Source organism: uncultured Comamonas sp. (genome assembly GCF_964277875.1).
Classification (GTDB): Bacteria; Pseudomonadota; Gammaproteobacteria; order Burkholderiales; family Burkholderiaceae_C; genus Comamonas; species Comamonas sediminis.
In genome coordinates this window covers 56934-100854 of record NZ_CAXYJV010000025.1, presented here as the reverse complement: position 1 = coordinate 100854, position 43921 = coordinate 56934, and the positions used below count along the sequence as shown (strand labels likewise).

Genomic DNA, 43921 nt, shown 5'->3' with positions numbered 1-43921 from the left:
GAAACGAAAAAACCCGCTTTCGCGGGTTTGATCACTTTGAGTTGTGGTGCCCAGGAGAGGACTCGAACCTCCACGGAGTTACCCGCTAGTACCTGAAACTAGTGCGTCTACCAATTCCGCCACCTGGGCATTTCAGGAAAGAATCAGATTGTATATCAAAAAAACGGCTTCCAAAACAGGAGCAGATAATTTGTCAGAAGAAATTGAAGGTGTAGTCCAAGGCCACCGTGAAGGCCACGGTTTTGTGATCCGGGATGACAACGAGAGCGACATCTACATCCCGGCCAATGAAATGCGCGCCGTACTGCACCGCGATCGGGTCCGCGCCCGCATCGTGCGCACCGACCGCCGGGGACGTCCCGAAGGTCGCATTGTTGAAATCATCGAGCGCTCTGCGCAGCCCATCATTGGCCGCCTGCTGCAGGAAAGCGGCGTCTGGCTCGTGGCTCCGGAAGACAAGCGCTACGGCCAGGATGTGCTGATCCCCAATGGCGCGATCGGCGCCGCCAAGACCGGCCAGGTCGTCGTGGTCGAATTGACCGAGCCGCCGGCCTTGTTCGGCCAGCCCGTGGGCCGCGTGGTCGAGGTGCTGGGCGAGATCGACGACCCCGGCATGGAAATCGAGATTGCGGTGCGCAAATATGGCGTGCCCCATGAGTTCTCGGACGAGTGCCTGGCCTTGGCCAAGAAGCTTCCCGACAAGGTACGCCTGGCCGACCGCAAGGCCCGCATCGACCTGACCGATATCCCGCTGGTCACCATCGACGGCGAGGATGCGCGCGACTTTGACGATGCCGTGTACTGCGAACCCGCCAAAATCGGCCGCACCAAGGGCTGGCGCCTGTTGGTGGCGATTGCCGATGTGAGCCACTATGTGCAAAACGGCAATGCCATCGACGTCGATGCCTACGACCGTGCGACCAGCGTCTACTTTCCGCGCCGCGTGATCCCCATGCTGCCGGAGAAGCTCTCCAATGGCCTGTGCTCGCTGAACCCGAATGTGGACCGCCTGTGCATGGTGGCCGATATGCTGGTCACCGCCGATGGCGAGCTGCAGGCCTACCAGTTCTACCCCGCCGTGATGCACAGCCATGCCCGCTTTACCTATACCGAGGTGGCAGCCATCCTGGCCAACACCCGGGGTCAGGACGCGATCAAGCGCAAGGAGCGCGTGGCCGATCTGCTGAACCTGCATGACGTGTACAAGGCGCTGCTGTCGGCGCGGGGCCGCCGCGGCGCGGTGGATTTCGAGACCACCGAAACCCAGATCATCTGCGACGAGAACGGCCGCATCGAGAAAATCGTGCCGCGCACGCGCACCGAGGCCCACCGCCTGATTGAGGAGGCCATGCTGGCAGCCAATGTCTGCGCGGCAGATTTCATCCAGCAAAGCGGCCAGCCCGGGCTCTTCCGGGTGCACGAAGGCCCCACGCCCGAGAAGCAGGACATTCTGCGCGGCTACCTCAAGGCCATGGGGGTGGGCCTGTCGATCAGTGACGACCCGAGCCCGGCCGAGTTCCAGGCCATTGCCCAGGCCACCAAGGACCGGCCCGACGCCCAGCAGATCCACACCATGCTGCTGCGCTCGATGCAGCAGGCAATCTACACGCCGATCAACAGTGGCCACTTTGGCTTGGGCTACGAGGCCTATACCCACTTCACCAGCCCGATCCGCCGTTACCCCGATTTGCTGGTGCACCGCGTCATCAAGGCCGCGTTGCTGGGTAAGCGCTACCAGTTGCCGCTGCTGCCCACGCCGGGCGAGGCGGAGGCCAAGCTCGCCAAGCGCCTGGCCAGCCGCGTGGCGGCACCCAAGCAGAAGCTGCAGGCCGAGCGCGTGCAACGCGTATCGCGCGAAGTGCAGGCCTGGGAAGCAGCCGGCCTGCATTGCAGTGCCAATGAGCGCCGTGCCGATGAGGCCAGCCGCGATGTCGAGGCCTGGCTCAAGTGCAAGTACATGCGCGAGCACCTGGGCGAGGAATACAGCGGCATGGTGTCTGCGGTTACCTCGTTCGGCCTGTTCGTGACCTTGGATCAGCTCTATGTCGAAGGCCTGATCCATATCACCGAGCTGGGTGGCGATTATTTCCGCTTTGACGAGATGCGCCAGGAGCTGCGTGGCGAGCGCACCGGCATCCGCTACACGATCGGTACGCGCCTGCAGATCCAGGTCAGCCGTGTGGATTTGGATGCGCGCAAGATCGACTTCCGTCTGGTGCGCGAGGGCGAGGATGCGGCCCGTGCCCCGGCCTCCAACGCCCGCGCGGCCAACAAGGTGGCATCGTCGCCTTCGAGCCGCCAGCGCGAGGGCCGCGATGAAGCCTATGACGCCCAGCGCGCCAGCCTCAAGCGCAAGGCCAAGGGCGCCGCGCACGGTGCCGGCAAGCCGCGTGGCAACGACCGCGGTGCCGGCGCCAGCAAACAACCGGGACAGAAGACCCCGCGCAAACGCCGCTGATCTGCTGTGAATTCACTATGATCGAAGCCAGGCCATCCCAGCGATGGCCTGGCTTTTTTGTTCACTGAGCTGAGAACTTTCCAAGGAGTACGGATGACCGAGAAGACGCGCAAGATTGCAGTGGTGACTGGTGCGGGCACCGGGATTGGCCGCGCAGCGGCGCTGGCATTGATGAAGGATGGCTGGTCCGTCGTGCTGGCGGGCCGCCGCGAGCAGCCTTTGCAGGAGGTGGCCAGCCATGCGGCAGATGCAGGCCAGGCCTTGGTGGTGCCCACCGACGTGGCCGACCCGGTTGCCGTGAAGGCCTTGTTCGATGCAGCGGTGGCCCGGTTTGGCCGCGTGGACATGCTGTTCAACAACGCCGGGCGCGGCGCGCCTGCGGTGCCGATCGATGAGCTGCCGGTCGAGACCTGGCAGGATGTCGTCAATGTGAACCTCAATGGCATGTTCTATTGCCTGCAGCAGGCCTTCCGCGTGATGCGCCAGCAGTCGCCGATGGGCGGCCGCATCATCAACAACGGCTCGATCTCGGCCCATGCGCCCCGGCCCATGTCCATTGCCTATACGGCCACCAAGCATGCCGTGATGGGCCTGACCAAGACTGCCGCGCTCGATGGCCGCAAGTACGACATCGCCGTGGGCCAGATCGACGTGGGCAATGCCGGCACCGAGCTGGCGATGCGCATGACCCAGGGCGTCATGCAGGCGCATGGCGAGATAGCGCCCGAGCCGTTGATGGATGTGGACGTGGTGGGCCAGTCGGTGCTCTACATGGCCAATCTGCCGCCGCAATGCAATGTGCTGTTCCACACGGTGATGGCCACCAAGATGCCCTTTGTTGGGCGTGGCTGAGCCGGTTGGTGGATGGTCAGCCTGGCCGTTGCAGGCTGCGCGCCAGGCGCGATGCCGTCAGCATCCGCGCTGGCGGCCAGGTGTCGGCGGCATGGCCGTGCAGCCAGACGGCATTGAGCAGCGGCTGCCAGGCCTGCGCCCAACTGCAGCCGGGCGGAAGGGCCGCCAGGTGCGCGCCAATGCAGCCGGCCAGCACGTCGCCGGTGCCGCCAATCGACAGGCGGGCATTGCCGCTGTGGTTGATCGCATAGCGCCCATCCGGCGCGGCGATGACCGAGCCGCTGCCCTTGAGCACCACGAGGCACTGCCATTGCCGCGCCGCCTGGCGTGCGGCGCCAATGCGGTCACGCTGAACCTGTTCGGTGCTGCTGCCCAGCAGGCGCGCCAGCTCCAGCGGATGGGGTGTGAGCACTGTCGGGCCGGCCGTATCGGCCTGGGCTGCCCGTTGCAGCAGCGCTTGCTGCAGTGCCGGTTGGGTGGCCATGGCGTTGAGCGCATCGGCATCCAGCACCAGGCTGCCCGCATGCTGCAAGACCTGGGGGAGCACTCCGGCCACCAGGCTGCCGCCACCGCAGCCGCACACCAGGCTGCCGCGCAAGGCGCGCGTGGCCTCCAGCGACCGGAGCATGATGTCCGCTGCAATGCCCGCAGGTCTGGGCGATGCGGGGTTGCTGCCCAGCAGGTGCAGCATGACCCTGCCAGCGCCCGCATGCAGCGCCGCGCTGGCGGCCAGCATGGCGGCGCCTTCCATGCCCTGGCCATCGTGGCTGGCGCTTTGGCCGCCGATCACCGCGACATCGCCAAACAGGCCTTTGTGGCTGTTGTGGGTGGGTAATGGCGTTTGAGCTTGGGTGACCAAATGACCGGTGCCTGAGGGGGCATCGATGCCAGCGGCAGGCATCTGGTCACAGCGCCAAACCGGGTTCTGCGCCAGCAGCGGTGCCAGCCAGACCTCGCCCGCCCAGTCGCGCCCCTGCAAGGTAAAAAGCCCGGGCTTGAGTGCCAGCATGCTGAGCGTGAAGCGGCGCCCTCGGGGTGCTTGCGGTGCCAGCGGCGCCAGCCAGGGCAGCCAGGCGCCGGTATCGGCCAGCAGGCCCGAGGGGGTGTCGATGCACAGCACATCGCGATCGGTGTCCAGCAGGCGTTGCAGCCAGGCCCGCACGGGGCCTTCGGCGGGGGTGCTGCGGTCGGCGCGCAGGCCCATCCCCCATAGCGCATCGATCGCCAGGTCGAAATGCGCGGGTGGCTGGTCGCTGACGGCCAGGCCTGCTGCCTGGGCGCGTTGCCGCGCATGGGCGGCATCGGTGGGCAGGGCCTTGCCGGCGCTGGGCTGCAGGCTGATATGCACGGTCTTGCCGGCGGCCTGCAGATGGATGGCGGCCTCCAAGCCGTCGCCGCCGTTGTTGCCGGCACCGCACACCACCCAGACATGCCGGGCATGTGGCGCGATCGCCAGTGCCAGGCGTGCCGTGGCTGCGCCGGCGCGGGCCATCAGGCTGTAGTGGGGCAGCGTGCGGGCCAGCGATTGCTCGCGCTCGCGCACCTGGTCGCTGGATAGCAGGGCGGGGTAGGGCAGTGCGGCAGTAGCAGGCATGGCGCTATCGTAGCGCAGGTGTAGCGCAGGCACGGGCCGCCGATGGCCGGCGCGGCGCGTCAGCGCAGGCGTTGCAGGTCCAGCGCAGCGGGGTCGGTGCTGGTGCTCTGCCCGGTCATCAACTGGCGCACATGGTGGGCGCAGCCCATCGACAATCCCCAGCCAAAGCCGCCATGGGCGGTATTGAGCCAGATGCCCGGAATGCCGGACGCGCCCACCACCGGCAGGCCGTCGGGAACGGTCAAACGTGCGCCGCGCCACATCTGCAAGATGGATTGGCTGGGCTGGATGCAGCCCGGGAACCACTCCAGCAGCACGCTGATGAGCGCGTGGCGTGCGTCATCGCTGCGCTCCGGGCTGTCGGGGTAGCCCAGTTCGGCACCGCCGCTGATGCGCAGGCGTGAACCCTGGCGGGTCAGGATCATGTTGTTTTCCAGATCGATGACCGCGCGGCGGGGAGCCAGGGACTCCTCACTGATCTGGATGCTGGCACTGTAGCTATAGATAGGGGCACTGGGCAGCTGCACATGGTGCGGACGCAGCAACTGGTTGGTGTGGGTGCCGGCGCAGAGCACCACGGCATCAAAATCCTGCGAGCCGCTCGCCCATTGCAGGCGCACGCCACTGCCTGTGCTCTGGATGCCGCTGATGGCGTGCTGGGTGTGCAGCTGCAGCCCATGCGTTTGCAGCGCTTGCAGCAGCCCTTGTGAAAACAGGCGCCCGTTGCCCGACCAGGCTTCAGGCAGGTACAGGGCGCCGGCGATCTGTATCTCGGTGGCCAGGCCCGGCTCGATCGCGCGGGTCTCTGCCTCGTTGCAACGCTGGTAGTCAATGTGCGCGGCCGACAGGCGGCGGGTCAGCTCGTACAGTGCTGCTGCGCTGGGCTCCTTGCGCAGCGGCAGCAGCAGCCCTTGGCTGAACTGGCCGTTGATGTCCAGCATTTCCTGCAGGTGTTGCATGCGCTGCATGGCCAGCAGTTCCAGCGACTGCAGTGCAGGAAGGACTTCACTGTCGCGCAGCTTCTTGGCCACCGCCTGCTGCCGGCGCGCCCAGCGGCGCGGTGAAGACAGCACGCCGCCGTGGATCTGCAATTCCGAAAATGCCGGGCGCGCCAGGCCCAGTTGCAGCGCCTGCTGAAACGCCGTTGCGCCCCATGGATTGATCGCGCAGGGCCACATCAGCCCTGAAGGGGCAAAGCTGGCTTCCTCGCCGGCTGCCCGGTGCTGTTCGAAAACACTGACCTCGTTGCCGGCTTCCATCAGCTCGAACGCAGTTGCTATACCTGCAATGCCTGCTCCAACGATCGCAATCTTCATAACAACAAAAACAGGGGGCCATTCATAGAGTGGGGCACGGCGCCTGCAAGCATTTGCAAAAGCCGTGCGTTCGAGTGCCAGATTGTGCCCAGTTTTTTGCAATGCCCGTTGTAAGGGTAGCCACTGTGGCTCAAAAAACGCAAGCAATCGTCAAGCTGAGTGCGCCTGGCTGGTGGTTCATGGGATGTGGGAGGGGCGGGCAGATCGCCAGCTGCTCTGGAAGGCGGGTGCGACTTCTTCGCGGCCCACTTCAGACTATGTTAGAATCCTAGGGTTTTGCCGAGTGTAGCTTGCTGCATCGGTTCAAAACGAAATCGCAAACCTGCCTACCTAAGGTGTTGCGGCATGCGGTGCGCAGGCACGGCGGCCGTGATAGTTGGGCAGAATTTTAGACCTAACCTTCGGAGAAGATATATGTCCGTTACGATGCGCGAGATGCTGGAAGCCGGCGTCCACTTTGGCCACCAAACCCGTTTCTGGAACCCCAAGATGGGCCAGTACATTTTCGGTAGCCGCAACAAGATTCACATCATCAACCTGGAAAAGACCCTGCCTCTGTTCCAGGACGCACAAAAGTTCATCAAGCAGCTGTCGGCCAACCGCGGCACGATTCTGATGGTGGGCACCAAGCGCCAAGCGCGCGAAATCCTGGCCACCGAAGCACAACGTGCTGGCGTGCCTTACGTCGACCAGCGCTGGTTGGGCGGCATGCTGACCAACTTCAAGACCGTCAAGACCTCGATCAAGCGTCTGAAGGACATGAAGGCGCAGCAAGAAGCCGGTCTGGAATCGATGAGCAAGAAAGAGCAGCTGATGTTTGCTCGTGAGCTGGAAAAGCTGGAAAAGGACATCGGCGGCATTCAAGACATGAACGCGCTGCCTGACGCCATTTTCGTGATCGACGTGGGCTACCACAAGATTGCCATCGCTGAAGCCAAGAAGCTGGGCATTCCTCTGATCGGCGTGGTTGACACCAACCACAACCCAGAAGGTATCGACTACGTGATCCCTGGTAACGATGACTCGGCCAAGGCTGTGGAGCTGTATGCTCGCGGTATCGCCGACGCCATCCTGGAAGGCCGTGCCAACGCCGTGAACGACGTGGTCAAGGCTGCTTCCGGCGAAGAAGGCGACGAGTTTGTGGAAGTGGAAAACACCGCTGCTTAATCCACAGGGCTGCCCATTGGGCCGCGAATGAAAAGCGGGGCTCCACATCAGCCCCGTTTTTTTTACCTACGTTTCCACAATCACCCCAACTGAACTGAATACGGAGAGAGAAAATGGCAATTACCGCAAGCATGGTGGCAGAACTGCGCGCTAAGACCGACGCGCCCATGATGGAATGCAAGAAGGCACTGACCGAGGCTGATGGCGACATGGCCAAGGCTGAAGAGCTGCTGCGCGTCAAGCTGGGCACCAAGGCCGGCAAGGCAGCATCGCGTATTGCCGCTGAAGGCGTGATCGCCGCAGTGGTGGAAGGCAACACCGGCGCAATCATCGAAGTCAACAGCGAAACCGACTTCGTCTCCAAGAACGACAGCTTCATCGCTCTGGCCAACGCAGCGGCCAAGCTGGTGTCCGAAAAGAACCCTGCCGACGTGGCAGCCCTGAGCGCACTGGCTTACGAGCAAGACGGCTTTGGCCCCACCCTGGAAGACGTGCGCAAGGGCCTGGTCGGCAAGATCGGCGAGAACATGTCGTTCCGCCGCTTCAAGCGCTTCGAAGGCAGCAACCTGGCGCTGTACCTGCACGGCACCCGCATCGGTGTGGTGGTGGAGTTCGAAGGCGACGCACAAGCGGCCAAGGACGTGGCAATGCACGTGGCTGCGATGAAGCCCGTGGCGCTGACCAGCGCTGATGTGCCTGCCGAGCTGATCGAAAAGGAACGCACCGTCGCTGCCGCCAAGGCTGAAGAGTCGGGCAAGCCTGCTGACATCGCTGCCAAGATGGTGGACGGCGCTGTGCAGAAGTACCTCAAGGAAGTCTCGCTGTTCAACCAGGTCTTCGTGAAGGCCGCTGACGGCAAGCAGACCGTTGAGCAAATGCTCAAGGCCGCCAACACCTCGATCAAGGGCTTCACGCTCTACGTGGTGGGTGAGGGCATTGAGAAGAAGGTGGATGACTTCGCTGCCGAGGTCGCCGCGCAGGTTGCGGCCGCCAAGGGCCAGTAATCATCCTGACAAAGGGGCTACGGCCCCTTTGTTTCACCTATCGTTTTTTCCCCATCCCCACACCTGGAGCTCTCCACCATGTCCCAAAGCCCTGCCCACAAGCGCATTCTTCTCAAACTCTCCGGTGAAGCTCTGATGGGGGATGATGCTTTCGGCATCAACCGCGCCACCATCGTGCGCATGGTCGAGGAGATTGCCGAGGTGACGCGGCTGGGCGTGGAAGTCGCTGTCGTGATCGGCGGCGGCAATATTTTCCGTGGTGTGGCCGGCGGCTCGGTCGGCATGGACCGTGCCACTGCCGATTACATGGGCATGCTCGCGACGGTGATGAATGCGCTGGCGCTGGCTGATGCGATGGACAAGCAGGGCCTGACCGCCCGCGTGATGTCGGCCATCGGTATCGAGCAGGTGGTGGAGCCCTATGTGCGCCCCAAGGCGCTGCAGTACCTCGAAGAGGGCAAGGTCGTGGTGTTTGCCGCTGGTACCGGCAACCCCTTCTTCACCACCGATACCGCAGCGGCGCTGCGCGGCGCTGAAATTGGCGCAGAATTGGTGCTCAAGGCCACCAAGGTCGATGGCGTCTACACGGCCGATCCGATGAAGGATCCCAATGCCACGCTCTACACCAAGCTGAGTTTCGATGAAGCCATGAACCGCAACCTGGGCATCATGGATGCCACGGCCTTTGCCCTGTGCCGCGATCAGAAACTGCCTATCCGTGTATTCTCGATCATCAAGAGCGGCGCGCTCAAGCGCGTGGTGATGGGCGAAGAAGAGGGCACGCTGGTGTACGCCTGACCGGCGGCTGGCGTGTGCAAGTGCAGAATGTGGTAGTTAGGAGTTGACAATGACAGTCGCAGAAATCAAGAAGAATCTCGAAGGCAAGATGGACCAATCGATTGCCGCGTTCAAGAACAACCTGACCAAGATCCGCACCGGCCGCGCCAATCCCGCGCTGCTGGACACCATCCAGGTTGACTACTACGGCTCGATGATGCCGCTGTCGCAGGTGGCCAATGTGGCCTTGATCGACAGCCGCACCATCAGCGTGACGCCTTGGGAGAAGGCGATGGCGGCCAAAGTGGAAAAGGCTATCCGCGAAAGCGACCTGGGCCTGAACCCCGCCTCGATGGGCGACCTGATCCGCGTGCCGATGCCTCCGATGAGCGAGGAGCGCCGCAAGGAGATGACCAAGCTGGTCAAGGCCGAAGGCGAAAACGCCAAGATCGCCATCCGCAACCTGCGCCGCGATGCCAACGAAGGCGTCAAGAAGCTGGTCAAGGACAAGGAAGCATCGGAAGACGACCAAAAGCGCTCCGAAGCCGAGGTGCAGAAGATCACCGACAAGCACATCCAGCTGATCGACCAGCTGGTGGTCGAAAAAGAAAAAGACATCATGGCGGTCTGATCCAGATCTGGATCTGCTTTTCCGCGCATGACTGCTGCTGTATTACCGCACCACATTGCCATCGTGATGGATGGCAATGGCCGGTGGGCCAAACGCCGTTTTCTGCCTCGCCTGGCGGGCCACAAGCAAGGGGTGGACTCGCTGCGCCGCTGCGCCAAGGCCTGTGCCGAGCGCGGCGTCAAGGTGCTGACCGTGTTTGCCTTTTCTTCCGAGAACTGGAACCGGCCCACCGACGAGGTCGATGGCCTGATGAACCTGCTGGCCGGCGCGCTGGCCAAGGAAGTGCCATCGCTGGCCCGGGACGGCATCCGCCTGTTCTTTGTCGGCGACCGGGCCTCCCTGTCTGCCAAGGTGCAGGCGGGGCTGGCGCAGGCCGAGCAGGCGACGGCCCACAATGACCGCATGGTGCTCAATGTCTGCTTCAACTATGGCGGCCGCTGGGACATTGCCCAGGCGGCAGCCAAGCTGGCTGCAGCGGGCCAGCCGATCACCGAAGGGGCGCTCAACGATGCGATGGCGCTGGCCCATGTGCCTGACCCCGATCTGCTGATCCGAACGGGTGGCGAGATGCGCATCAGCAATTTTCTGCTGTGGCAATCGGCCTATTCGGAGCTGTATTTCAGTGACAAGTGGTGGCCTGATTTTGACGAGCAGGCCTTGGACGAGGCGATTGGTGAATTCCAGCGGCGTGAGCGCCGCTTTGGCAAGATCTCCGAGCAGCTGGTCCAGTCCCCCTCGTAGTACGCCTACTGCTGATGCCTGGCACGCCAGGCATCAGTTTTCTTTTTTCCAGGAGATCAATTTGCTCAAACAACGCATCATTACGGCCATTGTTCTCCTGCTGATCCTGGTGCCCGCGATTGCTGCGGGCAATCCCGTTCCGTTTGCGGCGCTGATGCTGCTGGCCGTGGTCGCCGCTGCCTGGGAGTGGGGGCGTCTCAATGGTCTGCAGGGCATGGCTGCCTACGGCCTGGGCGCCGTTGCGCTGCTGCTGTGTGGCACCGCCTGGGCCCTCGGGTGGACGCAGGCTCCGCTGCCTGGCGTGTGGCTGGTGGCCGGGGCCGCCTGGGTGCTGCTGGCCGCCTATCTGCTCAAGGCCGGCGTGCCGGGTTGGGCGCCCATTCCGCGCGCGCTGCGCCTGGTGGTCGGTGTGCTGGCGCTGTGGGTGGCCTGGCTGGCCATCGCGCAGGCCAAGTGGATCGGCGTCAACTTCCTGCTGTCGCTGTTTGCGCTGGTGTGGATGGCCGACATTGGTGCCTATTTTGCAGGCCGCCAGTTCGGGCTGCGTTTCACCAGGAACAAGCTGGCGCCTGCCATCAGCCCGGGCAAAAGCTGGGAAGGGGTTTGGGGCGGCGCACTGGGTGTGCTGCTGATGGCCCTGGTGTGGAGCTGGGCGGACCGCCATTTTGGCGCGCAGGTGCCCAGCCTCTACAGCCGGCTCTGGGATTTTTCGCCGTGGCTGATGGTGCTGTCCTGCGTGTTTCTGGCCGGCATGAGCGTTGCAGGTGACCTGGTGGAGTCGCTGGTCAAGCGCAGCGCGGGCATGAAGGACAGCAGCCAGCTGCTGCCGGGCCATGGCGGTGTGCTCGACCGCATCGATGCGATCCTGCCCACCGTGCCGTTGGCGCTGATGCTGCTGCAATTTTTGGATAAGTGAACCTCGCGATGACCATGCAAGTTACCGTGCTCGGATCGACGGGCTCGATTGGAACCAATACGTTGGATGTGGTGGCGCGCCACCCCGATCTGTACCGCGTCTTTGCGCTGAGCGCGCATTCGCGCGTGGACCTGATGCTCGCGCAGTGCCTGCAGTTCCAGCCACGCTATGCGGTGATGACCAGTGCCACGGCCGCCTCGGCATTACGCGAAGGCCTGCGGGCCGCGGGCAGCCGGGTCGACGTGCTGGAAGGTGAGGCAGCGCTGGAAATGGTGGCCTCCCACAGCGATGTGCATGCGGTGATGGCCGCCATCGTCGGCGCCGCAGGCCTGCGCCCTGCAATGGCCGCAGCCAAGGCCGGCAAGCGCCTGATGCTGGCCAACAAGGAAGCGCTGGTCGTCGGCGGCCAGCTCTTCATGGATGCCGTCGCCGATGGTGGCGCAACCTTGCTGCCCATCGACAGCGAGCACTCGGCCATCTTCCAGTGCCTGCCGGAAGACCCTGCGGTCTGGCCCCAACGGGTGGACCACATCATCCTGACGGCCTCGGGCGGTCCGTTCCGCACCCGCGAGCCATCGAGCTTGCGCGATGTGACGCCGCAGCAAGCCGGCAACCACCCCAACTTTGCGATGGGCCGCAAGATCTCGATCGACTCGGCCACGATGATGAACAAGGCGCTGGAGGTGATCGAGGCGCGCTGGCTGTTCAACCTGCAGCCCGAGCAGATCCAGGTGGTCATCCATCCGCAGCAGATCGTGCATTCGATGGTGCAGTTCCGCGATGCCTCGGTACTGGCCCAACTCGGTACGCCCGATATGCGCGTACCGATCGCCTGTGGCCTGGCCTGGCCCGAGCGTGTGGCCAGCGGGGCCGCGCCACTGGATTTCGCCAAGCTCTCGGCGCTGACCTTTGAAGAGGCCGATGCACGGCGTTTTCCCGGCTTGCACCTGTCATGGCAGGCGCTGCGCGCGGCGGAAGGCACCACGACGGTGCTCAATGCGGCCAACGAGGTCGCGGTGGCCGCTTTTCTGGATGGCCGCATGCGCTTTGACCAGATCTACCAGATCAATGCACAGGCACTCGACGGCGTGCTGCCGCAGGCGCCCGGCAGCATTGACGCACTGCTTGCGCTGGATGCCGAGGTGCGTTGCTACGCCGAAGCGCGCATTGCAGAGCTGGCCGTCTGACAGGGCTATTGCCCGGCTCAGTAGAATCGCGTTTTTCAAAGCAAGGGCTTGAGCAATGTTGACCGTTGTTGCATTTGTCGTTGCGCTGGCCATTTTGATCGCCGTGCACGAATATGGTCACTACCGTGTGGCGGTCGCCTGCGGGGTGAAGGTGCTGCGTTTTTCGCTGGGGTTTGGCCGCCCGCTGCTGCGCTGGAAGAAGAAGGGCGCGGACACCGAATTTGTCATCAGCGCGATTCCGCTGGGCGGCTATGTGCGCATGCTCGACGAGCGTGAGGCACCGGTTGCCGCGCACGAGCGCCACCTGGCCTTCAATGTGCAGCCGCTGCGCGCGCGTGCGGCCATCGTTGCCGCCGGGCCGCTGGCCAATCTGCTGCTGGCTGTGCTGCTGTATGCCTGCGTGAACTGGGTGGGCGTGCGCGAGCCGGCCGCCATTGTCGGCACGCCGCCGGCTGCCAGCCTGCTGGCCCAGGCTGGCATGCAAGGCGGCGAAGAAATCGTGTCCATGGGTTACCCGGATGCGGAGCCTGAAGCCGTGCGCTCGCTGGACGACCTGCGCTGGTTTGTGGCCCAGGCTGCGCTGGGCGGCAAGGATGTGGTGCTCAGCGCGCGCCCAGGTGCTGGTGCTGCAGAGCGCAGCTACCGCTTGCCGCTGTCCAGCATCGATGCCCGCGAGGCCGACGCCAAGCTCATCGAAAAGATTGGTCTGACCCACCCCTGGTCCGATGCGGTGCTCGGCGATTTTGAAGCCGGCAGTGCCGCCGCACAATCGGCGCTGCGCAAGGGGGACAAGGTGCTGTCCATCGACGGCGTGCGCGTGGGCGATGGCGGCGAGCTGCGCCGCATGATCCGTGCATCGGGCGAGCAGGGCGTGCCTGCCTTGCAGGACTGGCTGGTGTCGCGCAACGGCGCGCAGCTGCATGTACCGGTGCAACTGACGCAAAGCGAGGACAAGGGCAGCAAGATTGGCCGTCTGGGCGCCTTTATCGGTTCGCCGCCAGCGATGGTCGATGTGCGCTACGGCGTCTGGGAAGGCTTTGCCCGGGGAGTGCAAAAGACCTGGGAGGTCTCGGCGCTGACGGTCAAGATGATGGCCAAGATGGTCATTGGCCAGGCCTCGCTGCAGAACATCAGCGGACCGCTGACGATCGCCGAATACGCAGGCAAGTCCGCCGAGGTCGGCATCACCCAATACCTGGCCTTTTTGGCGCTGATCAGTGTCAGTCTGGGCGTGCTCAATCTGCTGCCGCTGCCGGTGCTCGATGGCGGTCACCTGATGTATTATCTTTGGGAGGCTGTCACTGGCAAGCCACCCACCCTGCAATGGATGGAGCGCTTGCAAAAAGGCGGTGTCGCCGTTTTGCTGCTCATGATGTGCATTGCGTTCTTTAACGATTTGTCTCGGCTCTTGGGCTGACTTTCTTGGCCCTGCTGCATAATGAGCGGCTCTGGTTGCTATCACAAATGACATATTCCATCCCTTCTTCGCTTCTTCGCAAGACCACGGCTGCAGCTGCCTTGATGCTGCTTGCCAAGCTGTCGTGGGCTTTGGACCCGTTCACCATCCAGGACATTCGTGTGGAAGGCCTGCAGCGTGTGGAGCCCGGCACCATCTTCGCCTCCATGCCGCTGCATGTCGGCGACGACTACAACGACGAAAAGGGATCGGCAGCCATTCGCTCCTTGTTTGCGCTGGGTCTGTTCAAGGACGTGCGTCTGGAGGCCAATGGCAATGTGCTGGTCGTCGTCGTGGAAGAGCGTCCCACCATCGCCAATGTCGACTTCCTGGGCACCAAGGAGTTCGACAAGGACGCGATGAAAAAGGCCATGCGTGACGTGGGTCTGACCGAAGGCCGCCCCTACGACAAGGCGCTGACCGACCGCGCCGAGCAGGAGCTCAAGCGCCAGTACATCAACAAGAGCCTGTATGCGGCCGAGGTGGTGACCACGGTGACGCCTATCGAGCGTAACCGCGTGAACCTGACGTTCACCGTGACCGAAGGCGATGCAGCCAAGATCAAGGAAATCCATATCTCCGGTAACAAGGACTTCAAGGAATCGACCTTGACCGACCTGTTCGACCAGGACACCGGTGGCTGGCTGAGCTGGTATACCAAGAGCGACCGCTACTCCAGCACCAAGTTCAATGCCGACCTGGAGACGCTCAAATCCTATTACCTGTCGCGCGGCTACCTGGAGTTCCGCATCGACTCGACCGAAGTGTCGATCTCGCCGGACAAGGAACGTATCTCGATCAATCTGCAGATCTACGAAGGCCCCAAGTACGTGGTCTCGGGTGTCAAACTCGAAGGCAATTACCTGGAGCGTGAGGACGAATTCAAGTCGCTGATCTCGATCAAGCCCGGTGAGCCCTACAACGCCGACCGCGTGACCGAAACCACCAAGCGCTTCACTGACCACTTCGGCACCTTTGGCTATGCGTTCTCGCGCGTCGAAGCCGTGCCCGAGATCGACCGTGAAAACAACCGTGTCGAGCTGGTGCTGAAAGCCGAGCCATCGCGCCGTGCCTATGTGCGCCGCGTGAACGTGGCCGGCAACAACCGCACGCGTGACGAAGTGGTGCGCCGCGAAGTGCGCCAGTACGAAGCCTCCTGGTACGACTCGGACAAGATCAAGCTCTCGCGCGACCGCGTCGACCGTCTGGGTTTCTTCAACGATGTCGCGATCGACACGCAAGAAGTGCCTGGCGCGCCGGACCAGGTCGATGTCAATGTGACCGTGCAGGAAAAGCCCACCGGTTCGCTGCAGCTGGGTGCCGGTTACTCCAGCGCTGAGAAGGTCTCGCTGACCTTCGGCATCAAGCAGGAAAACGTGTTCGGCTCGGGCAACTACCTGGGCATCGATGTCAACACCAGCAAGTACCACCGCACCCTGGTGGTGAGCACGACCGATCCGTACTTCACGCCGGACGGTATCTCGCGCACCTACGACATGTACTACCGCACCGACCGTCCTTATGACGAGCAGGGCGGCAACTACCAGATCGTGACCACTGGTGCCAGCGTGCGCTTCGGCATTCCGTTCAGCGAACTCGATACCATCTATGTCGGCGGCGGTCTGGAGAACACCCGCATCAAGCTGGGTACCAACATGCCGGCGGCCTACCTGGACTATGCAACGCGCTATGGCGATACCAGCCTGAACTTCCCGCTGACCCTGGGCTGGTCGCGCGACAGCCGCGACAGCGCGCTGGCGCCCAACTCGGGCCGGTTCCAGAAGCTGAACTCCGAATGGTCGCTGTTCGGTGATGCCCGCTACCTGAAGGGCAACTACCAGATCCAGCAGTACCTGCCGCTGAACAAGCGCTACACGATTGCGCTCAACGGTGAAGCCGGTTGGGGCAAGGGCATGGGCGGCAAGGCCTTCCCGGTGTTCAAGAACTACTTCTCGGGTGGCCTGGGATCGGTGCGCGGCTTCGAGCAAAATACGCTCGGCCCCCGTGACGTGACGGGCGCCACCCTGGGCGGTGCGAAGAAGGTGACGCTGAACGCCGAGTTCATCGGGCCCATGCCGGGCACCGGAAACGACCGCACCTTCCGCTGGTTTGCCTTTGTGGATGCGGGCAATGTCTGGGGTGATGAGCAGGATTTGAAACTGAATGAAATGCGTGCGTCTGCAGGTATCGGGTTGAGCTGGATTTCCCCACTGGGACCGCTGCGTTTGGCTTATGCTCAGCCAATTCGCAAATTCGCAGGCGATAAAATCCAGAAATTGCAATTCCAAATCGGAACATCTTTCTAATGAAAACCGTATCTCGTTCTTTCCCATTGCTGGTGTTGGCAGCAGCGCTGTCTTTTGGCGCTGCAGCGCAGGCCCAAGAGTTCAAGGCAGGTTTCGTCAATACGGATCGCATCTTCCGCGAAGCCAATGCTGCCAAGGCTGCGCAAACCAAGCTGGAGGCCGAGTTCTCCAAGCGTGAAAAGGATCTGCTGGACCAGGGCAACGCCCTGAAGACCGCCGGCGAAAAGTTTGAGCGCGACGCGCCTACGCTGTCCGAAAGCCAGCGCGTGACGCGCCAGCGCCAGCTGGTGGACCAGGACCGTGAGTTCCAGCGCAAGCGCCGCGAGTTCCAGGAAGACCTCAGCGCCCGCAAGAGCGAAGAGCTGTCGCAGGTGCTCGAGCGCGCCAACAAGGTCGTCAAGCAAGTGGCCGAGCAGGAAAAGTACGATGTGGTGCTGCAAGAAGCGGTCTACATCAACCCCAAGTTCGACATCACCGAAAAGGTTCTCAAGGCCCTGAACGCCTCTGCCCCCGCCAAGTAAGACGGGGTTACGCGTGAGCCTGCAGCTTGTTCAGATCATGGAGGTCCTGGGAGGGACGCTTGAGCAAGGAGATCCAGCGATGGAGATCCAGGCCATTGCCTCGCTGGAAGATGCCGGTCCCCAGGATTTCAGTTTCCTCAGCAACCCCAAGCTGCAAGCCCAGATGCTGGCCTCCAAGGCCGGTTGCATTGCGGTCAGTGCGCAGATGCAGGAGCAGGCCCGCCAGCGTGGTGGTGCCTACCTGGTGGTTGACAACCCCTATCTGTACTTTGCGCGGCTGACGCAGCTGTGGCGCAAGCACCATGCAATACGCCCGGTGCCCGCCGGTATCCACCCGTCTGCGGTGGTGGAAGAGGGTGCCATCGTGCACCCTTCTGCGTCCATTGGGCCGCTGTGCCATGTCGCCAGTGGTGCCGTCATCGGTGCCGATTCGGTGCTGACCTCGCGCGTGACCGTAGGGGCGGACTGTGTGCTGGGCGAGCGGGTGCTGGTGCAGCCAGGCGCGGTCATCGGTGGCGACGGCTTTGGCTTTGCCAACGAGCGTGGGCGCTGGATCAAGATCGAGCAGCTCGGTGGGGTGCAGATCGGTGACGATGTCGAGATCGGATCCAATACCTGCATCGATCGCGGCGCACTGCGGGACACCATCATTGCCAATGGCGTGAAGATCGACAACCAGGTCCAGATCGGCCATAACGTCGAGATTGGCGAGCATTCGGCGATGGCTGGCTGCGTCGGCATCGCCGGAAGTGCCAAAATCGGGCGCCAATGCACGATTGGAGGCGCTGGAATGATTCTGGGCCACCTGGAAATCGCCGACAATGTACACATCTCGGCGGCCACCGTGGTCAGTCGTTCGATCAGGCAGCCGGGTCAGTACACCGGCTTCTTCCCTATCGACGACAATGGCAGCTGGGAAAAGAACGCCGCTACCCTAAAACATCTCCATGCGTTGAGGGACCGAATCAAGGCCTTGGAGCAAACTCAGAAAAACGGCTAAGCCGAGTTCACAATGATGGATATTCAAGCAATTCTCAAGCAGCTGCCTCACCGCTACCCCTTTTTGCTGGTGGATCGTGTGCAAGAGCTTGAGCGCAACACCCGCATCAAGGCGATCAAGAACGTCACGTTCAACGAGCCGTTCTTCACCGGCCACTTCCCGGGCCGCCCTGTGATGCCTGGCGTGCTGATCCTCGAAGCCCTGGCCCAGGCAGCGGGCTTGCTGGCGTTTGACGCGATGGGCCAGGTGCCCGATGAAAACAACATCTACTATTTCGTCGGTATCGACTCTGCCCGCTTCAAGCGTCCGGTGGTGCCGGGAGACCAGCTGGTGCTGGAGATCACCATTGACCGCGTGCGCGGCGGTATCTGGAAGTTCAATGCGGTGGCCAGTGTCGAAGGCGAAGTTGCTGCTGAAGCACAGCTGATGTGCACGATGCGCCACGTGGAATAACGGTAGATGACGGCGGTCAGTTCCATCCACCCCACAGCGATCGTTGACCCTGCGGCCCAGTTGCACCCTACGGTGTCAGTTGGGCCGTACGCAGTTATTGGCCCCCAGGTTTGCATTGGCGCCCACACGAAGGTGGGGGCGCACACGGTGATCGAGGGCATTACCACGATCGGTGAGTCCAACGTGATCCATTCGCATGCCGCGTTGGGCGGCATGCCGCAAGACAAGAAATACGCAGGCGAACCGACCCGGCTGGTGATCGGTGACCGCAACACCATCCGCGAGTTCTGCACCTTCAATACCGGCACCGCCCAGGACGGCGGCGTGACCCGTGTCGGCGACGATAACTGGATCATGGCCTATGTGCACATTGCGCATGACTGCCAGGTCGGCAACCAGACCATTCTGGCCAACAATGCCACCCTGGCCGGTCACGTGCATGTGGCTGACTGGGCCATTATTGGAGGCCTGTCGGGCGTGCACCAGTTCACCAAGGTCGGCGCCCATGTGATGGCCGGTTTTGCCAGCCATATCAGCCAGGATGTGCCCCCATTCTGCATGGTCGATGGCCACCCGCTGGCTGTGCGCGGCCTGAACCTCGAAGGCTTGCGCCGGCGCGGTTTCAGCGCCGAGCGGCTGGCGGTCATCAAGCAGGCCTACCGGCTGCTGTACCGCAGCGGCCTGACCTTGCAGGCGGCGGTTGAAGCGCTGGACAACCTGCAGGGCAGCTGCGAGGCTGAAGCCCAGGCCGATGTTCAGTTGATGCTCGACTTTCTGCAGCAATCCAAGCGCGGCATTGTGCGCTGATGGCTGCCCCTGCCGCAATGGACAAGCCCCAGGACCTGTTTTTGGCGATGGTAGCCGGCGAGACCTCTGGTGACCTGCTTGCAGGCCTGGTGCTGCAGGGCCTGGCTGCCGATTTTCCCGGTATGCGCTCGGCCGGTATTGGCGGCCCGCGCATGGCCCAGGCCGGGTTTGATGCCTGGTGGCCCAGCGAGCGCCTGGCCGTGCATGGCTACAGTGCCGAACTGGTACGCCGCATCTGGGGCATTTTGCGCATCCGCAAGCAGTTGGTGCAGCGTCTGACCGCCGAGCCGCCCCGGTTGTTTGTCGGCGTGGATGCGCCGGATTTCAACCTCGGCGTGGAAGAGCGCTTGCGTGCCCAGGGCATCAAGACGGTGCATTTTGTCTGCCCCTCGATCTGGGCCTGGCGTCCCGAGCGGGTCGAGAAGATCCGCCGCTCGGCCGACCATGTGCTGTGCATCTTTCCGTTTGAGCCGGCCTTGCTGGCCCGGCACGGCATTGCGGGCACCTATGTTGGCCATCCGCTGGCCAACGTGATCCCGCTGCAGCCCAACCGTGCAGCGGCACGCCAGCAGCTTGGCTTGCCGCAGGACGGCGACGTGCTGGCCGTGCTGCCGGGCAGCCGGGCCTCGGAGGTCAGCTATATCGCCAAGCCGTTCTTTCTGGCCGCCGCACGGCTTTTGCAGGCGCGACCTTCGCTTACAATCGTCGTCCCTGCCGTTCCGGCTTTGCGCGCACGCATTGATGCGCTGGCTGCTGAATGCGGGATATTGGAGTGCATCCGTGTGCTCGATGGCCAGTCGCATCTGGCGCTGGAGGCCTGTGACTGTACGTTGATCGCCAGCGGTACCGCCACCTTGGAGGCGGCGCTGTTCAAGCGGCCGATGGTCATCAGCTACCACATGCACGCCATCAGCTGGCGCCTGATGCGCAGAAAGCAGTTGCAGCCCTGGGTTGGCTTGCCCAATATCCTGTGCCAAGACTTTGTCGTGCCCGAGCTTTTGCAAGAGGCGGCGACGCCTGAAGCCTTGGCCGAGGCGGTGGCGCAATGGTTGGACGCGCCGCGACTCGATCCCGCACGCCTGGCCCAGCTGGAGCAGCGTTTTCATGACCTGCACCTGGAACTGCGCAGGGATACCCCAAAGCTTGCTGCCGATGCCATCCAAAAAATTCTCTCTGCCTGACCAGGCCACCTTGCCCTGGCATCCGCCGGGCCTGGTGGCGGGCGTCGATGAGGCAGGGCGCGGCCCGCTGGCAGGGCCGGTGGTGGCTGCGGCCGTCATCCTCGATGAGCGCTCACCCATTGCCGGGCTGGCGGATTCGAAGAAGCTCACCGCGCGCACCCGCGAGCGCCTGTATGACGAGATCTGCGGCAAGGCGCTGTGCTGCTCGATTGCGATGGCGACCGTTGAAGAGGTCGATGGTCTCAATATCCTGCAGGCCACGATGCTGGCGATGCAGCGCGCGGTCCACGGCCTGCGCCTCAAGCCCGTGCGTGTGCTGGTCGATGGCAACCGCATTCCGCGTCTGGAGATGCCCGCCGAGGCGATTGTCAAAGGCGATGCATTGGTGCAGGCCATCTCGGCGGCATCGATTCTGGCCAAGGTGCATCGCGATCGCTGGTGCCAGGATATTGACCGGCTGTACCCGCAATACGGCTTTGCCGCTCACAAGGGGTATGGCACTGCGGTGCACCTGGCCGCGTTGCAGAGCTTTGGCGCCTGCCCGGAGCACCGCCGTTCGTTCTCACCGGTGGCCCAGGCCCTGGCCGTCGTCAAAACCGGCGCCTGACCGCCCTCGCTGTTGCGGGCGCCTGCCTGCGCAAAGGAATTCTCTGTGTCCCCTGCTGAGCACCCACCCGTTTTTATCCAGTCGCGTGACAATGCGCTGGTCAAGGATCTGCGCCGTTTGATGGAAGAAGGCGCGGCCTACCGCAAGCAGGGACGCTACTGGATCGAGGGCGACCACCTCTGCCGCGCAGCGCTGACGCGCGGCGTCAAGCCGGCCGTGGCCGTGTTCTCGGAGAAATTCTGGCAGTCGCCCGAGAACGTCTATGCCCATGCGGCTGCGCGCAACATCGTCATCGACACGGCCTTGCTCGCCAGCCTCAGCCCACTGCCATCGCCTGCGCCCTTCGGCTTTCTGATGGACCTGCCGGCTCAGCAGGCGAGCATCCAGCCCGGCATTGCGGCCGTGGTGCTTGACCGGGTCCAGGATGCGGGCAATGTGGGCTCCATCCTGCGCAGCGCCTCGGCCTTTGGTTTTGGCCAGGTGATTGCACTCAAGGGATCGGCAGCACTGTGGAGCGGCAAGGTGCTGCGCGCCGGCATGGGCGCGCATTTTGCGTTGCACCTGGTCGAGAATGCCTCCCAGGAGGACGTGCTGGCCTTGCAGCAACCGCTGTTGGTCACCAGCTCGCACCAGGGTGAGTGGCTGCACCGCGCCGCGCTGCCCTGGCCCTGCACCTGGGTCATGGGGCACGAGGGGCAGGGCGTGTCCGAGCCGCTGCAGGCGGCGGCACAGCACCATATCCGCATCACCCAGCCCGGTGGTGAGGAGTCGCTCAATGTAGGTGCTGCAGCGGCGATTTGCCTGCATGCCAGCGCCGCTGCACGCGCGGATTGACGCGCCACCCCGGACCCGGGCAGGCCGGATGATTCAGGGCTAATGAGTATGCGCTTTGCGTGTTTTATCTGGTATTTCTACGCTCTGCGTTGGTGTGTTGCTGCGCAGAGTGTGTAATTTTTGGCGATTTAGCCCGCAAATCATCCCTTGCACCCACTCAGATTGCAGCTTGCACGCTACAATGGGTGGCTTTCAAGTAATCACGTCGCCCGGCTGCACTCAAAGCAATCTCTCATAAGCACAGTCTTCGCGGTGATCCTCCGGGACGCCACAGACTCCGGGCGACCCGTAACCATCCGGAGAACCCAGTGTTTTTGTCTCAACAGAGCGCGTTTCCTCCCGCCATCCTGGCGCTCGCAGACGGCACGGTCTTTATTGGCAACTCAATCGGTGCGCAAGGCACCACGACCGGCGAAGTGGTGTTCAACACCGCGATGACCGGTTACCAGGAAATCCTCACCGACCCCAGCTACTGCCAGCAGATCGTGACACTCACGTATCCGCATATCGGCAACTACGGGATCAATGCGGAAGATATTGAGTCCGACAAAGTCTTTGCTGCTGGCCTGATCATCAAGAATCTGCCACTGCTGGCCAGCAATTTCCGAAGCACGGAAACCCTGTCGGAATACCTGATTCGCAGCAAGACGGTCTCCATCGCCAACATCGATACCCGCAAGCTCACCCGCCTGCTGCGCGACAAGGGTGCGCAAAACGGCGCCATCGTCGGTCTGGCCGCAGGCGAGCAGGTCTCGCAAGCACGCATCGATGAAGCCATTGCGGCCGCCCAGGCAGCGCCTAGCATGAAGGGCCTGGATCTGGCCAAGGTGGTCAGCGTGTCGCAGTCCTACGAATGGGTGCAGACCGAATGGCAACTGGCGCGTGCCGATGGCACGCCCGGCTACGGCAAGCTGCAGGACCATAGCTTCCACGTGGTCGCCTATGACTACGGCGTCAAGAAGAACATCCTGCGCATGCTGGCCGAGCGCGGCTGCCGCGTGACGGTGGTGCCGGCCCAGACGCCTGCCGCTGAAGTGCTGAAGTACCAGCCCGATGGCGTGTTCCTGTCGAACGGCCCCGGCGATCCAGAGCCTTGCGACTACGCGATCGACGCTGCGCGCAGCATCATGGACAGCGGCGTGCCGACCTTCGGTATCTGCCTGGGCCACCAGATCATGGCGCTGGCCTGCGGTGCCAAGACGTTCAAGATGCAAAACAGCCACCACGGTGCCAACCACCCTGTGAAGGACCTGGACTCGGGCCGCGTCTGCATCACCAGCCAGAACCATGGCTTTGCGGTGGACCTGGACACCTTGCCGGCCAACACCCGCGCCACGCATGTGAGCCTGTTCGATGGCACCTTGCAAGGCATGGAGCGTACCGACCGGCCTGCCTTCTGCTTCCAGGGTCACCCCGAAGCCTCGCCAGGCCCGCATGATGTGTCGTACCTGTTCGACCGTTTTGTGAAACTGATGCGCGAGCACAAGAAGGCCTGATGCCAGGCGCCTTCTGCCGCCGCCCGCGCCTGCGCACGATGAACCCAAGGAATATGCTGCCGTGAAACTTTTTTCTTTTCCTGTTGCCACCCTAGAAAAAGCGATCAGCAAGCGCGTCATGACCTTGCCGCCCGAACACAAGGAGTGGTTCATGGCGCGCTGGCAGCAAAAGCCCTATAAAAAATCATTCCTCGACAACAAGGCCTTGCCGCTGGTGACCATCGTGTCCAAGTGCAAGTCCATGTCGGACGAGGACTTCGACCAGGTGATGGCCGAGTGGGACGCCAAGTTCTACGAAGCCGAGGCGCAGGTACTGCGCCCCATGGTGCAAGGGGATGGTCTGCTGCAACTGATGCAGAAGAACCTGCCCGAGGCCCGTGTCCTGGCCATTTTGAACAAATTAGATACCGACCGCGTATAAACCCAGCGCTCGGCGGCTGCCCACGGTGCAGCCAGCCAGCGCGCGCGACTGCAAGGCGAGCCTCATGTCTAAACGCACCGATCTCAAAAGCATTCTCATCATTGGCGCCGGCCCGATCATCATCGGCCAGGCCTGCGAATTCGACTACTCCGGCGTGCAAGCCTGCAAGGCGCTGCGCGAGGAGGGCTACAAGGTCATCCTGATCAACAGCAACCCTGCGACGATCATGACCGACCCGGCCACAGCCGATGTCACCTATATCGAGCCCATCACCTGGCAGACGGTCGAGAAGATCATCGCCAAGGAGCGTCCCGATGCGATCCTGCCCACCATGGGTGGCCAGACCGCGCTGAACTGCGCGCTGGATCTGTGGAAGAACGGCGTGCTCGACAAGTACAAGGTCGAGCTGATCGGCGCGAAGCCCGAAGCCATTGACAAGGCCGAAGACCGCCTCAAGTTCAAGGACGCGATGACCAAGATCGGGCTGGGCTCGGCCCGCTCGGGTATCGCACACAGCATGGACGAGGCCTGGGATGTACAACGCCAGGTGGGCTTCCCCACCGTGATCCGCCCCAGCTTCACCCTGGGCGGCACCGGCGGCGGTATTGCCTACAACCCCGAAGAATTCGAAGTCATCTGCAAGCGCGGTCTGGAGGCGTCGCCGACCAACGAGCTGCTGATCGAGGAATCGCTGCTGGGCTGGAAAGAGTACGAGATGGAAGTGGTGCGCGACACCGCCGACAACTGCATCATCGTCTGCTCGATCGAGAACCTGGACCCGATGGGCGTGCACACCGGTGACTCGATCACCGTGGCCCCTGCGCAGACCCTGACCGACAAGGAATACCAGATCCTGCGCAATGCCTCGCTGGCCGTGCTGCGCGAGATCGGTGTGGACACCGGTGGCTCCAACGTGCAGTTCTCGATCAACCCCAAGGATGGCCGCATGGTCGTCATCGAGATGAACCCGCGCGTCTCGCGCTCGTCGGCGCTGGCCTCCAAGGCCACGGGCTTCCCGATTGCCAAGATCGCTGCCAAGCTGGCTGTGGGTTTCACCCTCGACGAGCTGAAGAACGACATCACCGGTGGCAAGACCCCCGCGTCGTTCGAGCCGACCATCGACTACGTGGTCACGAAGATTCCGCGTTTTGCGTTCGAGAAGTTCCCGACCGCCGACAACCGCCTGACCACGCAGATGAAGTCCGTGGGCGAAGTGATGGCCATGGGCCGTACCTTCCAGGAGTCGTTCCAGAAAGCGCTGCGCGGCCTGGAAGTGGGCGTGGACGGCATGAACGAAAAGACCCAGGACCGCGAGATCCTGGAAAAGGAACTGGGCGAGCCCGGTCCCGACCGCATCTGGTATGTGGGTGATGCGTTTGCGGCCGGCTGGTCGCTGGACGAAGTGCACAACATCACCAAGATCGACAAGTGGTTCCTGGTGCAGATCGAAGAGATCGTCAAGCTGGAACTGGCACTGGACAAGCACACCGAAGCCCAGGGCGATGACAAGGCGCTGGCCGCGCTGTCGGCCGACGATCTGCGCAGCCTCAAGCAAAAGGGCTTCTCGGACCGCCGTCTGGCCAAGCTGCTGCACACGACAGACAAGGCCGTGCGCGAAGCGCGCCATGCGCTGAATGTGCGCCCGGTGTTCAAGCGCGTCGATACCTGCGCGGCCGAGTTCTCGACCAACACGGCCTACATGTACTCGACCTACGACGAAGAGTGCGAAGCCCAGCCCAGCGACAAGAAGAAGATCATGGTGCTCGGCGGCGGCCCCAACCGCATCGGCCAGGGCATCGAGTTCGACTACTGCTGCGTGCATGCCGCGCTTGCGATGCGCGAGGATGGTTATGAAACCATCATGGTCAACTGCAACCCCGAAACCGTATCGACCGACTACGACACCTCGGACCGCCTGTACTTCGAGCCCGTGACCCTGGAAGACGTGCTGGAAATCGTCGCCGTCGAAAAGCCCGTCGGCGTGATCGTGCAGTACGGTGGCCAGACCCCGCTGAAGCTGGCGCTGGCGCTGGAAGAGGCTGGTGTGCCGATCGTCGGCACCACCCCCGACATGATCGACGCGGCCGAAGACCGTGAGCGTTTCCAGCAGATGCTGCAGACCTTGAACCTGCGCCAACCACCGAACGCCACCGCGCGTACCGAGACGCAGGCGATGGAACACGCCCGCGAGCTGGGCTACCCGCTGGTGGTGCGTCCCAGCTATGTGCTGGGTGGCCGCGCGATGGAGATCGTGCACGAGGAGCGCGACCTGGAGCGCTACATGCGCGAGGCGGTCAAGGTCTCCAACGATTCGCCGGTGCTGCTGGACCACTTCCTGTCCAACGCGATCGAGTGCGATGTGGACTGCGTGCGTGACCGCACCGGCAAGGTCTTCATCGGCGGCGTGATGGAGCACATCGAGCAAGCGGGCGTGCACTCCGGTGACTCGGCCTGCTCGCTGCCCCCTTACTACCTGAGCAAGGCGACGGTGGACGAGATCAAGCGCCAGACCGCAGCGATGGCCGAAGGCCTGAACGTGGTGGGCCTGATGAACGTGCAGTTCGCGATCCAGGAGCGCGACGGCAAGGACATCATCTATGTGCTGGAAGTGAACCCGCGTGCTTCGCGTACCGTGCCTTTTGTCTCCAAGGCCACCGGCATCCAGCTGGCCAAGGTCGCGGCACGTTGCATGGTCGGCGATACGCTCGAAGAGCAGGGCATCACCGAAGAGGTGACCCCGCCTTACTTCAGCGTCAAGGAGGCCGTGTTCCCGTTCGTCAAGTTCCCTGGTGTGGACACCATCCTCGGCCCCGAGATGAAGTCCACCGGTGAAGTGATGGGGGTGGGCAAGACCTTTGGCGAAGCCTATGTGAAGAGCCAGCTGGGTGCAGGCACCAAGCTGCCGCGTTCGGGCAAGGTGTTCCTGACCGTGAAGAACGCCGACAAGCCACGCGCCGTGCAGATTGCCAAGGAACTGGCGAGCATGGGCTTCCAGCTCTGCGCCACCCGTGGCACGGCCGCTGCGATTGCCGATGCCGGTATCGAGGTGCAGACGGTCAACAAGGTGACCGAGGGCCGCCCGCACATCGTGGACATGATCAAGAACAATGAAATTGCGATGGTCATCAACACCGTGGAAGAGCGCCGCAACGCGATTGCCGACTCCCGGGCCATCCGTACCAGCGCCTTGCTGGCCCGGGTGACCACGTTCACGACCATCTTTGGTGCCGAGGCGGCGGTCGAAGGCCTGCGCAACATGGATGATCTGGAGGTGTACTCGGTGCAGGAGCTGCACGCCAGCCTGCAGCGCTGATCGCAGCGCCGTTCGCCGATTTTTGTTGCCAGGCTCAAAAATCGGCATAATAGAGACTGCCTCGCAACCGCCGCGCTCCCCAGCGCGGCGGTTTGCTTTTGAACCCCCGCCGCTTAGCAGGCGGATGTCTACCAGATGCCAGCCACAGTGCTGGCATCTTGACTGTTTGTGGAGACCGAGATGGCCACTATCCCCATTACCAAGCGCGGTGCAGAAAAGCTCAAGGAAGAGTTGCAACGCCTCAAGACCGTGGACCGCCCAGGCGTCATTGCGGCCATTGCGGAAGCCCGCTCGCATGGCGATCTGAGCGAAAACGCCGAATACGATGCGGCCAAAGACCGCCAGGGCTTTATTGAAGGCCGCATCCAGGAAGTGGAGGCCAAGCTGTCGGCCGCCCAGATCATTGACCCCTCGCAGCTCGATGCGGGCGGCAAGGTGGTGTTTGGCGCCACGGTGGACCTGGCCGATGAGGACAGCGGCGACCCGGTGACCTACCAGATCGTGGGCGAAGACGAGGCCGATCTCAAGCAAGGTCTGATCAACGTCTCCAGCCCCATTGCACGCGCACTGATCGGCAAGGAAGAGGGCGACACCGCCGTCGTTCAAGCCCCCGGTGGCGAGCGCCGCTACGAAGTCGTGGCCGTGCGCTACCTCTAAAGCCATCGGCCACTGCGTACCGAGCCCGCGATGAAACACCGCCTGCCTGTTTTCGCTGCCGCGCTGTGGTGGGGCAGTCTGTCGGCCATTGGCTTCATGGCCGTGCCGATGCTGTTTGCCAACCTGCCGCAGGCATCGATGGCGGGCTTCATGGCTGCCAAGCTGTTTGCGGCGCAGACCTGGGTGTCGCTGGCCTGTGGTCTGGTGCTGCTGGTGCTGGCCAAGGACAAGGCCAGCAACACCATCCAGCCCTGGGCCCGTGCGGCTTTGGGCTTTGTGCTGGCGGGCATGCTGATGGCGCTGGTCGTGCAATACGGCATATCGCCCAAGATCGTGCAGCGCGAGAACCTTAAGCTCTGGCACGGCCTGGGCACCTTGCTGTATGCACTGCAGTGGCTGTGTGCGGCGCTGGTGCTGTGGCGGACATCCGCACCCGCACCACGGGCTTGATCTGGCCCAAGGCGATCGCCCGCCGCCGCGCTACACTGGGTGTGCCATGCAATCTCCCATCGTTTCCATAGACGCCAATGACTGGCGCAACACACCGGGCCGTCCGGAATGGACGGCCGCCGTGGAATCCGGCAAGGTGCTGTATTTCCCCCAACTCGCGTTTGCACTCTCCGACCAGGAAAAGACGCTGCTGCGCCCCGATGTGCGCGATCCCAAGTCGCGCAACATCAGCCTGAATGTGGATGGCAGCATCAAGGGTGTTGCCGGAGACGCGGCCACGCAGGCGGCCGTTGCGGCCATGGTTACGCGCTTTCGTGCGCAGGCGACCGCGCTGATTGCCGGCCTGTTCCCCGACTACATGCCGCTGGTGCGCATGGCCCCCACGAGCTACCGTCCCTCGCAGGTGGAGACCCGTGCCCAGTCTTGGCGTGCTGACGACAAGCGCATGCATGTGGACGCCTTTCCGTCGCGGCCCAACTACGGCGAGCGTATCCTGCGCGTGTTCAGCAATGTGAACCCCGATGGCCAGCCCCGCGTCTGGCGCGTGGGCGAGCCTTTCGAGGATGTGGCGCGCAAGTTTCTGCCCCGTGCCAAGCCATATGTGGCATGGCAGGCCAAGGCGCTGGCCCTGCTGCATGTGACCAAGTCGCTGCGCAGCGAGTATGACCACCTGATGCTGCAGCTGCACGATGGCATGAAAGGCGACATGGACTACCAGCGCAATGCGCCGCAGGAGACCGTGCCCTTTGCCGCCGGCTCCAGCTGGGTCTGCTTCTCGGACCAGGCGGTGCATGCCGTCATGTCGGGCCAGTACATGCTGGAGCAGACTTTCTTCCTGCCTCCGGGCAAGGAGTACAACCCGGATGCGAGCCCGCTGGCGATCTTGACGCGCATGCAAGGCCATGCGCTGGTGGCGGCGGACCAGCGCTGATCCTGCTGAACCAAAGCCCATGGCGGGCCACAAAAAAGGCGTTGATCACAGAGATCAACGCCTTTGGTGGTTAGGGGTAGGCTGGTTCAGCCCCAGGCCTTTTCAATCCAGCGGGCTGGCTGGATATGGTGGAAGCGCTTGTTGCGCAGGCCTTGCAAGGCATCGGGCGGGTTGACCTCCCCATGGAAGATGACGATGCGCGCATCGGCAGGCGGTACCGGCTCTTTCCAGTAGTTGCTCGGCCAGGTGGGGATGCAGTAGTACTTGAAGCTCGGGCACCAGGCGGCAGGCCAGTAATCGAGCTTGCCCTGCTGGTGCAAAAAGTGCGACAGGTACTCCTGCTCATTGCGGTACTGGGCGCGCAGCTGCTCGGTGTTGGCGCGGAAGTTGGCCAGCACATCGGCGTGAGCGCCCAAGGTAAAGCGGTAGACCGAGGAGTTGCCGACAATGCGTTTGCCAAAGCGCCAAAAACGCGGGTAGTCGTGGATGATGCGAAATTCACCTGGCAGGGTAAAGAACTCGTCCAGGCTGCCGACGATCACCACATCCAGGTCCAGGAACAGCGCCTGGCCTTGGAGGCCATACAGATCCTGCTCGAAGGTGGTGAGCTTTTTCCAGGCCCCATCGCGCTGGCCGGGGGCCAGCTGGATGTTCAGGTCCGGAATCGGGTGGCATTCCACTTCGCTGCGAATCCCTTGCGTGTCGTCGGTCAGGCAGACAAAGCGAAAATCGCCACTCAGATGGCGGCGAACCATGGCGTACAGCCGATTGACATAGTCGGGGCCATATTTGGTACCCCATTTCATGCAAAGGATGTGGCGATCGGTCACACTAGCTGCCCTGCTGCTTTTTGATCGACTTTTGCTTGGGTTTGGCGCGCTTGACCTGGCCGCCGGCCGTCAGGCGCTGGTTGCCAAGGATGCGGATCTGCTTGACCTCGGGCTTTTGCCAGACGTTCTTGCTGAACTTGAGCACCTTGACTTCGCGTGGACCGGCCTTGCGGTCTTCATCGAGTTGCTTTTCCTTCTCGGGCATTGGGCGCCACAGCACCAGCAGCTTGCCGATGTGCTGAATAGGCGCTGCATTGAGCGAGTCGGTCAGCTTCAGGAAGATGGCCTCGCGGTTGGCGCGGTCATCGGAGAAAACACGGATCTTGATCAGGCCATGGGCATTCAGGGCCAGGTCGACCTCTTTTTCGACGGCTTCGGTCAAGCCGTCACCGCCAATCAGAACCACGGGGTCAAGGTGGTGGGCTTCGGCGCGGTGCTCGCGACGTTGGGCGGGAGTAAGTTGTATTTGGGGCATAGCCCGTATTATCGGGGCTCCCGGGAGAAAACATGAAAGTTAGTACTAAAACCAAGAAGGTCAACAAGACTTGGCTCAATCAGCACATCAATGACCCCTATGTGCGGGCAGCGCAAAAAGACGGCTACCGCGCCCGTGCGGTCTACAAGCTCAAGGAAATCGACGAGCACTTCAAGCTGATCCGGCCGGGTGATGTGGTGGTCGATCTGGGCTCCACGCCGGGCGCCTGGAGCCAGTACGTGCGCCGCCGCCTCTCGCCCGAGGGCGCTGCCGTGGGTGAGCTCAACGGCGCCATCATTGGGCTGGACATGCTGCCGATGGAGCCCATCGAAGGTGTGGATTTCATCCTGGGCGATTTTCGCGAGCAGGAAGTGCTGGACCAGCTGGAGGCGACGCTGGCCAAGCGCCGCGTCGATGTGGTGATCTCGGACATGGCGCCCAATCTGTCGGGCGTGGAAAACGTGGACGCCGCCCGCATTGCCCACCTGATCGAGCTGGCCGTGGACTTTACCTGCCAGCATATGAAGCCCGAGGGCACCTTGGTGGTCAAGCTGTTCCATGGCAGTGGCTACTCGCAACTGGTGGATTTGTTCAAGCAGACCTTCCAGGTCGTCAAACCTTACAAACCCAAGGCCTCGCGTGACAAATCCTCGGAAACGTATTTGATCGGCATCCGTCTCAAACCCGAGGCGCAGCGTTGAGCCGGATGCGGCAGCGCCCGAGACGGGATGTTTTGAGGTTGCTTAAACACTGAGACAATAGGCTTACTGAGCAATCCTGCGTGCCACCAAGGGGATAGCGCAAGCATTTACCCTTGAAAGTCCTAAAATAGTGCATATCTGACACAGCAGATTCTGTGTCTTTTCTGATTTCCTACTACTGGAGCCCCCTTGAACAATCAGTGGTTTTCTAAGATCGCCGTATGGCTTGTCATTGCCATGGTGCTGTTCACCGTGTTCAAGCAATTGGACAACCGTGCAGGCGCCAGCGCGAACAAGATCCCGTATTCCGAGTTTTTGCAAGACGTCCGCAATGGCCGCATCAAGACCGCGACCCTGCAGGAGAGCCCTGCCGGCACGGTGATCACGGCGACGACCGGTGACGATCGCAAGCTCCAGACCACGGCGACCTACATGGACCGTGGCCTGGTTGGCGACCTGATCAACAACAACGTCAAGTTCGACGTGAAGGAGCGCGAAGAGGGCTCGCTGCTGATGAGCCTGCTGATCAGCTGGGGCCCGATGCTGCTGCTGATTGGGGTCTGGGTCTACTTCATGCGCCAGATGCAAGGCGGTGGCAAGGGCGGAGCGTTCAGTTTTGGCAAGTCCAAGGCGCGCATGCTCGACGAGAACAACAACAGCGTCACCTTTGCCGATGTGGCCGGTTGCGACGAGGCCAAGGAAGAAGTCAAGGAAGTCGTCGATTTCCTGAAGGACCCCAACAAGTTCCAGAAGCTGGGCGGCCGCATTCCCCGTGGTCTGCTGCTGGTCGGCCCTCCCGGTACCGGCAAGACCTTGCTGGCCAAGTCCATTGCTGGCGAAGCGAAGGTGCCGTTCTTCTCGATCTCCGGCTCCGACTTCGTGGAAATGTTCGTCGGCGTCGGTGCTGCCCGTGTGCGTGACATGTTCGAGAACGCCAAGAAGAATGCGCCTTGCATCATCTTCATCGATGAAATCGACGCCGTCGGCCGCCAGCGTGGCGCCGGCATGGGCGGCGGCAATGACGAGCGCGAGCAGACCTTGAACCAGATGCTGGTCGAGATGGATGGTTTCGAGACCAACATGGGCGTGATCGTGGTGGCTGCCACCAACCGTCCCGACATCCTCGATGCCGCCTTGCTGCGTCCCGGCCGTTTTGACCGCCAGGTCTATGTGACCCTGCCTGATGTGCGTGGCCGCGAACAGATCCTGAACGTGCACATGCGCAAGATCCCCGTGGGCCAGGATGTGAACCCCAACATCATCGCCCGTGGCACGCCCGGCATGTCCGGTGCCGATCTGGCCAACCTGTGCAACGAAGCTGCGCTGATGGCGGCCCGACGCAATGCACGCACGGTGGAGATGCAGGATTTCGAAAAGGCTAAGGACAAGATTTTCATGGGCCCGGAGCGCAAGTCTGCGGTGATGGACCCCGAAGAGCTGAAGAACACGGCCTACCACGAAGCCGGCCATGCGCTGATCGGCAAGCTGCTGCCCAAGTGCGATCCGGTGCACAAGGTCACCATCGTGCCGCGTGGCCGTGCGCTGGGCGTGACGTTCACCCTGCCTGAGAAGGACCGCTACGGTTACGACAAGGAATGGGCGCTGAGCCGTATCGCCATGCTGTTTGGCGGCCGGATTGCCGAAGAAGTGTTCATGAACCAGATGACCACGGGTGCATCGGACGACTTCAACAAGGCCACCCAGCTGGCACGTGACATGGTCACCCGCTACGGCATGACCGATGCGCTGGGCCCAATGGTCTATGCGGAGCAGGAAGGCGAGCCTTTCCTGGGCCGTTCGATGAGCAAGCCGAGCAACATCAGCGAAGAGACGATGCAGAAGGTGGATGCCGAAGTGCGCCGCATCATCGACGAGCAGTACAGCCTGGCACGTAAACTGATCGAAGAGCACAGCGACAAGATGCATGCGATGGCCAAGGCCATGCTGGAGTGGGAAACCATCGACGCCGAGCAGCTGGACGACATCATGGCTGGCAAGGCGCCCCGTCCTCCGAAGGACTGGACGCCACGCAACCCCCCGTCGAGCAGCAATGACGGCGGCGCAGGCGGCAGCCCCACGGTGGTGACCGAGCCTGCACACAACGCCGTCTGACCGCGATAGACAGCACCGAAAAGCGCTCTCACCGAGCGCTTTTTTTATTGACACAAGGACCTTCTGATGCGCCACTGGCAAACCACCCGCTTTCGTATCGATCTGACCCAGCCGCAGGTGATGGGCATCGTCAATGTCACGCCGGATTCGTTCTCGGATGGCGGCAGCCACGAGGGCGTCTCTGCCGCAATGATCCATGCGGAAAAGCTGCTGGCCGATGGCGCACATATTCTGGATATCGGCGGTGAATCGACCCGCCCTGGCAGCCCTGCGGTGCCGCTGGAGGAAGAGTTGCGCCGGGTGCTGCCGGTGGTGAAGGCGGCCGTGGCCCTGCAAGTGCCGGTCTCCGTCGATACCTACAAGCCCGAGGTGATGCAGGCGGTGCTGGACCTGGGCGCCGACATCATCAATGACATCTGGGCGCTGCGCCAGCCAGGCGCGCAGGCCGTGGTGGCCCGCCATGCGCAGTGCGGCGTCTGCCTGATGCACATGCATGCCAACCCCCAGACCATGCATCAGCAGCACATGGCGCAGGAGGGTGATGTGACGGCCGAGGTGCTGGACTTTTTGCACACCCATACCCGCAGCCTGGAGGCACTGGGCGTGCAGGCCGAGCGCATCGTCTGGGATGCCGGCACCGGATTTGGCAAAAGCCCGGGCCAGAACTTTGCGTTGCTGCAGCAGCAGCCGCGCCTGGCTGCGGCGGGCTACCCGCTGCTGGCAGGCTGGTCGCGCAAGGGGTCGCTGGGCAAGGTGACGGGGCGTGTGGTGGGCGAGCGCATGCCCGCCAGCATTGCGGCCGCGCTGTTGTCCGTGGAGCATGGCGCCGCCATTGTGCGCGTCCATGACGTGCGCGAGACCTGCGATGCGCTGGCCGTGCTACAGGCCATGCGCGCACCGCATGCGCTCGATGCACAGGGCTGACCCGGTTTGCAGATGACACAGTGGGCCAGCCGCTACACTGCTAAGCGCCATGCACCGCCGATGGCACCGTTTGACTTTCTCCCTCGCCCTCCACAACAAAGAACACTATGGCACGACAGTATTTTGGAACCGATGGCATCCGTGGCACGGTAGGCAAGCCGCCGATCACCCCTGATTTTGTATTGCGCCTGGGCCATGCGGTGGGCCGGGTGCTGCGCCGCGAGCAAGAGCGGCCCACCGTACTGATTGGCAAGGACACCCGCATCTCGGGCTATATGCTCGAAAGCGCGCTGGAGTCGGGTCTCAATTCGGCCGGCGTCGATGTGGTGCTGCTGGGGCCTTTACCGACCCCCGGCGTGGCCTACCTGACACGCGCCCAGCGCGCCAGCCTGGGTGTCGTCATCAGCGCCAGCCACAACCCCTTTGACGACAACGGCATCAAGTTCTTCAGCGCCGAAGGCGCCAAGCTGCCCGACAGCTGGGAAGAGTCGGTGGAAGCTGCGCTGATGGAGGGTTTTGACTGGGTGCCTTCGGCAGCGCTGGGCAAGGCCCGCCGTCTGGATGATGCGCCTGGCCGCTACATCGAGTTCTGCAAGAGCACCTTTGACCACCGACTGACCTTGCGCGGGCTGAAGATCGTCGTCGATGCCGCGCACGGCGCCGCCTACCACATTGCCCCCAAGGTGTTCCACGAGCTGGGAGCGGAGGTCATCACCATCGGCTGCCATCCCGATGGCCTCAACATCAACCACGATGTCGGGGCAACCCACCCCGATGCACTGGTGCGCTCGGTGCGCTCCAATGGCGCCGATCTGGGGGTGGCACTGGATGGCGATGCCGACCGGTTGCAACTGGTCGATGCCAAGGGGCGGCTGTACAACGGCGACGAGCTGCTGTATCTGATGGCGATGGACCGTCTGCGCCGTGGCAAGAAGGTACCAGGCGTAGTAGGCACCTTGATGACCAACCTGGCGGTCGAGGCAGCGTTGCAAAAGCAAGGCGTGGAGCTGGTGCGTGCCAAGGTGGGTGACCGCTATGTGCTCGAAGAGCTGCAGCGCCGCAACTGGGTGCTGGGCGGTGAGAGTTCGGGCCACCTGCTGGCGCTGGACAAGCACACCACCGGCGACGGCCTCGTCAGTGCATTGCAGGTGCTGCAGGCCTGTGTGAGCCGCAACCAGAGCGTGGCCGAGCAGCTCGACGGTGTGAGCCTGTGCCCCCAGGTGCTGCTCAATGTGCGCTTGCAGCCGGGGCAGGACTGGCGCCGCAACACCCAGCTGGCCGAGCTGGAGCGCAGCATCACCGCCGATTTTGCCGGTCAGGGCCGGGTGCTGATCCGCCCCAGTGGCACCGAGCCGCTGCTGCGGGTGATGGTGGAGGCTTTTGATGCGGCCCGGGCCAGCCGCTGCGCCGAGCAGCTGGCAGAAGTGGCACGGCAGTCCTGAGCCCTGTTGGGCGAAGGGCCCAGTGGTGTGCAGTTGTGACATTTTTAATAAATGTGTAATGCACTGAACATCTTGCTGTCATGTGTGGATATGACACTGAAGTCGCTCTGTATCAGCCCGTAAGCACAGGCCCCGCAAGGAGGCCGGTCAGCATCGCCGGGCGGCAGGGCGCTACAGGAGCTCTGCCATGCACAACAAACACAGCTTTTTCAGCGCATCCGAGACCGCCCTTGTCACGACCCCGGCGCCCCCGCAGCAGGCGCCCATGCCGGTGCCCGCTGCGGCACCCCAGCCACTGGAGATCGAGGTTTCCTGGGCCTGCCACCTCGACGAGGTGCGCGAAGCCCAGCGCCTGCGCCACCAGATCTTTGCCGGCGAGATGGGGGCGCAGTTGCAAACCAGCCTGGAAGGCCATGATGTAGACGCCTTTGACGACTACTGCGAACACCTGCTGGTGCGCCAATGCGAGAGCAGGCAGGTGATCGGCACCTACCGCCTGCTGACGCCCGCCCAGGCGCTGCGCGCCGGCCGCACCTATTCAGACGGCGAGTTTGACCTCAGCGCCATTGATGCATTGCGCCCGCGCATGGTCGAGTTGGGCCGCAGCTGCGTGCATCCGGACTACCGCCAGGGCGGCGTGATCATGGCGCTGTGGGGTGCACTGGCCAGCTTCATGCTGCGCAACAAGCTCGATGTGATGATGGGCTGCGCCAGCATTCCGATGTGGCACAACGGCATTGTCAGCGGTGACGCCGCCGCCAGCATCTGGCGCCAGCTGCTGGTCAAGGGTCAGATTTCGAGCGAGTACCGTGTGGTGCCACACCTGCCGCTGCCGCTGGAGCAGCTCAACGACCGGGTGGATGTCGAGCCGCCAGCGTTGATCAAAGGCTACCTGCGGGTGGGCACCGAGGTGATTGGCGCCCCTGCCTGGGATCCGGACTTCAACACCGCCGATCTGCCGATGCTGATGCAGCTGGACCGCCTGCCTCCACGCTACCGCAAACACTTCCTGGGTTGATGGCGGCAGCCGCTTGCGGGCGCTCCCAAGCCTGTGGCACCGGACGCCTGGTGCAAGTGATGGTTCACGTTGTGGGGCCATACCACGGTGGCAACGTAGGCCTACTGACGCGATGTAAATAAGCCTAGTGGAAAGTCCTCATAATCAAAACACTGCTGGTGGTACAGGCAGTGTTTTTTGCTATCCAAAGGACTTATGGTGAGCTCTCTCTCGCAATCCCCACAATCGCCGATTACCTTGCTGGTATTCAATCCCATGGCTGAGCCGCTGCTCGAGCAGATCTGTGCGCATGCCCAGGTGGTGTATGCGCCAACGCCCGAACTGCGTGCCAGCGCGGTGGCTTCGCACGGCAGCCAGGCGCAGGCAGTGCTGACCATTGGCTCGATTGGGCTCACGGCCGAAGAGATCGCCCAGATGCCCCAACTGCGCCTGGCCTGCACCTTGGGGGCGGGCTACGAAGGGCTGGCGCTGGATGCGCTGCGCGCGCGCGGCATTGTGCTGGCGACCGGGGCGGGCACCAATGACACCAGTGTGGCCGACCACAGCTTTGGTCTGATCCTGGCATCGGTGCGCAATTTCCGCACATTGGACCAGCAAGCCCGTGCCGGTGTGGACCGCTACAGCCTGGCCCATCCGCCCAGCGTGTCGGGCAAGAAGCTGGGGATTTTGGGTCTGGGCCATATTGGGCTGAAGATCGCCAGGCGGGCCGAAGGTTTTGACATGCCGGTGGGCTACCACAACCGCCAGCCCAAGGCGGGCGTGGCCCACCACTATTTCGACTCGCTCCATGCGCTGGCCAGCTGGGCGGATATCCTGGTCTGCGCCACGCCGGGCGGCCCCGGCACCAAGCATCTGGTCAATGCCCAGATTCTGCAGGCGCTGGGCCCCAACGGTTACCTGATCAATATTGCGCGTGGCTCGGTGGTCGACACGCTGGCACTGGCTGCCGCCTTGAAGGACGGCACCATCGCAGGCGCCGGCATCGATGTGTACGAAAGCGAGCCGCACCGCCCTGAGCCGCTGGTCGATCTGCCCAATATCCTCATCACGCCCCATGTGGCCGGCTGGTCACCCGAGGCCACCCAGGCGAGCCTGGAGCAGTTCATCGGCAACCTGACCGGGGTGTTCTCCGGCAAAGGCGCCGTAGCGCCTGTCGACCTGGGTGCTTGAGCGGCAAAAACACCCGGGCCGTTGCCGGCCTGGGTGTACAGCGCATTTATTTGGCGGCGATGCCCAGCGCCTGCTTGAACTGGAAGGCGTACGGCGTCTTCTGCCAGGCCAGCACTTCCTCCTCCAGCAGATAGGCCGATTGGGGGAACTGCTCGGCCCAGCCGGCGGCCACCTTGAGCGACCATTTTTCGGTCTTGTCGCGCAGACAAACCTGGTCGAGCGCCGGGTCGCGGCGTGCATGGCACAGCAGGGTGGCCAGGCGCAGACACAGCAACTCCAACGCAAAATCGCGGTCCTGCAGAAAGGCCTCGACCTTGCGCAGCTTGCCGTGTTGGGCCAGCACCAGCGCTGCCAGATGGGACAGCTCGGTCTGCGTAAAGCCGGGCACATCGCTGTGGCCCAGCACATAGGCGCCGTGGTGGTGGTAGTCGGTATGGGAGATCAGGCAACCGATCTCATGGAGCTGGCTGGCCCAGTCCAGCATCGGCGATTGCAGCTCGGCCGGCTCGGTCGCACCTGCGTAGCGGCGCGCCTGTTCGTACAAGGCTGCCGCAGTGCGCTGCACGCGGCCTGCCTGCGTGCGGTCCACCTGGTAGCGTTCCTTGAGCGCGGCAATCGTGCGGTGGCGGATATCGCTGAACTCCTCGTGCTGCACCATGTCGCGCAGCAGGCCCTGGCGCAGCGCGCCGCTGGCGATGCGCAGCTCCTGGATCTGCAGCAGGTCAAACACCGCGCAAAGCACGGTCACGCCGCCGCCAATAACTGCACGGCGCTCTTCCTTGAGGCCTTCCAGCCGCAGCTGGCTGGCGTTGCCCGCTGCCAACAATTGCTCGCACAGCCAGTGCAACTGCTCGCGCGTCACCACATCGGGGTGGCCGCCGTACAGTGCAAGCACATCGGCAATGGCGTTGGCGGTGCCCGAGGTGCCATAGGCGCTGTCCCAACTGCCGGGCACAAAATGGTGGGCTGCTTCTTCCATGACGGCCTGGGCCGCAATCTGCGCGGTCTTCAGCGCTGATTTGCTGAACTCGCCTTGCGGAAAATAGCGCAGCGACCAGGCGACGCTGCCGACCGGAAACGAGGCGACACGCTGCGAGGTATAGCGCTGGCCCAGAATCAGCTCGGTGGAGCGGCCACCAATGTCGACGACCAGACGCCGCTCGTCGGACGGAGGCAGGGAATGGGCCGCGCCCTGGTAGATCAGGCGCGCCTCCTCGGGCCCGGAGATGATGCTGATCGGGTAACCCAGAATCTGGTTGGCGCGCTGGATGAAGACGTCGCTGTTGCGCGCCTCACGCAAGGTCTGCGTGGCTACGGCGCGCACATGTGCGGCCGGAAAGCCGGCCAGCCGCTCGGCAAAGCGCGCCAGGCAGTCCCAGCCGCGCTGCATTGCTTCGGCGGTCAACATGCCTTGCTCATCCAGCCCGGCGCCCTGGCGTACCATTTCCTTGAAATACTGCACGCGTTCTATATGGCCCGCCGCATAGCGGCCCACTTCGAGGCGGAAACTATTGGATCCCAGATCCACGGCGGCAAGCAAGGTGCCATCAAGCATAAGTGTCGTCATCTATCGGTTCTGCAGTCCAGGCAGGCAGCATAGCACCAGGGGACCGTCTGCAAGGCCTGCCATGGTCCGAACGAGGCCTCGGGCGATTCGCTGCATTGTCTTTCTTGCCCATAGTTCACGATGGACTGCAAAAGGCGGCTTGCGTCTCATCCCGATCCGCGTCCATCCCGCTAGGCGATGGCTGTGTACGGGATCCCTCGGCTCCTGTACCTGCGTTGTACAGCGGCATGCTGACAAAACTTAAAAGTAAGTCTTTCGCGTGACTCTAATATGACAATCCTGTGCGGCGTTGTTGTGTGACATCGACCTCCGTACGAGGCAAAGATGACGAAAAATGTCATATCAATGTCACATACCTTTTTTACAGTTCACTCCATTGCGTTTCATCACCAACAGGAGTTTTCATGAAAGTGTCCGCGATTCGAGTGCTGGTTGCCGGTCTGGTTGCCGCCGGTGCATTTGCCCAGGTTCACGCCCAGGAGGCTACCGGTGCCGGCGCAAGCTTCCCAGCGCCCCTGTATTCCAAGTGGGCCGCTGACTACAACAAGGCCACGGGCGTCAAGATCAACTACCAATCGGTGGGTTCGAGCGCAGGCATCAAGCAGATCGATGCCAAGACGGTGGATTTTGGTGCCTCCGACATGCCTTTGAAGGACGAAGAGCTGGCACAAAAGGGTCTGGTGCAGTTCCCCACCGTGATCGGCGGCATTGTGCCCGTGGTCAACATCAAGGGCATTGCGCCCGGTCAGCTCAAGCTCAACGGCCAGGTGCTGGGCGACATCTACCTGGGCAAGATCACCAAGTGGAATGACCCAGCGATCACCACGCTGAACCCAGGCGTGGCTCTGCCAGACGCCACCATCGCTCCCGTGCGCCGTGCTGACGGCTCGGGCACGACCTTTGGCTTCACCAACTACCTGTCCAAGGTCAACACGGAGTGGAAGGAAAAAGTGGGTGAGGGTGCTGCCGTGAACTGGCCTACCGGTGCCGGTGGCAAGGGCAACGAAGGCGTGGCCGCGTATGTGGGCCGCCTGCCCAACTCCATCGGCTATGTCGAGTACGCCTACGTCAAGCAAAACAAGATGGTGTTCGCCCAGCTGCAAAACGCCGACGGCCACTTTGTCAGCCCGGAAAGCGCCAACTTCAAGGCCGCTGCTGCCGGTGCGGACTGGAACAAGAGCTTCTACCAGATCCTGAACAACCAGCCTGGCAAGGATGCATGGCCCATCACCTCGGCGACCTTCATCCTGATGCGCAAGCTGCAGGAAAAGCCAGCCCAGGGCACCACCTCGCTGAAGTTCTTCGAGTGGGCCTACACCTCCGGTGACGGCACGGCGGACGGCCTGGATTACGTGCCAATGCCTGCCAGCGTCAAGGACATCATCTACAAGTCCTGGGGCGAGATCAAGGACGCCAGCGGCAAGGCTGTGTTCTCGAAGTAAGTCGAAAATAGGAGGGGCCGCTCGGGTAGCGGCCCTTTCCCACACTGAATGGAATCACAAGTGTCGACATCCTTTCCTGTTCAAAACAAAACGGTTGCCGCCGGCAAAGCGCAGATGCAATCGAGCCAACCTCCATCGCGCAAGCCATGGCTTTCCAACTCCGTCGCTGACGGCTTTTTTGCGTTCCTGGCACGCGGTGCAGCGGTGCTGACCCTGGGTCTGCTGCTGGCCATCATGGTCTCGCTGGTCGTCGGCGCCTGGCCAGCCATCCGCGAATACGGCATCGGATTTTTCTTCAGCAGTGAATGGGATCCTGTCCAGAACCGCTATGGCGGTCTGGTGATGATCTACGGCACCTTGGCCACCTCGTTTATCGCGCTGCTGATTGCAGTGCCTGTCAGCTTTGGCATTGCGCTGTTCCTGACCGAGCTGTCGCCCGTCTGGCTCAAGCGCCCGCTGGGTACCGCCATTGAACTGCTCGCTGCCGTGCCATCGATCGTCTACGGCATGTGGGGTTTGATGGTGTTTGGCCCCTTGCTGGCCACCTATGTGCAGCAGCCGCTGCAAAACCTGTTTCAAGGCGTTCCTTACCTGGAAGCCTTTTTCTCCGGCCCGCCGGTCGGTATCGGTATTTTCTCGGCCGGTGTCATCCTGGCCATCATGGTCATCCCCTTCATTGCATCGGTGATGCGCGATGTGTTCGAGGTCACCCCTGCGCTGCTCAAGGAGTCGGCCTATGGCCTGGGCTCGACCACCTGGGAAGTGATGTGGAAGGTCGTGCTGCCCTACACCAAGACCGGTGTGTTCGGTGGCGTGATGCTGGGCCTGGGCCGCGCGCTGGGCGAGACCATGGCCGTCACGTTCGTGATCGGCAACATGAACCAGCTCAACTCGCTGTCGGTCTTCGAAGCTGCCAACAGCATCACCTCGGCCCTGGCCAACGAGTTCGCCGAGGCCGGTGAAGGCCTGCACCAGGCATCGCTGATCTACCTGGGCCTGGCGCTGTTCTTCATTACATTCATCGTGCTGGCATGCTCCAAACTGCTGCTGAGCCGCCTGCAAAAGAACGAAGGAGCCCGCGCATGACCACCGGAGAAAGCTTGATCCAGGCCTCGGACCTGGCCGCCCAGCGCGCCGCCAAGTACCGCGTGCGCAACCGCGTCAACAAGATCGCCATCGCGCTGTCGCTGGCAGCCATGGCCTTCGGTGTGTTCTGGCTGGTTTGGATTTTGTGGGAAACCCTGCGCCTGGGCGTGGGCGGGCTGAGTGTGGCACTGCTCACCCAGATGACGCCTGCCCCCAATGAAATCGGCGGTATCGCCAACGCCATCTGGGGCTCGCTGGTGATGGTGACCTTGGCCACCTTCGTCGGCACGCCGATCGGCGTGATGGCCGGTATCTACCTGGCCGAGTACAACAAGACCGGCTGGCTCGCGTCGGTGACGCGCTTTGTCAACGACATTCTGCTGTCGGCGCCGTCCATCGTGATCGGTCTGTTTGTCTACACGATGATCGTCATCCGCTTCAAGAGCTTCTCCGGTTATGCCGGCGTGGTGGCGTTGGCGCTGATCGTGATTCCGGTGGTCATCCGCACCACCGAGAACATGCTGATCCTCGTGCCATCGAGCTTGCGCGAAGCCGCCTACGCACTCGGTACGCCGAAGTGGAAGGTCATCAGCATGGTGACCCTGCGTGCAGCCCGCGCAGGGGTGATCACCGGTGTGCTGCTGGCCGTGGCCCGCATCGCCGGTGAAACCGCTCCGCTGCTGTTCACCGCCCTGAACAACCAGTTCTGGAACACCGACTTGTCCAAGCCGATGGCGAGCCTGCCGGTCACCATCTTCAAGTTTGCGATGAGCCCTTATGAAAACTGGCAGCAACTGGCCTGGGCAGGCGTCTTCCTGATCACGCTGGCCGTGCTGGGTCTGAACATTCTTGCGCGCAGCATGGCGCGCCAAAAATAAGCATTCACAGGTGAACCCTATGTTGACGAAAACCAATGCGGCAAATGCCAGTGCACTGAACTCCAAGATCTCGGTGCGGGACCTGAACTTCTACTACGGCAAGTTCCACGCGCTCAAGAACATCAACCTGGAAATCCCGGAAAACAAGGTGACGGCCTTCATCGGCCCATCGGGCTGCGGCAAGTCGACCTTGCTGCGCACCTTCAACCGCATGTTCGAGCTCTACCCCGAGCAGCGCGCCGAAGGCCAGATCGTGCTGGATGGCGAGAACCTGCTGACCAGCAAGCAGGATGTGGCGCTGATCCGCGCCAAGGTGGGCATGGTCTTCCAAAAGCCCACGCCGTTCCCGATGTCCATCTACGACAACATCGCCTTTGGCGTGAAGCTGTTCGAAGACCTGGGCAAGAGCGACATGGAAGAGCGCGTGGAGTGGGCGCTGCGCAAGGCCGCACTGTGGACCGAGGTCAAGGACAAGCTGGGTCAAAGCGGATCGGGCCTGTCCGGTGGCCAGCAGCAGCGTCTGTGCATTGCCCGCGGCATTGCGATCAAGCCCGAGGTGCTGCTGCTTGACGAGCCCTGCTCGGCGCTCGATCCGATCTCGACCGCGAAGGTCGAGGAGCTGATTGCCGAGCTCAAGGACGACTACACCGTAGTGATCGTGACCCACAACATGCAGCAAGCCGCGCGTTGCAGCGACTTCACGGCCTACATGTACCTGGGCAGCCTGATGGAGTTCGGTGCGACCGAACAGATGTTCTTCAAGCCCCAGCGCAAGGAGACCGAAGACTACATCACCGGTCGCTTCGGCTGAGCCGGCGCGGTGATGCCAACCCCAACAACGAAAAGGGCCTGATATGACAGAAAAGCACCTCTCATCGCAGTTCGACAGCGAGCTCAACAGCATCTCCTCACGTGTGATGGAACTGGGCGGTCTGGTCGAGTCCCAGATCCAGCAGGCCATCTATGCGCTGTCGCAGTTCAGCACCGAGGCCGTCGCACGGGTGGAAGAGCAGGAAAAGCGCGTCAACCAGCTGGAAGTGGACATCGACTACGAACTGTCGACGATCATTGCGCGCCGCCAGCCCACGGCCCGCGACCTGCGCCTGCTGATCGCGTTTTCCAAGGCCACGGCCAATCTCGAGCGCATGGGCGACGAAGCCCACAAGATGGCGCGCATGGTGGGATCCATCATCGACAGCG

General features: G+C 62.7%; 40 protein-coding genes and 1 tRNA gene (1 of these 41 running past the window's edge). 35 read left to right on the top strand and 6 right to left on the bottom strand.

What is annotated here, in order from left to right; translation table 11 throughout:
- Positions 1-44 precede the first annotated feature (44 nt).
- A tRNA-Leu gene (locus ACHWUQ_RS09690) sits at positions 45-129 on the bottom strand.
- A gap of 19 nt (positions 130-148) precedes the next feature.
- Between ACHWUQ_RS09690 and rnr the strand changes: the two genes are divergently transcribed.
- Positions 149-2458 carry a ribonuclease R gene (gene rnr, locus ACHWUQ_RS09685; RefSeq protein WP_312408635.1) on the top strand — a complete coding sequence of 770 codons (2310 nt, stop codon included), beginning with the start codon at positions 149-151 and terminating at the stop codon, positions 2456-2458.
- A gap of 93 nt (positions 2459-2551) precedes the next feature.
- Positions 2552-3310: an SDR family oxidoreductase gene (locus tag ACHWUQ_RS09680; RefSeq protein ID WP_394680997.1), complete on the top strand. Its 759-nt coding sequence runs from the start codon at positions 2552-2554 to the stop codon at positions 3308-3310.
- A gap of 16 nt (positions 3311-3326) precedes the next feature.
- On the opposite strand, the gene ACHWUQ_RS09675 is transcribed toward ACHWUQ_RS09680, so the two are convergent.
- Positions 3327-4904 carry an NAD(P)H-hydrate dehydratase gene (locus tag ACHWUQ_RS09675; protein WP_394680996.1) on the bottom strand — a complete coding sequence of 526 codons (1578 nt, stop codon included), beginning with the start codon at positions 4902-4904 and terminating at the stop codon, positions 3327-3329.
- 59 nt (positions 4905-4963) lie between these two features.
- Positions 4964-6220 (bottom strand): FAD-dependent oxidoreductase, encoded by a 1257-nt coding sequence (locus tag ACHWUQ_RS09670; RefSeq protein WP_312408640.1) that lies wholly within the window; start codon positions 6218-6220, stop codon positions 4964-4966.
- A 414-nt stretch (positions 6221-6634) separates the two neighbouring features.
- On the opposite strand from ACHWUQ_RS09670, the gene rpsB reads away from it, so the two are divergent.
- The 22 genes from rpsB (at position 6635) to ACHWUQ_RS09560 (ending at position 29076) form a co-directional block, all read left to right on the top strand.
- Positions 6635-7387, top strand: a complete 753-nt coding sequence (rpsB, locus tag ACHWUQ_RS09665; protein ID WP_239811593.1) for a 30S ribosomal protein S2 — start codon at positions 6635-6637, stop codon at positions 7385-7387.
- A 113-nt stretch (positions 7388-7500) separates the two neighbouring features.
- Positions 7501-8391: a translation elongation factor Ts gene (gene tsf, locus ACHWUQ_RS09660; protein ID WP_239811594.1), complete on the top strand. Its 891-nt coding sequence runs from the start codon at positions 7501-7503 to the stop codon at positions 8389-8391.
- A gap of 78 nt (positions 8392-8469) precedes the next feature.
- Positions 8470-9189: a UMP kinase gene (gene pyrH / locus ACHWUQ_RS09655; RefSeq protein WP_230771098.1), complete on the top strand. Its 720-nt coding sequence runs from the start codon at positions 8470-8472 to the stop codon at positions 9187-9189.
- Between the two features lie 49 nt (positions 9190-9238).
- Positions 9239-9799, top strand: coding sequence for a ribosome recycling factor (gene frr, locus ACHWUQ_RS09650; RefSeq protein ID WP_021026558.1), 561 nt, complete (start codon positions 9239-9241; stop codon positions 9797-9799).
- A gap of 27 nt (positions 9800-9826) precedes the next feature.
- Complete coding sequence (uppS, locus tag ACHWUQ_RS09645; RefSeq protein ID WP_312524887.1) at positions 9827-10540, top strand: polyprenyl diphosphate synthase; 714 nt, start codon at positions 9827-9829, stop codon at positions 10538-10540.
- A 61-nt stretch (positions 10541-10601) separates the two neighbouring features.
- Positions 10602-11456: a phosphatidate cytidylyltransferase gene (locus ACHWUQ_RS09640; RefSeq protein WP_394680995.1), complete on the top strand. Its 855-nt coding sequence runs from the start codon at positions 10602-10604 to the stop codon at positions 11454-11456.
- Positions 11457-11464: 8 nt separating this feature from the next.
- On the top strand, positions 11465-12643 hold the full coding sequence (ispC, locus tag ACHWUQ_RS09635) for a 1-deoxy-D-xylulose-5-phosphate reductoisomerase (protein ID WP_312455585.1): 1179 nt from the start codon (positions 11465-11467) through the stop codon (positions 12641-12643).
- A 55-nt stretch (positions 12644-12698) separates the two neighbouring features.
- Positions 12699-14060 (top strand): RIP metalloprotease RseP, encoded by a 1362-nt coding sequence (gene rseP, locus ACHWUQ_RS09630; protein ID WP_394680994.1) that lies wholly within the window; start codon positions 12699-12701, stop codon positions 14058-14060.
- 104 nt (positions 14061-14164) lie between these two features.
- Positions 14165-16405 (top strand): outer membrane protein assembly factor BamA, encoded by a 2241-nt coding sequence (bamA, locus tag ACHWUQ_RS09625; protein WP_394680999.1) that lies wholly within the window; start codon positions 14165-14167, stop codon positions 16403-16405.
- Positions 16405-16926 (top strand): OmpH family outer membrane protein, encoded by a 522-nt coding sequence (locus tag ACHWUQ_RS09620; protein WP_021026564.1) that lies wholly within the window; start codon positions 16405-16407, stop codon positions 16924-16926. The genes bamA and ACHWUQ_RS09620 overlap by 1 nt, the downstream gene beginning before the upstream one ends.
- 13 nt (positions 16927-16939) lie before the next feature.
- A complete protein-coding gene (gene lpxD, locus ACHWUQ_RS09615; protein ID WP_312455536.1) occupies positions 16940-17926 on the top strand; it encodes a UDP-3-O-(3-hydroxymyristoyl)glucosamine N-acyltransferase in 987 nt (328 codons plus the stop codon).
- A 12-nt stretch (positions 17927-17938) separates the two neighbouring features.
- A complete protein-coding gene (gene fabZ, locus ACHWUQ_RS09610; protein WP_021026566.1) occupies positions 17939-18379 on the top strand; it encodes a 3-hydroxyacyl-ACP dehydratase FabZ in 441 nt (146 codons plus the stop codon).
- A 6-nt stretch (positions 18380-18385) separates the two neighbouring features.
- Positions 18386-19186: an acyl-ACP--UDP-N-acetylglucosamine O-acyltransferase gene (gene lpxA / locus ACHWUQ_RS09605; RefSeq protein ID WP_239811602.1), complete on the top strand. Its 801-nt coding sequence runs from the start codon at positions 18386-18388 to the stop codon at positions 19184-19186.
- 17 nt (positions 19187-19203) lie between these two features.
- On the top strand, positions 19204-20367 hold the full coding sequence (gene lpxB / locus ACHWUQ_RS09600) for a lipid-A-disaccharide synthase (protein ID WP_394680993.1): 1164 nt from the start codon (positions 19204-19206) through the stop codon (positions 20365-20367).
- Complete coding sequence (rnhB, locus tag ACHWUQ_RS09595; RefSeq protein WP_369458669.1) at positions 20339-20974, top strand: ribonuclease HII; 636 nt, start codon at positions 20339-20341, stop codon at positions 20972-20974. Before lpxB ends, rnhB begins: the two co-directional genes overlap by 29 nt.
- Before the next feature lie 45 nt (positions 20975-21019).
- Positions 21020-21808, top strand: coding sequence for a TrmH family RNA methyltransferase (locus ACHWUQ_RS09590; protein ID WP_394680992.1), 789 nt, complete (start codon positions 21020-21022; stop codon positions 21806-21808).
- Positions 21809-22116: 308 nt separating this feature from the next.
- Positions 22117-23304, top strand: a complete 1188-nt coding sequence (gene carA, locus ACHWUQ_RS09585) for a glutamine-hydrolyzing carbamoyl-phosphate synthase small subunit (RefSeq protein ID WP_312408676.1) — start codon at positions 22117-22119, stop codon at positions 23302-23304.
- A gap of 61 nt (positions 23305-23365) precedes the next feature.
- Positions 23366-23725, top strand: coding sequence for a hypothetical protein (locus ACHWUQ_RS09580; protein WP_312408677.1), 360 nt, complete (start codon positions 23366-23368; stop codon positions 23723-23725).
- 64 nt (positions 23726-23789) lie between these two features.
- Complete coding sequence (gene carB / locus ACHWUQ_RS09575) at positions 23790-27038, top strand: carbamoyl-phosphate synthase large subunit (RefSeq protein ID WP_239811608.1); 3249 nt, start codon at positions 23790-23792, stop codon at positions 27036-27038.
- Positions 27039-27218: 180 nt separating this feature from the next.
- Positions 27219-27695, top strand: coding sequence for a transcription elongation factor GreA (gene greA / locus ACHWUQ_RS09570; RefSeq protein ID WP_027010824.1), 477 nt, complete (start codon positions 27219-27221; stop codon positions 27693-27695).
- A gap of 30 nt (positions 27696-27725) precedes the next feature.
- Entirely contained in the window at positions 27726-28145 is a 420-nt protein-coding gene (locus tag ACHWUQ_RS09565) for a DUF4149 domain-containing protein (protein ID WP_239811609.1), read from the top strand.
- 46 nt (positions 28146-28191) lie between these two features.
- The gene (locus tag ACHWUQ_RS09560; protein ID WP_239811610.1) at positions 28192-29076 is read left to right on the top strand and encodes a Kdo hydroxylase family protein; all 885 of its coding nucleotides are present in this window, start codon (positions 28192-28194) and stop codon (positions 29074-29076) included.
- A gap of 86 nt (positions 29077-29162) precedes the next feature.
- Here ACHWUQ_RS09560 and ACHWUQ_RS09555 read toward each other — a convergent pair whose 3' ends face one another.
- Positions 29163-29882 carry a glycosyltransferase gene (locus ACHWUQ_RS09555; protein WP_239811611.1) on the bottom strand — a complete coding sequence of 240 codons (720 nt, stop codon included), beginning with the start codon at positions 29880-29882 and terminating at the stop codon, positions 29163-29165.
- Positions 29883-29907: 25 nt separating this feature from the next.
- Positions 29908-30381: a YhbY family RNA-binding protein gene (locus tag ACHWUQ_RS09550; protein ID WP_021026578.1), complete on the bottom strand. Its 474-nt coding sequence runs from the start codon at positions 30379-30381 to the stop codon at positions 29908-29910.
- Between the two features lie 32 nt (positions 30382-30413).
- Here ACHWUQ_RS09550 and ACHWUQ_RS09545 point away from each other — a divergent pair, with 32 nt between their 5' ends.
- The 6 genes from ACHWUQ_RS09545 to ACHWUQ_RS09520 all read left to right on the top strand — a co-directional run bounded on the left by ACHWUQ_RS09545 (position 30414) and on the right by ACHWUQ_RS09520 (position 37748).
- Positions 30414-31082, top strand: a complete 669-nt coding sequence (locus tag ACHWUQ_RS09545) for an RlmE family RNA methyltransferase (RefSeq protein ID WP_239811612.1) — start codon at positions 30414-30416, stop codon at positions 31080-31082.
- A gap of 189 nt (positions 31083-31271) precedes the next feature.
- Positions 31272-33194 (top strand): ATP-dependent zinc metalloprotease FtsH, encoded by a 1923-nt coding sequence (ftsH, locus tag ACHWUQ_RS09540; protein ID WP_239811613.1) that lies wholly within the window; start codon positions 31272-31274, stop codon positions 33192-33194.
- 66 nt (positions 33195-33260) lie between these two features.
- Positions 33261-34118, top strand: coding sequence for a dihydropteroate synthase (gene folP, locus ACHWUQ_RS09535; RefSeq protein ID WP_394680991.1), 858 nt, complete (start codon positions 33261-33263; stop codon positions 34116-34118).
- Positions 34119-34225: 107 nt separating this feature from the next.
- Positions 34226-35560, top strand: coding sequence for a phosphoglucosamine mutase (glmM, locus tag ACHWUQ_RS09530; protein WP_312408695.1), 1335 nt, complete (start codon positions 34226-34228; stop codon positions 35558-35560).
- Between the two features lie 265 nt (positions 35561-35825).
- Positions 35826-36578, top strand: a complete 753-nt coding sequence (locus tag ACHWUQ_RS09525; RefSeq protein ID WP_394680998.1) for a GNAT family N-acetyltransferase — start codon at positions 35826-35828, stop codon at positions 36576-36578.
- Between the two features lie 195 nt (positions 36579-36773).
- On the top strand, positions 36774-37748 hold the full coding sequence (locus tag ACHWUQ_RS09520; RefSeq protein WP_394680990.1) for a 2-hydroxyacid dehydrogenase: 975 nt from the start codon (positions 36774-36776) through the stop codon (positions 37746-37748).
- A 46-nt stretch (positions 37749-37794) separates the two neighbouring features.
- On the opposite strand, the gene ACHWUQ_RS09515 is transcribed toward ACHWUQ_RS09520, so the two are convergent.
- Positions 37795-39303, bottom strand: a complete 1509-nt coding sequence (locus ACHWUQ_RS09515; RefSeq protein WP_239812675.1) for a Ppx/GppA phosphatase family protein — start codon at positions 39301-39303, stop codon at positions 37795-37797.
- Between the two features lie 416 nt (positions 39304-39719).
- On the opposite strand from ACHWUQ_RS09515, the gene pstS reads away from it, so the two are divergent.
- The 5 genes from pstS to phoU form a co-directional block, all read left to right on the top strand.
- Positions 39720-40757 (top strand): phosphate ABC transporter substrate-binding protein PstS, encoded by a 1038-nt coding sequence (gene pstS, locus ACHWUQ_RS09510; RefSeq protein ID WP_394680989.1) that lies wholly within the window; start codon positions 39720-39722, stop codon positions 40755-40757.
- A 114-nt stretch (positions 40758-40871) separates the two neighbouring features.
- The gene (gene pstC / locus ACHWUQ_RS09505) at positions 40872-41843 is read left to right on the top strand and encodes a phosphate ABC transporter permease subunit PstC (RefSeq protein WP_312524869.1); all 972 of its coding nucleotides are present in this window, start codon (positions 40872-40874) and stop codon (positions 41841-41843) included.
- Positions 41840-42721, top strand: coding sequence for a phosphate ABC transporter permease PstA (pstA, locus tag ACHWUQ_RS09500; RefSeq protein ID WP_239811618.1), 882 nt, complete (start codon positions 41840-41842; stop codon positions 42719-42721). Before pstC ends, pstA begins: the two co-directional genes overlap by 4 nt.
- Positions 42722-42740: 19 nt before the next feature.
- Entirely contained in the window at positions 42741-43532 is a 792-nt protein-coding gene (gene pstB / locus ACHWUQ_RS09495; RefSeq protein ID WP_239811619.1) for a phosphate ABC transporter ATP-binding protein PstB, read from the top strand.
- Positions 43533-43575: 43 nt separating this feature from the next.
- Positions 43576-43921, top strand: the 5' portion of a protein-coding gene (phoU, locus tag ACHWUQ_RS09490; protein ID WP_239811620.1) for a phosphate signaling complex protein PhoU. 356 nt of this gene lie beyond the right edge of the window; 346 of the gene's 702 nt are visible here — the first part of the coding sequence; its start codon is at positions 43576-43578; its stop codon lies off the right edge, out of view.

What these genes read in the sequence shown, in the direction of transcription:
- ACHWUQ_RS09680 (WP_394680997.1), top strand. Translation starts at nt 2,552, where the DNA reads ATGACCGAGAAGACGCGCAAGATTGCAGTGGTGACTGGTGCGGGCACC.
- ACHWUQ_RS09675 (WP_394680996.1), bottom strand. Translation starts at nt 4,904, where the DNA reads ATGCCTGCTACTGCCGCACTGCCCTACCCCGCCCTGCTATCCAGCGAC.
- ACHWUQ_RS09670 (WP_312408640.1), bottom strand. Translation starts at nt 6,220, where the DNA reads ATGAAGATTGCGATCGTTGGAGCAGGCATTGCAGGTATAGCAACTGCG.
- rpsB (WP_239811593.1), top strand. Translation starts at nt 6,635, where the DNA reads ATGTCCGTTACGATGCGCGAGATGCTGGAAGCCGGCGTCCACTTTGGC.
- tsf (WP_239811594.1), top strand. Translation starts at nt 7,501, where the DNA reads ATGGCAATTACCGCAAGCATGGTGGCAGAACTGCGCGCTAAGACCGAC.
- pyrH (WP_230771098.1), top strand. Translation starts at nt 8,470, where the DNA reads ATGTCCCAAAGCCCTGCCCACAAGCGCATTCTTCTCAAACTCTCCGGT.
- frr (WP_021026558.1), top strand. Translation starts at nt 9,239, where the DNA reads ATGACAGTCGCAGAAATCAAGAAGAATCTCGAAGGCAAGATGGACCAA.
- uppS (WP_312524887.1), top strand. Translation starts at nt 9,827, where the DNA reads ATGACTGCTGCTGTATTACCGCACCACATTGCCATCGTGATGGATGGC.
- ispC (WP_312455585.1), top strand. Translation starts at nt 11,465, where the DNA reads ATGACCATGCAAGTTACCGTGCTCGGATCGACGGGCTCGATTGGAACC.
- rseP (WP_394680994.1), top strand. Translation starts at nt 12,699, where the DNA reads ATGTTGACCGTTGTTGCATTTGTCGTTGCGCTGGCCATTTTGATCGCC.
- bamA (WP_394680999.1), top strand. Translation starts at nt 14,165, where the DNA reads ATGCTGCTTGCCAAGCTGTCGTGGGCTTTGGACCCGTTCACCATCCAG.
- ACHWUQ_RS09620 (WP_021026564.1), top strand. Translation starts at nt 16,405, where the DNA reads ATGAAAACCGTATCTCGTTCTTTCCCATTGCTGGTGTTGGCAGCAGCG.
- fabZ (WP_021026566.1), top strand. Translation starts at nt 17,939, where the DNA reads ATGATGGATATTCAAGCAATTCTCAAGCAGCTGCCTCACCGCTACCCC.
- lpxA (WP_239811602.1), top strand. Translation starts at nt 18,386, where the DNA reads ATGACGGCGGTCAGTTCCATCCACCCCACAGCGATCGTTGACCCTGCG.
- lpxB (WP_394680993.1), top strand. Translation starts at nt 19,204, where the DNA reads ATGGACAAGCCCCAGGACCTGTTTTTGGCGATGGTAGCCGGCGAGACC.
- rnhB (WP_369458669.1), top strand. Translation starts at nt 20,339, where the DNA reads ATGCCATCCAAAAAATTCTCTCTGCCTGACCAGGCCACCTTGCCCTGG.
- carB (WP_239811608.1), top strand. Translation starts at nt 23,790, where the DNA reads ATGTCTAAACGCACCGATCTCAAAAGCATTCTCATCATTGGCGCCGGC.
- greA (WP_027010824.1), top strand. Translation starts at nt 27,219, where the DNA reads ATGGCCACTATCCCCATTACCAAGCGCGGTGCAGAAAAGCTCAAGGAA.
- ACHWUQ_RS09565 (WP_239811609.1), top strand. Translation starts at nt 27,726, where the DNA reads ATGAAACACCGCCTGCCTGTTTTCGCTGCCGCGCTGTGGTGGGGCAGT.
- ACHWUQ_RS09560 (WP_239811610.1), top strand. Translation starts at nt 28,192, where the DNA reads ATGCAATCTCCCATCGTTTCCATAGACGCCAATGACTGGCGCAACACA.
- ACHWUQ_RS09555 (WP_239811611.1), bottom strand. Translation starts at nt 29,882, where the DNA reads ATGAAATGGGGTACCAAATATGGCCCCGACTATGTCAATCGGCTGTAC.
- ACHWUQ_RS09550 (WP_021026578.1), bottom strand. Translation starts at nt 30,381, where the DNA reads ATGCCCCAAATACAACTTACTCCCGCCCAACGTCGCGAGCACCGCGCC.
- ACHWUQ_RS09545 (WP_239811612.1), top strand. Translation starts at nt 30,414, where the DNA reads ATGAAAGTTAGTACTAAAACCAAGAAGGTCAACAAGACTTGGCTCAAT.
- folP (WP_394680991.1), top strand. Translation starts at nt 33,261, where the DNA reads ATGCGCCACTGGCAAACCACCCGCTTTCGTATCGATCTGACCCAGCCG.
- glmM (WP_312408695.1), top strand. Translation starts at nt 34,226, where the DNA reads ATGGCACGACAGTATTTTGGAACCGATGGCATCCGTGGCACGGTAGGC.
- ACHWUQ_RS09525 (WP_394680998.1), top strand. Translation starts at nt 35,826, where the DNA reads ATGCCGGTGCCCGCTGCGGCACCCCAGCCACTGGAGATCGAGGTTTCC.
- ACHWUQ_RS09520 (WP_394680990.1), top strand. Translation starts at nt 36,774, where the DNA reads ATGGTGAGCTCTCTCTCGCAATCCCCACAATCGCCGATTACCTTGCTG.
- ACHWUQ_RS09515 (WP_239812675.1), bottom strand. Translation starts at nt 39,303, where the DNA reads ATGCTTGATGGCACCTTGCTTGCCGCCGTGGATCTGGGATCCAATAGT.
- pstS (WP_394680989.1), top strand. Translation starts at nt 39,720, where the DNA reads ATGAAAGTGTCCGCGATTCGAGTGCTGGTTGCCGGTCTGGTTGCCGCC.
- pstC (WP_312524869.1), top strand. Translation starts at nt 40,872, where the DNA reads ATGCAATCGAGCCAACCTCCATCGCGCAAGCCATGGCTTTCCAACTCC.
- pstA (WP_239811618.1), top strand. Translation starts at nt 41,840, where the DNA reads ATGACCACCGGAGAAAGCTTGATCCAGGCCTCGGACCTGGCCGCCCAG.
- pstB (WP_239811619.1), top strand. Translation starts at nt 42,741, where the DNA reads ATGTTGACGAAAACCAATGCGGCAAATGCCAGTGCACTGAACTCCAAG.